Raw genomic sequence first — 57,671 nt, forward strand, 5'->3', positions numbered from 1 at the left:
ATTCCTTGCCATTTACAGTTCCACTACTACATTGCGTCATATTGTCTGGGCAACAGTGATTAGATGGAATCCATGCCAACGGATAACGATGGAGGTCGATATAACCCCCCCTCGGCGCTCCGCAGCCTCCGAAAAATTCTTTTTAATTTCATAAAGATACAGCCTCCCAGCCACAACCAGGCGTATTCGCTTGGCTTCCATATAACACTCAGCCCGACGCTACTATTACGCCATCACCCTGTCCACCCCATCTTTGCTCCCTCCCCTTTTCCCAAGCCCAACAAAAAACCCCGCCCGGCCTGCGCCGCGCGGGGTTTTCTTTATCGCGAACTAACAGCCGTGAGGCAGTACGCCTTACAGCCCCGCCGCCGCGCGCAGGGCTTCGACCTTGTCGGTCTGTTCCCAGCTAAAGGTGGTGAAGGTGTCGTTGCCGACGGTCTTCTGTTGCGGGGTGCGGCCGAAGTGGCCGTAGGCCGCGGTGGCCTGGTACATCGGGTGCAGCAGGTCGAGCATGCGGGTGATGGCGTACGGGCGCAGGTCGAACACTTCGCGCACCAGGTTGACGATGGTGGCTTCCGGCACCTTGTTGGTGCCGAAGGTGTTCAGCGAGATGGAGGTGGGCTGGGCCACGCCGATGGCGTAGGACACCTGGATCTCGCAGCGCTCGGCCAGGCCCGCGGCGACGATGTTCTTGGCCACGTAGCGGCCGGCGTAGGCGGCGCTGCGGTCGACCTTGGACGGGTCCTTGCCGGAGAAGGCGCCGCCGCCGTGGCGGGCCATGCCGCCGTAGGAGTCGACGATGATCTTGCGGCCGGTCAGGCCGCAGTCGCCCACCGGGCCGCCGATGACGAACTTGCCGGTCGGGTTGATGTGGTACTGGGTGTCCTTGTGCAGCAGCTCGGCCGGCAGGGTGTGCTTGACGATCAGTTCCATGACCGCTTCCTTCAGGTCGGCCTGGCTGATCTCCGGGTTGTGCTGGGTGGACAGCACCACGGCGTCGATACCGACCACCTTGCCGTTCTCATAGCGGCAGGTGACCTGGCTCTTGGCGTCCGGGCGCAGCCACGGCAGCAGGCCGGACTTGCGCGCCTCGGCCTGGCGCTCGACCAGACGGTGGCTGAACACGATGGGCGCGGGCATCAGCACGTCGGTGTCGTTGCTGGCATAGCCGAACATCAGGCCCTGGTCGCCGGCACCCTGGTCTTCCGGCTTGGCGCGGTCGACGCCCTGGGCGATGTCCACGGACTGCTTGCCGATGATGTTGATCACGCCGCAGGTAGCGCCGTCGAAGCCGACTTCGGAGCTGGTGTAGCCGATGTCGCAGATCACGTCGCGGACGATCTGCTCCAGGTCGACCCAGGCGCTGGTGGTCACTTCGCCGGCGACGATGGCCACACCGGTCTTCACCAGGGTTTCGCAGGCCACGCGGGCATGCTTGTCCTGGGCGATGATGGCGTCCAGCACGGCATCGGAGATCTGGTCGGCGATCTTGTCCGGGTGCCCTTCGGAGACGGATTCGGAGGTGAAAATCGAGTATTCGCTCATCGGTTCATTCCTGTGAGGGGCTTCGTGCATCCGTCCGGGCGAAATGCCGCAGCTGAATCTGAAAGCCGTTTTTCAAGCCTATGTACACGCTTTCGCCGCAGGCCAGGCCGGCGGCGGTGGCCCAACGGGCCAGGTCTTCCTGTTCGAACCCCAGCCAGACATCCCCGCAGGCGTCGCGGGCCCAGCTCTGGTCGTGGCTGCACAGCTCGGCGATCAGCAGGCTGCCACCGGGCTTCACCAGGCCGGCCAGCGCTCGCAGCGCCTCGGCCGGTGCGGCGAAGTGGTGTAGCACCATGTTCATCACCACGCAGTCGGCCTGTACCAGGGGCGATGCCAAGGCATCGGCCAGGCGCAGCTCCACATTAGCCAAGCCGTCCCGCAGGCAACGCTCGCGGGCCAGCTCGAGCATTTCCGGGCTGTTTTCCAGCGCGGTGACCCGGGCGAAGCGCCGCGCCAGTTCCGGCAGGAAGGCGCCGTCGCCGGGGCCGACTTCGATGGCACTCGCATCGCCGGCAAAACCCAGCGCGTCGATCAGCGCCAGCAGGCTGTCGCGGTACTGGCCGATGCTGGCGATCAGGTCCTGGCGCGCCTGGAAGCTGCCGGCCATGCGCGCGAAGAAGTCGCGGCTGGCCTCGGCGCGCCGGGCATGCACCTGGGCGATGCGCGCCTGTGCGTCCAGAGGCAGTTCGAGGCGGTCCACTTCCTCCAGCAGCGCGCTCTGCAGCGCGCCGCCCAGTTCGCCCGCCGGCGCCAGCGCGCGGCGGTAGAAGATGGCGTTGCCTTCACGACGGGTAGCCACCAGACCAGCCTGCGCCAGCACCTTGAGGTGGTGGCTCATGCCCGACTGACCGACGGCGAAGATCTGCGCCAGCTCCAGCACGCCGAACGAATCGTTGGCCAGCGCGCGCAGGATGTTCAGCCGCAGGGCATCACCACCGGCCTTGCACAGGGCGGCGAGGGTGTCACTGGCAGGCGTCGCGGACGCGCAAAGCGGCAGGTTCATGAGGGCGGCAGTCTAGTCGGTCACATTTTGCCGGGCAATGACCAATATCAAAATTAATTGATATTGCCTCAGGTACGCCTGCTTCCTCGGCGGCGACGGGAGGCACGACTCGAGCGCAGGGGTGGCCTTTACTTGACTTCCAGGCGCCTTGGGAACTCACCACCATGGACACCCTCCCCACGGAACAACTGGCGAGCTGGATCGCGACGGGCGAGGTGCTTGTTGCCGATGGCCGCGGCCCAAAGGTGGTCCGCTGCAGGGATGGGCTGTTACTGAAAATTCTCAGGCCGCGCCGTCACATAGCATTGGCTCGCCTGTTTCCCGCAGCCGGGCGGTTCACTCGCAACGCCGAATGCCTGTTGCGACTCGGTTTTCCGGCACCGCACGTCAGGGAAGCGTTCTGGCTGGATCGCCCACACGGGCTTAGCGGTTGCCGCTATGAACCGCTGGCCGGCCAATCGCTGGAAGAGCTGCTTGCCGAGCATCCCGAGCGCCTGGCCGCACTGATACCGGCGTTAGCCCGCTTCATACTCCAGCTGCATGCGCGGCATATCTATTTCCGCTCGCTGCACCCAGGCAACATTCTGCTGCTGGAGAGTGGGGGATTCGGACTCATCGACCTGCTCGACCTGCACCTCAAGCCGTTGCCGCTATCCGCCTGGCACATCCGCCGCAATTTCCGGCATCTGGAGCAGGCCCTGCAGCGCCGCCAACTGGCGAATTTTCCGCTGGATGCCCTGCGGTCTGAGTACGAACGGCTGCGGCGCCTATGAAGGTTTGGTTATAAGCAAAGCGCAGTTAGCTCTTTCGCGTCATCAGCGGCTTTGCCGTATCCTGCGCGCCTTTGAAAAGCCCCTCGTTGCCGCCGCCAGGCGGACAGCCTTCGACCCGCGGAATCATCATGTCGACCCGACGTCTTTCTTCGCTTGCCTTTGCCGGCATCTGCCTGCTCCTAACCGGGCCCGCCCTGGCCGAACCCACTGCGCAGGCCAGCCGCCTCGTCGCACCTCGCACCGCCCCTGCGCCGCTGCTCGACGTCAACGATCTTCGCGCAGTACTGAGCCGGCCAGAGGTGCGTCTTCTGGACATCCGCGCACCGCAGGATTTCGCCGCAGGCCACATTCCCGGCGCGGTGAACACGCCCTACGGCCAGTACCGCGGCCCGGCCGACAATCCCGGCAAGCTGCCCACCGCCGAGCACCTGACCCAGGTGGTGCAACGCGCCGGCATCCGCGCCAACCAGCATGTGATCGTGATTCACGGCGGCAGCAACCACACCGACTTCGGCGCCGCCGCCCGGGTGTACTGGACGCTCAAGGTCGGCGGCCTGACTCGTCTGTCCGTGGTCGACGGCGGCCTTCGCGCCTGGAAGGAAGCCGGCGGCGAGCTGGCCACCGAGGCGCAGCAGGTCGAGCCCAGTGACTTCACCTACGTCTACGACGAGCGCCAGATCGTCACCCGCGAGCAGTTGGCGCAGACCTTAGGCAACGGTGATACGGCGCGCCTGCTGGATGCCCGTCCCGCTCCGTTCTTCAAGGGTGAGGTGAAGCCGGCCACCGCCGCCCGCTATGGCACCCTGCCGGGCGCCGACTCCTTCGACAACGCGCAATTCTTCGCCGCCGACGGCTTTCGCCTGAAGCCCCGCGCCGAGCTGCTGGCGCTGGTGCAACAGACCGGCGCCGACCAGGGCGACACCGTCTCCTTCTGCAACACCGGCCACTGGGCCGCCACCAACTGGTTCGTCATCTCCGAGATCGCCGGCAACAAGGCGGCGCGCATGTACCCGGCGTCCATGGTGGAGTGGAGCCGCAGCGAGCTGCCGATGGAGAACCAGCCGTCGCGCTTCGGCGCGCTGCTGCAGGACCTGTCCAACGCCCTCAACAAGTAATTGCGGAAGCCCTTTCCCATGCTGTCTCTCTCCCGTTTGTTATTCGTTCTCGGCGGCCTGACCGGCGCGCTGGCCGTTGCCTACGCCGCTGGGGTGCGCCAGGGCCTGCTGGTGCTGCTGGGCATCGGCTTCGGTGCCGTGCTGCAGGGCGCGCGCTTCGGCTTCACCACCGGCTGGCGCGATTTCATCGAGTCGCGCAACCCCCAGGGCCTGTGGGCGCAGATGCTGCTGCTCGGCCTCGCCGCCGCGCTGACCCTGCCGCTGATCGCCGGCAGCGGCGGCGAGCTGGTCGGCGCGGTGTCGCCGCTGACCATCAGCCTGGTCCTCGGCGCCTTCCTGTTCGGGCTGGCCATGCAGATCACCGATGGCTGCGGCTCCGGCACCCTGTACAAGGCCGGCGCCGGTGCGCCGCTGTCCTTCGCGGTGCTGCCGACCTTCATGCTTGGCAGCTTCCTGGGCGCCTCGCACCAGCCCGCGTGGATCGCCCTCGGCGGCCTGCCGGCGGTGGATCTGCTGAAGTTCGGCGTGCCGACCGCGGTGCTGGTCACCGTGGCTGGTTGTGCCGCCGTCGCGCTGATGGCCGGTCTGATGTCCAAGCGCACGGCCGCGCCCGTCTCCGGCACCCTGAACGTGACCTGGTCGGTCGGCGCGGCTTCGGTCAGTACCCCCACGCCGCCCGCGGTCTGGGCGCGCCGCTGGTGGCTGGGCGCCCTGCTGCTCGCCGGCCTGTACGTGCTGCACCTGCTGGTCGCCGGCCAGCCGTGGGGCATCGTCTACGGCATCGGCCTGTGGGGCGCGAAGATCGCCAGCGCCATCGGCTGGAGCCCGGTCGGTGATGCCTTCTGGGGTGTCGATCCGCATGCGCTGCGCCTGGCCGAGCCGCTGCTGGCGGACGTGACCTCGGTGACCAACATCGGCCTGATCTATGGCGCGCTGGCGGCCTCGCGCTGGAACGGCACGCCGAGCATCAGCTCGCCGTCGGCCCGGCGCCTGATCATCGCCTCCATCGCCGGCCTGGTGCTGGGCTACAGCTCGCGCATGGCCTTCGGTTGCAACGTCGGTGCCTACCTGGGCGGCATCGCCTCGGCCAGCCTGCACGGCTGGGTATGGTTCGCCCTGGCCTTCATCGGCTCGATCTACGGCGTGCGCCTGCGCAAGCGCCTGGCCCAGTAAGCGGAGCGACCTGACATGAGCAAGCAAGCCTTTTTGACCTGCACCCTGCTGTTCTGGCTGGTGGCCGTGGGTCTGGTGATCCTCGACACCGTCGCCACCGCCACCGTGCGCGTGGAGCCGCCGCCATTCGCCTTCGGCAGCGGCCAGGCCGCCTCTGGCGGTCACTGCTCGGGGCGCTAGCCCCCGCCGTGGGGTGGATACGTTTTCGTGTCCACCCTTGCGCCTGTGCCGCGCCATCGACGGCCGGAAAAGCGCCGACCGTCCTACGCAAGTGCCCACCCCGACGCAGGATGGACACCGTTTTCCTTGGCCACCACTGCGTCAACACCGGGACCATCGGCGGCCAGAACAGCGCTGACCGCGCCACGCTTCCGGCTCCAGCTGTCTTCTCTCGTTGCTCCGAAGGCTGCGCTGGGCGAAAATGCCCGCCTTTTTCATGCCCCTTCGTTTCAGCCCCCGCAGGAGATTAGCGATGCCCAGCCGTCGTGAGCGAGCCAATGCCATTCGTGCCCTCAGCATGGATGCCGTGCAGAAAGCCAACAGCGGCCACCCGGGTGCCCCGATGGGCATGGCGGACATCGCCGAAGTCCTGTGGCGCGACTACCTCAAGCACAACCCGAGCAACCCGCTGTGGGCCGATCGCGACCGCTTCGTGCTGTCCAACGGCCATGGCTCGATGCTGATCTACTCGCTGCTGCACCTGACCGGCTACGACCTGTCCATCGACGACCTGAAGAACTTCCGCCAGCTGCACAGCAAGACCCCGGGCCACCCGGAGTTCGGCTACACCGCCGGCGTTGAAACCACCACCGGCCCGCTGGGCCAGGGCATCGCCAACGGTGTCGGCTTCGCGCTGGCCGAGAAGGTGCTGGCCGCGCAGTTCAACCGCCCGGGCCACAGCATCGTCGACCACCACACCTACGTGTTCCTCGGCGACGGCTGCATGATGGAAGGCATCAGCCATGAAGTCTGCTCGCTGGCCGGCACCCTGGGGCTGGGCAAGCTGATCGCCTTCTACGACGACAACGGCATTTCCATCGACGGCGAAGTGGAAGGCTGGTTCACCGACGACACTCCGAAGCGTTTCGAAGCCTACGGCTGGCAGGTGATCCGCAACGTCGACGGTCATGACGCCGACGAGATCAAGCAAGCCATCGAGACCGCGCGCAAGAACGCCGAACAGCCGACCCTGATCTGCTGCAAGACCACCATTGGCTTCGGCTCGCCCAACAAGCAGGGCAAGGAAGAGTGCCACGGCGCCCCGCTGGGCAACGACGAAATCGCCCTGACCCGCGCCGCGCTGGGCTGGAATCACGGGCCGTTCGAAATCCCTGCCGACATCTATGCCGAATGGGACGCCAAGGCCACCGGCGCCAGCCGCGAGAACGAGTGGAACCAACGTTTCGCCGCCTACGCCGCCGAGTACCCGGAACTGGCCGCCGAGCTCAAGCGCCGCATGGCCGGCAAGCTGCCCGCCGACTTCGCCGCCAAGGCCTCGGCCTACATCCGCGACGTGGCCGCCAAGGGCGAAACCATCGCCAGCCGCAAGGCCAGCCAGAACGCCCTGAACGCCTACGGCCCGCTGCTGCCGGAACTGCTCGGCGGCTCCGCCGACCTGGCCGGCTCCAACCTGACCCTGTGGAAGGGCTGCCAGTCGCTGACCCACACCGACCTGTCCGGCAACTACGTGCACTACGGCGTGCGCGAGTTCGGCATGGCCGCGATCATGAACGGCGTGGCCCTGCACGGCGGCTTCATCCCCTACGGCGCCACCTTCCTGATGTTCATGGAGTACGCCCGCAACGCGGTGCGCATGTCCGCCCTGATGAAGCAGCGCGTGCTGTACGTGTTCACCCATGACTCCATCGGCCTGGGCGAGGACGGTCCGACCCACCAGCCGGTCGAGCAGCTGACCAGCCTGCGCAGCACCCCGAACCTGGACACCTGGCGCCCGGCCGACGCGGTGGAGTCCGCCGTGGCCTGGAAGTACGCCATCGAGCGCCAGGACGGTCCGAGCGCGCTGATCTTCAGCCGCCAGAACCTGCCGCACCAGCTGCGCGACGCGGAAACCGAGGCGGCCATCGCCCGCGGCGGCTACATCCTCAAAGACTGCGCCGGCGAGCCGGAACTGATCCTGATCGCCACCGGTTCGGAAGTCGGCCTGGCCATGCAGGCGGCCGACAAGCTGACCGTCCAGGGCCGCAAGGTGCGCGTGGTGTCCATGCCCTGCACCAGCGTGTTCGACGCCCAGGACGCCGCCTACAAGCAGCGCGTGCTGCCGGTGGAAGTCGGTGCGCGCATCGCCATCGAGGCCGCCCACGCGGACTTCTGGTACAAGTATGTCGGCCTGGAAGGACGCATCATCGGCATGACCACCTACGGCGAATCGGCTCCGGCCGCCCAGCTGTTCGAGGAATTCGGCTTCACCGTCGACAACATCGTCGCCACCGCCGAAGAGCTGCTGGAAGACTGATGTCGCGCGGGGCGGATGGCCACGGCCATCCACCCCGCGGACGGCTAATCCCATGTAGGGTGGAAGCCCGCGCAGCGGTTTTCCACCATCAGGCCCCGAACACCATGCCCAACCGCCCCTACAACATCGCGCTCAACGGTTACGGCCGTATCGGTCGCTGCGTGCTGCGCGCGCTGCACGAGCGCGGTGCCCAGGCGGGACTGCAGGTGGTGCTGATCAACGATCCGGCCGACTTGGCCAGCATCGAATACCTGACCCGCTTCGATTCCACCCACGGCCGCTTTCCCGGCGAGGTGGGCCTGGATGGCGACGCCCTGCTGATCGATGGCCGGCGCCTGCCCGTGTGGCGCGAGAGCACCCCGGAAGCCATCGACTGGGCGGCCCACGGCATCGACCTGGTGCTGGAATGCTCCGGCGTCTATCACACCCGCACCGACGGCCAGCGTTTCCTCGCCGCCGGCGCGCCGCGCGTGCTGTTCTCCCAGCCGATGAACAGCGAGGCGGATATCGACGCCACCCTGGTCTACGGCATCAACCACCAGGCGCTCCGCGGCGATGAGCGCCTGCTGTCCAACGCCTCCTGCACCACCAACTGCGGGGTGCCGCTGCTCAAGCTGCTGCACGAGGCCATCGGCCTGGAGCAGGTGTCGATCACCACCCTGCACTCGGCGATGAACGACCAGCCGGTGATCGACGCCTACCACCACACCGACCTGCGCCGCACCCGCTCGGCGTTCCAGTCGATGATCCCGGTGTCCACCGGCTTGGCGCGCGGCATCGAGCGCCTGCTGCCGGAACTGGCCGGGCGGGTGCAGGCCAAGGCCATTCGTGTGCCGACGGTGAACGTCTCTTGCCTGGACATCACCCTGCAGACCCGCCGCGACACCAGCGCCGCCGAGGTCAACGGCATTCTGCGCGACGCCGCCACGGCGGGGCCGCTGAAGAACCTGCTGGCCTACACTGAACTGCCGCATGCCAGCTGCGATTTCAACCACGATCCCCACTCGGCCATCGTCGATGGCAGCCAGACCCGTGTGTCCGGCCCGCGCCTGGTCAACCTGCTGGCCTGGTTCGACAACGAGTGGGGCTTCGCCAACCGGATGCTCGACGTGGCGGAACATTACCTGCGCGTCGTTCACAGCCAACAGCCCAGCAAGGACTGATATCCATGACCGTTTTGAAGATGACCGACCTCGATCTCGCCGGGAAGCGCGTGCTGATCCGCGAGGACCTCAACGTCCCCGTGAAGGACGGTGTGGTCACCAGCGACGCTCGCATCGTGGCGTCCCTGCCGACCATCAAGCTGGCCCTGGAAAAAGGCGCGGCCGTGATGGTCTGCTCGCACCTGGGCCGCCCCACCGAGGGCGAGTTCAGCGCCGAGAACAGCCTGGCGCCGGTAGCCGCCTACCTGAGCAAGGCGCTCGGTCGCGAGGTGCCGCTGGTCAAGGACTACCTGGATGGCGTGGATGTGCAGCCCGGCCAGATCATGCTGTTCGAGAACGTGCGCTTCAACAAGGGCGAGAAGAAGAACGCCGATGAGCTGGCGCAGAAGTACGCCGCGCTGTGCGACGTGTTCGTGATGGACGCCTTCGGCACTGCACACCGCGCCGAGGGCTCGACCCACGGCGTGGCCAAGTTCGCCAAGGTCGCCTGCGCCGGCCCGCTGCTGGCCGCCGAGCTGGAGGCTCTGGGCAAGGCGCTGGACAAGCCGGCCCGTCCGATGGTGGCCATCGTCGCCGGTTCCAAGGTGTCCACCAAGCTGGACGTGCTGAACTCGCTGAGCCAGATCTGCGACTCGCTGATCGTCGGCGGCGGCATCGCCAACACCTTCCTGGCCGCGGCCGGCTACAAGGTCGGCAAGTCGCTGTACGAGGCCGACCTGGTCGACACCGCCAAGGCCATCGCTGCCAAGGTCTCCGTACCGCTGCCGGTCGACGTGGTGGTCGCCAAGGAATTTGCGGAAAGCGCCGAAGCCACCGTCAAGGCGGTCGCCGACGTGGCCGACGACGACATGATCCTCGACATCGGCCCGCAGACCGCGCGCCTGTTCGCCGAGATGCTCAAGGCCTCGCAGACCATCCTGTGGAACGGCCCGGTCGGCGTGTTCGAGTTCGACCAGTTCGGCAACGGCACCCAGGTGCTGGCCCAGGCCATCGCCGCCAGCCCGGCGTTCTCCATCGCCGGCGGCGGTGACACCCTGGCGGCCATCGACAAGTACGGCGTGGCCGAGCAGATCGGCTACATCTCCACCGGTGGCGGCGCCTTCCTGGAATTCGTGGAAGGCAAGGTGCTGCCGGCCGTGGAAGTGCTGGAACAGCGCGCGAAATAACGACCGTAGGGTGGACAACGGCGCAGCCTTGTCCACCACGACAGCGACACGGCAGGTGGACAAGCGCTACACGCGTTGTCCACCCTACGCCCCGAATGACCTTTCTCCACTGGAGCTATACCGATGGCCCTTATCAGCATGCGTCAGCTGCTGGACCACGCCGCCGAATTCGGCTACGGCGTGCCGGCATTCAACGTCAACAACCTCGAACAGATGCGCGCCATCATGGAAGCGGCCGACAAGACCGACTCCCCGGTGATCGTCCAGGCCTCGGCCGGCGCCCGCAAGTACGCCGGCGCGCCCTTCCTGCGCCACCTGATCCTCGCCGCGATCGAAGAATTCCCGCACATCCCGGTGTGCATGCACCAGGACCACGGCACCAGCCCGGACGTCTGCCAGCGCTCCATCCAGCTGGGCTTTTCCTCGGTGATGATGGACGGCTCGCTGAAGGAAGACGGCAAGACCCCGGCCGACTACGACTACAACGTGCGCGTCACTAAGCAGACCGTTGCCTTCGCCCACGCCTGCGGCGTGTCCGTGGAAGGCGAGCTGGGCTGCCTGGGCAGCCTGGAAACCGGCTCGGCCGGCGAGGAAGACGGCATCGGCGCCGAGGGCATCCTCGACCACAGCCAGATGCTGACCGATCCGGAAGAAGCCGCCCAGTTCGTCAAGGCCACCCAGGTGGATGCCCTGGCCATCGCCATCGGCACCAGCCACGGCGCCTACAAGTTCACCAAGCCGCCGACCGGCGACATCCTGGCCATCGAGCGCATCAAGGAAATCCACAAGCGCATCCCCAACACCCACCTGGTGATGCACGGATCAAGCAGCGTGCCGCAGGAGTGGCTGAAGGTCATCAACGAGTTCGGCGGCGACATCAAGGAAACCTACGGCGTGCCGGTCGAGGAAATCGTCGAGGGCATCAAGCACGGCGTACGCAAGGTGAACATCGACACCGACCTGCGTCTGGCTTCCACTGGCGCCATGCGCCGCTTCATGGCCCAGAACCCGAGCGAGTTCGACCCGCGCAAGTTCTTCGCCAAGACCATCGACGCCATGCGCGACATCTGCATCGCCCGCTACGAAGCCTTCGGCACCGCCGGCCACGCCTCGAAGATCAAGCCGATCTCCCTGGAAGGCATGTTCCAGCGCTACGCCCGTGGCGAGCTGGATGCCAAGGTGAACTGAGCCTTGCCGCGCTAACGAAACAGCCCCGCCCCGCGGGGCTGTTTCGTTTTGGCAGCCTTGACCGCCGATCCAACACCCGGCGGCCAGAAAAGCGCCGACCGCCCACGGCTCTGCTGCCAGCGCCGCCCCGACAAAAAATACTGTTCCGCGCCCGCCGGCGCCCTTTAAAATCCGCGCCCTCTCCGCCCCGCCGCGGGCCTCTCGCTGTACATCCCACATGAAACCCACCCTGATTGCCGCCGCCGAACTCGACCGCCTGGAAACCTGGGCCAAGTACCACAAGGGCCTGTGCGACAGCTGCCAGGCCGTGTGCTGCACAATGCCAGCCGAGGTGCGCATCGCGGATCTGGTGCGCCTCGGCGTGCTGGACGAGTTCGACGCCGGCGAGCCGCCGCGACAGTTGGCCAAGCGCCTGATGAAGGACGGCGTGATCCAGCACTTCAACCAGAAGCGCGAGCTGTTCACCCTGCAGCAGATGTCCAATGGCGACTGCCTGTACCTGGACCGCAAGACCCGCCGCTGCACGGTGTATGACAAGCGCCCGGACACCTGTCGCAACCATCCGCAGATCGGCCCGCGACCCGGCTACTGCGCCTACCGGCCACGGTAGGCAAAGCGTCCTGCGCCTATACATTCGTCGAGGAATGTTGTTTTCCGCCGCAACCGGGCTAGCGTTTCCGGGGTAAACCACCGTTCCGGTTTCTTTCGGAACGGAACGGCCTTTGTGAAGTCAACTTCACAAACCTCCCCCGCTAGCGAGGCTGCACATGGAACGTTCATCCCCCCGCCACCTGATCGGCCGTTTTCGCCGCAAGCTGGAAAAACTGGGGCCGAGCCAGACGGCTCATCTCATGCTGGTACGCCTGCTCGACCACTTCAGCCTGTTCAAGATCCTGCGTGGCGTGTTGCTGGTGAAGGTGGACCCCGCCTTCCTCGACTGCCCGCCGCACCTGACGCCCGGCTTTCTCGACGAATCCCGTCTCTGGCAACTGGCCCGCGACCCGGAGAATGCCCTGGACGCCAGTTTTCTCAACGAGGCCCTGGCCAAGGGCGACCGCTGCTATGCCATCCTCGACGGTGAGCGCCTGGCGGCCTACGGCTGGTACTCCCGCCAGCCCACGCGCATCGATCCACCGGAGCTGCTGCTCGGCTTCGATGCGGGCCACGTGTACATGTACAAGGGGCTGACCCGCCACGAGTACCGCGGCCAGCGCCTGCACGCCATTGGCATGAACCGAGCGCTGCAGCACTACCTGGAGCAGGGCGCCAAGGGACTGGTTTCCTATGTGGAATCGACCAACGTCGATTCGCTGAAGTCCTGCTTCCGCCTCGGCTATCGGCAGTTCGGCTCCATCTACCTGTGGCGGGTGTTCGGCCATTACCTGCGCCTCTACAGCCCCGCCTGCCGCCGTTACGGCTTCAGCCTCCAGGCGGCCGAACCGCGTAGCGACGGCTGGGGCGCACGCAAGGCCTGAGGGGGCTGCGCAACGTCCTGGCGGGAGACCCTGTGGGGGCGAGTTTATTCGCGAGCAGTTGGCCGCAATCGGCACGAAAAGCTCGCGGACAAGTCCGCTCCCACAGAAGCGGCGGCAGCCCCGCCGCAGCCTGCATCAGCCCAGCTCGTAGCCCAGCACGCGCGGCAGCCACAGGGCGATTTCCGGGAACACCGCCACCAGCAGCAACGCCAGCCCCATGGTGACGACGAACAACAACGCCCAGCCGACGGTCTGTTCCAGGCGGATCTTCGCCGCCTCGGTGGTGACCAGCAGGTTGACCGCCACCGGTGGGGTGAACTGGCCGATGGCGATGTTCATCGCCAGCAGGATGCCGAACCACACCGGGTTCCAGCCGAAATGCTGCATCACCGGGATCAGCACCGGCATCAGGATCATGTAGATCGAGATGGCGTCCAGCAGCATGCCGGCCAGCAGTACGGCGATCATCACCAGCAGCAACAGCACGGTGCCGTTGTCGGACAGCGAGATCAGCCACTCGGCCAGATGGCGGAAGGTGCCGAGCAGCGTGCCGGACCAGGCGAATATGCCGGCCAGGGCGATGATCAGCATGACCACGGCGGAGATCACCGCCGCCTCGCCGATGAGTTCCCACAAGTGCTTCCACTGCAGCTCGCGGGTCACCCACAGGCCGACCACGATGCCATAGGCCACCGCCACCACCGCCGCTTCGGTGGGGGTGAACAGACCACTGCGCAGCCCGCCGAGGATCAGCACCGGGGCGAACAGCGCCGGCAGCGCCTGCCGGAAGGCCGGCCACAGCGGCGGGCGGGGCTCGCCGGTCGGCGGTTCCCAGCCGTTGCGGCGTGCCAGCCACCAGGCGGGCAGCAGCAGCACCAGGCCGGCGAGGATACCGGGGAACAGGCCGGCGGCGAACAGCGCGCGCAGGTCGACGCCCGGCACGATGATCGAGTACAGGATCAGGGCAATTGACGGCGGAATCAGGATCGCCGTCGATGCCGACGCGGCGATCAGCGTCGCCGAGAACGGCTTGGGGTAGCCCGCCTTGGTCATGCTTGGCAGCATCACCATGGCCACCGCCGCGGCATCCGCCGGACCCGAGCCGCTCATGCCGCCCATGATCAGGCAGACCAGCACCGCCACCGCGGCCAGGCCGCCATGCCGCTGACCGATCAGCGCCTGAGCGAACTGCACCAGTCGCAGCGCCACGCCGGATTTCTCGAAGATCAGCCCAGTGAGGATGAACAGCGGAATGGCGATCAGCGGGTATTTGGCGATGCCGTTGTAGGTGTTGGTGCCCAGGGTGGCCAGCATGTCCGGCGACAGCCCGGTGAGAATGCCCACCGCGCCGGCCAGGCCGAGGGCGAAGGCCACCGGCACGCCGAAGGCCAGGAAGGCGATGAAGCTCAGCAGCATCCAGAGATCAGGGCTCATCCTTCAGCCTCCCGCGCAGGCGGTCCAGGGTCATCTGGGTCAGGCGCCAGGCCACGGCCAGCGCCAGCAACGGCAGCCAGACCACGTACCACCAGTTGGGCAGCCCCAGGCCTGGCGATTCGGATTCCCACTGGTATTCCTGCCAGGCGAACACGCCGCCGTACCAGACCACCAGGCCGAGCACGAGCATGCCGCACAGCCACTGGAACAGGATCAACGGCACACGCAGACGTGGGAACTTGCGCTCGATCAGCGCGATGCGGATGTGGCCGTTGCGGCGCATGGCCACGGCGGCGCCGGCGAAGGTCAGCACCACCAGCATGAAGATGGAGATTTCCTCGGTGAAGGCGAACGAGGCGTCGGTGACGTAGCGCACCACCACGTTGGCCAGGCTGATCAGGCTGATCACCGTCAGGGCGAGAGTGGCCAGCCAGCGTTCGGGCCTGGCATCCGGTCGATGACTCATAGCTAGAACCTCAAGGGCCGGCACCTGGGGTGCCGGCACGTACAACCGAAGGCGGGCGCCTTCGCTACTCAGTTACCGGCGACGGCGTCGCGGGCGGCCTTGAGCAGGTCGGCGCCGATGCGCTTCTCCCACTTGGCATACAGGGGCGCGGTGGCTTCGACGAACGCCTGACGCTCGGTGGCGCTCAGCTCGATCACCTGTACGCCGCGCTCACGGATGGCGGCCAGACGCTGAGCTTCCTCGGCACGGGACTTCTCGATCTCCCACTTGCCGGCATCGATGGCGGCTTGCTTGAGCAGTGCCTGGTCCTCGGCGGAGAAGCTCTTCCAGACACTCGGGCTGACCGCAAAGATCAGCGGATCGGCCATGTAGCCCCACAGGGTCAGGTACTTCTGGTCAACCTGGTCGATGCGCGCCACGTCAAACACCGACAGCGGGTTTTCCTGACCGTCCACGGCGCCGGTGGTGAGCGCCGGCTTGGCGTCGGCCCAGCTCATCTGCGTCGGGTTGGCGCCCAGGATGCTGAAGGTGTCCTGGAACAGCGGCGAGCCGACCACACGGATCTTCATGCCCTTGAGGTCCTCCGGGCTGCGGATCGGCTTCTTGGAGTTGGAGAGTTCACGGAAACCGTTCTCGCCCCAGGCCAGCGGCACCACGCCGCGCTTCTCGATGGCCTTGAACACGGTCTCGCCTGCCGCACCCTGGGTGATGGCGTCGGTATCGGCGGTGTCGGCCACCAGGAACGGCAGCGAGAACAGGTTCAGCTCCGGCACCTGGGGCGACCAGTTGATGGTCGAGCCGACAGCCATGTCGATCAGGCCGGAGCGCATGGCGGAAAATTCCTTGGTCTGGTCGCCGGCGACCAGTTGGGCGTTGTCATACACGCGCAGGGTGATGCGGCCTTCGGAGCGTTCCTTGACCAGTTCGGCCCACTTGCTGGCCGCCTGGCCCCAGGGGAAGGCATCGGACAATACGGTTGAAACGGAGTATTCGCGAGCGTGCGCACTAAAGGCGGCGGTCAGCGCGGCGGCAGCGGCCAGCGCCGTAAAACAACGGCTGAGCTTCATGGGAGCGTCCTTGGGATCGTGATCTTTGTTGGAATGCGAACAGCCATTGCCTACAGAGGCATGGCAGATCCGATGACAACCGGATAGGTCGTCTGGGCGCGCCGGGTAGACGCTTGGGAAGGTAACGCACAAGGCGTTGGGGCGTCGCTGGGGCTTTTTGGGCTCGCGACAGGGTCAGCGGATGCGCTTAGGCGGCTAACTATCGCAGAAGCCACCGGCAATTTCTACGCTTCGGGAGAGGGACGCACAGTGCACAAAGCGCTGGGCGAGTCTGCAGATGGCACAAAAAAGAAAACCCCGCATCGCGGGGCTTGCAGATTGAATCCTTACATCCATGTTCGACCCGCCATCCTGGGGGTCCGGAAATTCCTTTTTTGTTCTTGGCGCTTCCTGCGCGCTTTCCGTTGGTGGCAAGACTACGCAGGCGCAGCCGAGGACGACAGCGCCAAATGCCGGCAGACTTTGTAAGCCTTTTCCTACGGCAGCGTCCGTCTTTACCAATGGGCAGCGACGTTACAGGGGCGCAGAATCGAGACACCCCATAACAACAACAGATCCCCACCAAGAGGATCAAAGGGTCGACACATGCGCAACCTCGTTCTGTCCCTGCTGGTAATCGCCACAGGCTTGCCTGCCTACGGCCAGGTGGCGGCCATACAGACCCGCTATCACGGCCAGGATGAGGCCGAGCAGGCCTTCTGGGCCGAGCTCTATGCCAGTGGCGGCGAAACCCTGTTCTGCGGCCAGACGTTCGCCCGCAACGAGGGCCTGGCCATCAGCGCCATCTACGGTGTACGCGAAATCCGCCAGGCCCTGCGCTGCACCACCACCAACCAGTGCGCGGTGCAGACGCCGCGCTACCTGAACATGGTCGGCGACCTGCACAACCTCTACCCGAACGAGGCGCGGCTGGAGGAGCATCGGCGCAATGACCGCTTCGGCGAGGTCACCAGCGATGGACCGCCCGGCGAATGCGGGTTGCGCACAGGCTTCAAGCTGCTCGAACCGCCCGCCTCGGCCAAGGGCAATGTGGCGCGCGCACTCTTCCACATGCATGCCGAGTACGATCTGCCTCTGCCGCTGGCGCTGGATGTGCTGCAGCGCTGGCACCGGGAAGATCCCGCCGACCAGACAGAACGCATCCGCAATGACCGCATCGCCATGCTGCAAGGCACCCGCAATCGGTTCATCGACGACCCCGCACAGGCCGAGCGATTGGCCAAGCCCTGAGTCCCACGGTTACCTACGGGGGCAAACAAAAATGCCCGTATCTCACGATACGGGCATTTTCATTCAGCCTTTGCCGCCAGCTCAGAACTGCTCGGCGTCGAGCAGGTAGAGTGGCTCGCTGCCGGCACGTACCGCCGCGCTCAGCGACTGCACGCGCGGCAGCAGGCGTGCGAAGAAGAAGCGCGCGGTGCCCAGCTTGCTGGCGTAGAAGCTCTCTTCACCTTCCTTGCCCAGCGCGGCCTTGGCCATCAGCGCCCACATGTAGCCGTAGGCGACGTAGCCGAAGGCCTGCAGGTATTCAACCGACGCGGCGCCGATCTCGTTGGGATTGGACTTGGCGCGATCCAGCACCCAGGCGGTCAATTCATCGAGCTGATGGACGGCGACCTTCAGCGGCGCGGTGAACTCGCCCAGCGAGGCATCGGCCCCAGCGATGAATGCCTTGATCTCGTCTGCGAACAGCGCATAGAAGATGCCGCCGTTGCCCACCACCTTGCGGCCCACCAGATCGAGCGACTGGATGCCGTTGGTGCCTTCGTAGATCTGGGTGATGCGGCAGTCGCGCACCAGTTGCTCCTGGCCCCATTCACGGATGAAACCATGGCCACCGAAGATCTGCTGGCCATGCACGGTGGTTTCCAGGCCCATGTCGGTGAGGAACGCCTTGGCCACCGGTGTCAGCAGCGCGACCAGATCCTCGGCACGCTTGCGAGCCGTCGGGTCTTCGCTGTACTTGGCGATGTCCAGCTGCACAGCCACGTAGCTGGAGAAGGCGCGGCCACCTTCGTTCAATGCCTTCATGGTCAGCAGCATGCGGCGCACGTCCGGATGCACAATGATCGGGTCAGCGGCCTTGTCCTGCGCCGCCGGGCCAGTGGCCGCGCGGCTCTGCAGGCGCTCGCGGGCATACTCCACGGCGCTCTGGTAGGAGCGCTCACCCAGCGCCAGGCCCTGGATACCGACGCCCAGGCGCTCGTAGTTCATCATGGTGAACATCGCCGCCAGGCCCTTGTTGACCTCGCCGACCAGCCAGCCGGTGGCGCCATCGAAGTTCATCACGCAGGTGGCCGAGGCCTTGATGCCCATCTTGTGCTCGATGGAGCCGCAGCTGACGCTGTTGCGCGCACCCAGGCTGCCATCGGCGTTGACCATCACCTTGGGCACCAGGAACAGCGAGATGCCCTTGGAGCCGGCCGGCGCATCCGGCAGCTTGGCCAGCACCAGGTGGATGATGTTCTCGGTCAGGTCGTGTTCGCCGCCGGTGATGAAGATCTTGGTGCCGGTGACCTTGTAGCTGCCGTCGGCCTGCGGCTCGGCCTTGGTGCGGATCAGGCCCAGGTCGGTGCCGGCGTGCGGCTCGGTCAGGCACATGGAACCCGCCCATACGCCGGCGTACATGTTCGGCAGGTAGGTCTGCTTCAGCTCTTCGCTGGCGTGGGAATTGAGCGCCAGGCAGGCGCCGGCGGTAAGCATCGGGTACAGGCCGAAGGACAGGTTGGCGGAGTTGACCATTTCCTCGACCTGGGCGCCGATCACCTTCGGCATCCCCATGCCGCCGAACGCCGGATCGCCACCCACGCCGACCCAGCCGCCCTCGGCATAGGTTTTGTAGGCGTCGATGAAGCCGGCGGGCGTCTTCACGGCGCCTTCGTTCCAGGTGCAGCCTTCTTCGTCACCGCTGCGGTTCAGTGGCGCGATGCTGCCCGCGATCACCTTGCCGGCTTCTTCCAGCACGGCGATGGCGGTCTCGCCATCGATCACCTCGGCCAGGCCGGGCAGTTCACTCCACAGGTTGGCAACGTCGAAAACCTCATTGAGGACGAAACGCATGTCACGCAGGGGCGCTTGGTAATCAGCCATGTAAACCTCGATTCAACGATGACCGCAAAGGCCGGGAACGAAGAAAACGCGAGTCTAGCCGAACAACTCTAAAGACATGTAGCGTCAGTTGGTGACCATCAAGTCAACCTCAGTCACTCAAGAGCGCGCCGCCGTCTTGCGACCGCGCGTGGCGCGCGCCGGTTTCTGTTCGTAGGAGACCACACAGTTGCGTCCGGCGCCCTTGGCCTTGTAGAGCGCTTCGTCCGCCGCCTTGATCACCTCCTCCGGCTCGCGGCGCTCCGTATCGCGTTCGGCGACGCCGATGCTGATGGTGACCGAGACGAACGGACTCTTGCTTGCCCTGCCCCGTTGCTGGCGGCCCTTTGCCGGATCCTCCGGGCGGTTCTGCTTGTCGCGCAGCGCCATCTGGTAGTTTTCGATGTTGCGGCGCAGCACCTCAAGGTGTGGCAGGCAGTGCGCCAGGCTCTTGCCCGGAAAGAGCACGGTGAACTCCTCGCCACCGTACCGGTAGGCGGTACCGCCGCCGGTTACCTTGCGCAGCTGGCTGGCCACCATGCGCAGCACATCGTCACCCACGTCATGGCCGTAGGTATCGTTGAATTTCTTGAAGTGATCGACGTCGGTCATGGCGATCACGTAATTGCGGCCCAGCCGACCCAGGCGCTCATTCAGCGCCCGTCGGCCCGGCAGCCCGGTGAGCTCGTCCAGGAAGGCCATCTGGTAGGCCTCGTGGGCCACCGCCACCACCAGCGCCAGCAGCACCATGCTGCTCATGGCGGCCAGTGCGTAAGGTCGCACATAGATCTCCGGCACCATCCAGAACAGGCCTAGCACGCCCACCAGCTGGGCCGCATGCAGCACACGCGGTTGACGCAGGTACTGGATGAGCAGACCGACAAAGGCCAGCGCGAAGAGCGGATAGGCCAACTGCACCATTTTCATCCACTGGGCGTGCAGCGCGGGCCAGTGCACCAGGCTCAGCCACTGCAACAGCGGATCGGGGTAGCGCAGCGCCATGCCGCCGGCCACGCCGAGCAGCGCCAGCAGCACGGCACTGCGTGCGACCAGGTCCTGCAGCAGCTGCGCGCGTTCGGACCACACGCCATACAGGCCATAGAGCAACGGCAACAGCAGGCTGGTCAGGTGGAAGGCCAGCTGGGCCTTGGTGTAGTCGCTGACCGCCCGGTGCTCGCGAAAGTGCTCGACTTCCCCATTCAGCGCCAGATAGGCCAGATAGACCACCACCAGCAGCATGGCCTGGCGCATACGCCCGTAGAACAGGCACAGCGCGCCGCCGAGCACCGCCAGCAACGTGGGCAGGACTTCCAGCAGAACGGTGAGAAAACCCTCCCCCTCCAGCCAGAAGCCCAGCGCCACGCCAGCCAGAATGATCAGCACGGATGGCAGGAAATGACTTGCCCGATAGGCAGAGAAGTTCGGCAAAACGGCCTCGCAAAGACCCAGAAAAATAGCTGCCATTATGATGGCTTTTTTTCACTGGTGGCCAGTCTGTCATTTTTTCCGGCGCCAGAAAAAAGCCGCCGGGCACAGGCCCGGCGGCTTCAGTCACAAGGGTCACGCGCTGAGCGATCAGTAGCCCAGTGCGAAGTCCTCGTCAGCCATCTCCATCAGGTTGTTGGCCCCGGACAGCATGGTGGCCACCAGCGCGCGGGTACGCGGCAGGATGCGCTCGAAGTAGAAGCGCGCGGTCTGCAGCTTCGCCTTGTAGAAGCCTTCCTCGTCGGTGCCGGCGGCCAGCTTCTCGGCGGCCACGCGAGCCATGTCGGCCCAGAAGTAAGCCAGGCAGGCGTAGCCTGAGTACATGACGTAGTCCACCGACGCGGCGCCGACTTCCTCGCGATCCTTCATGGCGGCCATGCCGACCTTCATGGTGATCTCGCCCCACTCCTTGTTGATCTGCGCCAGCGGGCCGACCAGGTGCTTGATGGCGTCGTTGCCTTCGTTGGCCTGGCAGAACTTGTGGACGATCTTGGTGAAGCCCTTCAGCGCTTCGCCCTGGGTCATCAGCACCTTGCGACCCAGCAGGTCGAGGGCCTGGACACCGGTGGTGCCTTCGTACAGGCAGGAGATCCGGCTGTCGCGCACGTTCTGCTCCATGCCGTGCTCGGCGATGAAGCCGTGGCCACCGTAGATCTGCACGCCATGGTTGGCTGCTTCGAAACCGGTTTCGGTCATGAACGCCTTGGCGATCGGGGTCAGGAAGGCCAGCAGGGAGTCGGCGGCCTTGCGCTGCTCCTCGTCCTGGCTGCGCTGCACGATGTCGACCTGCTTGGCGGCGAAGTACAGCATTGCACGGTTGCCTTCGGCGAACGCCTTCATGGTCAGCAGCATGCGGCGCACGTCCGGATGCACGATGATCGGGTCGGCGGCCTTCTCCGGCGCCTTCGGACCGGTCAGCGCGCGCATCTGCAGACGCTCGCGGGCATAGGCGATGCCGCCCTGGAAGCCGATCTCGGCGTGGGCGATACCCTGCAGGGCGGTACCCAGGCGCGCAGTGTTCATGAAGGTGAACATGCAGTTCAGGCCCTTGTTCGGCGGGCCGATCAGGAAGCCGGTGGCGCCGTCGAAGTTCATCACGCAGGTGGCGTTGCCGTGGATGCCCATCTTGTGCTCCAGCGAGCCACAGGACACGGCGTTGCGTTCGCCCACCTCGCCTTCGGCGTTAGGCAGGAACTTCGGCACGATGAACAGCGAGATACCCTTGGTGCCCGCGGGGGCATCGGGCAGGCGGGCCAGCACGATGTGGACGATGTTCTCGGCCATGTCGTGGTCGCCTGCGGAGATGAAGATCTTGGTGCCGGTCACCTTGTAGGTGCCGTCGGCCTGGGGCTCGGCCTTGGTGCGCAGGATGCCCAGGTCGGTGCCGCAATGCGGCTCGGTCAGGCACATGGTGCCGGTCCACTGGCCGGACACCAGCTTTGTCAGGTAGGTGTGCTGCTGCTCGGGGGTGCCATGGGCGCTCAGGGTGTTCATGGCGCCATGGGACAGGCCCGGGTACATGCCCCAGGACCAGTTGGCCTCGCCGATCATTTCGCTGACCGCCATGCCAAGGGATTCCGGCAGACCCTGACCGCCGTGCTCGACGTCATGGGCCAGGCTAGGCCAGCCACCTTCGACGAACTGCTGGTAGGCTTCCTTGAAACCGGTGGGCGTGGTCACGCCTTCGGGCGACCACTTGCAGCCTTCCTGGTCACCGACGCGGTTCAGCGGAGCGATGACCTGCTCACAGAACTTGGCGCCTTCCTCGAGAATGGCGTTGACCATATCCGGGGTCGCATCTTCGCAACCGGGCAGGCTCTGGTAGTGGGCTTCGTAGCCGAGCAGCTCGTCGCGAACGAAACGGATATCACGCAAGGGGGCCTTGTAGTCGGGCATTGCGGTAAACCTCTGCAGTAGGTCTTTGGGGTGGCGAGCTGCGACACAACCACGCACGCTCAAACAGTTGTTTGAAACTTACGTTTAGCTCCCTGGCTTGTCAAGCCTGCTCCCACAAGGACCAATGTTCGCTCAGCGCTCCACCAACCCCTCCAATCGCAGGTGTTGCGCCACCTGCGCGGCGTCGGCAGGCGCCAGGTGCGGCACCCATCCAAGGCACGGCGCATCCAGGCGCGCCCGCAGGTCCTGCAGGTTTTCGGCCTGACGCGGCATGTGCGGGTCGACCTGATTGGCCACCCAGCCTGCCAGATGCAGACCATCCGCCCGAATGGCCTGGGCCGTCAACAGCGCGTGATTGAGGCATCCCAGGCGCATTCCCACTACCAGAATCACCGGCAGCCCCAGCGTCACAGCGAGATCGGACAGGTAGACCTCGCCGGACAGCGGCACGCGCCAGCCACCGGCGCCTTCCACCAGGGTGAAGTCTGCGCCGTGCGCCAGCACCCGCTGCACGGCGGCGGCCAGCTGCGTAACGTCCAGGTCCACGCCCGCCTCGCGCGCGGCCACATGGGGCGCGATGGCCGGCTCGAAGGCGTAGGGATTGATCAGTGCATAGGGCAGCGGCGGATCGCACTCGGCCTGCAGTGTCAGGGCGTCGGCGTTGCGCAGCCCTTCCGCGCTCGCCTGGCAGCCGGAGGCCAGCGGCTTGGCGGCCGCCGTGCTCAGGCCCTGCCGGCGCGCGACGTGCAGCAGGCCAGCAGCAACCGTGGTCTTGCCGATGTCGGTGTCGGTGCCGGTAACGAAGAAGGCGTGGCCCATCAGCACTTCTCCAGCACGGCATGAATCACCTGGTAGGTGGCCGGCAGTCCCTGCGGCTGACGGAAGCGCTCGTAGGCCTCGGCCAATGCGCGCAGACGCGCCCGCCCGGTGAGCCCCGTCGACCGGCCCTGATTGAGGTTCTGCGCGCCGAGCGCCTTGAGTTCGTGGGTCAGCGAGAACAGATCGGCGAAATGCAGCACCAACGGGCGCTGCTCCAGGTGCACCACACGCAGGCCACTGCCGGCGCACAGCACCTGGTAGTCCGCAAAATGTCGGAAGCGATTGACATGCACCCGCTCATCCACCTGCCGCCAGCTCTCGCGCAGTTCGCCCAGCGTGCCTTCGACGAGACTGGAGAAGGCCAGCACCCCACCCGGGCGCAGCACACGCCGCGCCTCACCGAGCACCGCCGACAGGTCCGCGCACCACTGCAGCGCCAGGCTGGAGAAGATCAGCTCGCAGCTGGCGTCACGCAGGGGCAGCGCCTCGGCATCGCCGGCCAGGAAATGCCGCGCGCCCCCCAGCGGCCGGGCGTGGCGCAACATGCCCTCGGCAATGTCCAGCGCCAGTCCGTCGGCCTGCGGATAGCGCGCGGCCAACTGACGGGCGAAGTGCCCGGTGCCGCAACCCAGGTCGAGCCAGCGCTCCGGCGCCAGGCTGGCTGGCAGCAGGTCCAGCAACTGCCGGCCGACCTGGCGCTGCAACCCGGCCACCGCGTCATAGCTGCTGGCCGCGCGGGAGAAGGAGGCCGCGACCAGGCCCTTGTCGGGCAACGTATGCTGCGCGTTCATCGGGAGGCTTCCTTTATAAAGGAGAGGATCGCCGCCGCCGCCTGATCGGCATGGCTGAGCGGCAGAGCATGACTGGCGTCCAGCTGTGCGACGGACGAGTCGGGATACTGCTCGCGCAGCGCCTGCGCCGCCTGCACGGGGACCAGGGCGTCGCGGTCGCCGAACAGATGCAAGCGTGGCCCCCGCCATTCACCCAACGCGGGCCGAAGATCGAGCGAGGCCAGGCAATCCAGTCCGGCCAGCAGGCCGGCCGGCGCCTCGGCGCGAACCGCCAGGCGGCGGACCAGCGCACGGGGCTCGTCGGCATCGCGCACCGCAAGCAGATCGAAGCGTTTGAGCGTAGCGGCCGGCGCAGCAACCAAGCCTTCGCGGAAATCGGCGAACTGTGCCGCCGGCATGGCGGCCGGCCAGTCGTCGCGCTGCACGAAGCAGGCATTGCTGGCCAGGGTGATCAGACCACGACAGGCCTTTGCGCGCCGCGCCGCCAGCGCAGTAGCCAGCATGCCGCCCAGCGACCAGCCACCGAGCCAGCAGTCGCCGGGCAGGCGCGCATCCAGCTCGTCCAGCCAACCCTGCGGATCGTCCAGCACGGGCAGTTCGGCCAGCTCCACGCGCAGCGTTTCGCGGCGCAGCGCGTCGGCCAATGGCCGCAGCACTGCGGCGGGACAGGACCAGCCGGGCAGCAGCACCAGTCGTTCAGTCATCGCCCAGCTCCCGCCAGGCCAGCGCCAGCCCGTCCAGCAGGCGATCCACCTGTGCCTCGTCGTGCGCCGCCGTCAGGGTGATGCGCAGCCGCGCCGTGCCGGCCGGCACCGTCGGCGGACGGATGGCGCCGACCAGCAGCCCCCGCTCCCGCAGCCGCGCCGACAGGCGCATGGCCCGCCCGCTGTCGCCGACCAGCAGCGGCTGGATCGGTGTCGGGCTGTCCATCAGGGTCAATCCCAGTTCCTGCGCGCCACGTCTGAACCGGACGATCAGGTTGCGCAGGTGCTGACGGCGCCAGCCTTCCTCCCGCAGCAGCTGCAGGCTTTTCAGGGTCGCGCAGGCCACGGCCGGGGGCTGGCTGGTGGTGTAGATATAGGGCCGGGCGAACTGGATCAGCGTCTCGATCAGTTCCTCGCTGCCGGCCACGAATGCGCCAGCGGTGCCGAAGGCCTTGCCCAGCGTACCGACCAGCACCGGCACCTCCTCCAGGCCCAGCGCGAAGTGTTCCACGCAACCCCCGCCCCCGGCGCCGAGCACGCCGAAGCCATGGGCATCATCGACCATCAGCCAGGCGCCGCGGGCCCGCGCGGCGGCGCTCAGGCCCGGCAGGTCGGCGAGGTCGCCGTCCATGCTGAACACGCCGTCGCTGACCACCAGGGTGTCGCCCTCGGCCTTGTCCAGGCGCGCGGCCAGGCTGACCGTGTCGTTGTGCAGGTAGCGGGAGAAGCGCGCCCCGCTGAGCAGCCCGGCATCCAGCAGCGAGGCGTGGTTAAGGCGATCCTGCAGCACCGTGTCGCCGCGCCCGATCAGCGCCGTCACCACCGCCAGGTTGGCCATGTAGCCTGTGGAAAACAGCAGCGCGCGCGGCCGGCGGGTGAACGCGGCCAGCGCCTCCTCCAGCTGGTGGTGCGGCGCGCTGTGGCCGATCACCAGGTGCGAAGCGCCGCCACCCACGCCCCAGCGCTCCGCGCCTTCGCGCAGCGCGCGGATCACTTCGGGGTGGCTGGCCAGCCCCAGATAGTCGTTGGAACAGAAGGCCAGCAGGCGCTGACCGTCCACCACCACCTCAGGGCCCTGGGGGCTGTCGAGCAGCGGGCGAAGGCGATACAGATCCTCGGCATGGCGGGAGGCAAGACGCGAAGCGAGATCGAAACTCATGGGCAACCCCGAAAACCGAAGCGTTGGGCCTGTGTATGGTGGTCAACGCCTCGCGTTGGCCACCCTGCACGCCCGGACCACCAATCATCAAACGGCCGCGTTGTAGAACAGCCTGGAATCGCGCTGCTCCACCAGCGCCTGCTCGATGGCTGCCTGGTGCACTTCGTCGGCGTGCTCCTCGCGGGCCTCCGGCTGGATGCCCAGGCGCTGGAACAGCTGCATGTCCTTGTCGGCCTGAGGATTGGCGGTGGTCAGCAGCTTCTCGCCGTAAAAGATCGAGTTGGCGCCGGCCAGGAAGGCCAGGGCCTGCATTTGCTCGTTCATCTGCTCACGACCGGCGGACAGGCGCACGTGGGATTTGGGCATCATGATGCGCGCCACGGCCAGCATGCGGATGAAGTCGAAGGGATCGACGTCCTGCTCTTCGGCCAGCGGCGTGCCCTGGACCTTGACCAGCATGTTGATCGGCACGCTTTCCGGATGCTCCGGCAGATTGGCCAGCTGGATCAGCAGGCCGGCGCGGTCGTCCAGCGACTCGCCCATGCCGAGGATGCCGCCCGAGCAGATCTTCATCCCCGCCTCGCGCACATACGCCAGGGTCTGCAGGCGCTCGGCATAGGTGCGGGTGGTGATGATGTTGCCGTAGAACTCCGGCGAGGTATCCAGGTTGTGGTTGTAGTAGTCCAGGCCGGCGGCGGCCAGCGCCCGGGTCTGCTCCTGATCGAGCCGGCCGAGGGTCATGCAGGTTTCCAGCCCCATGGCCTTCACGCCCTCGACCATCTTCAGCACGTACGGCATGTCCTTGGCCGAAGGGTGCTTCCAGGCGGCACCCATGCAGAAGCGCGTCGAGCCGATGGCCTTGGCCTCGGCCGCCGCCTCCAGCACCTTCTGCACCTCCATCAGCTTTTCCTTGTCCAGACCGGTGTTGTAGTGACCGGACTGCGGGCAGTACTTGCAGTCTTCCGGGCAGGCGCCGGTCTTGATGGAGAGCAGGGTCGAGACCTGCACCCGGTTGGCATCGAAGTGCTGGCGATGCACCTGCTGCGCCTGGAACAGCAGGTCATTGAACGGCTGCGCGAACAGCGCGCGCACTTCGTCGAGGGTCCAGTCGTGACGGACGGTGGCACTCATCGGGGCTTCCCTTTTGTGGTTATGGCGCCTGCTAGAGTTGGCGCGACACGGTGCGGCATACGCTAGGGAAGGCGCCATGAGCTGTCAACCGAACTCAAGGAAACTGGTTTACAACTGGCTGACCAGCAAGCAATCCTGCCTGCTGTGCGACGAGCGCGCCGACGGCCCGCAGGCGCTGTGCATCCCCTGCGAACGCGAGCTGCCGTGGCTGTCGGCGGCCTGCCGGATCTGCGCGCTGCCCCTGAGCGATGCCAACCTGCTGTGTGGCGAATGCCTGAAGCAGGCGCCGAGCTTCAGCCGGGTCGAGACCCCCTGGCGCTACGCGTTCCCCCTCGACAGCCTGATCACCCGCTTCAAGCACCAGGCCCGCTGGCCGCTCGGCCGGCTGTTGGGCGAACTGCTCGCCCGCCACCTCCGCCACGCCTACCTGGAGGGCCTGCCCCGCCCCGAACTCTTGCTGCCCGTACCGTTGGCCCGCAGGCGCCAGCGGCAGCGCGGGTTCAACCAGGCGGCCCTGCTGGCCCGCTGGGTGGCTACCCCCCTGCGCCTGCCGGTGCAGGAGCACTGGCTGCTGCGCCCCCGCGAAACCGATGCCCAGCAGACGCTGGACGCCCGCGCCCGCCGGCGCAACCTGCGCCACGCCTTCGAGCTTGCGTCCAGGGCCGATGTGCGCGGCCGCCACCTGGCGCTGGTGGACGACGTACTGACCACCGGCGCCACCTGCGAGGCACTGGCCCGCTTGCTGGTCACCGCCGGAGCGGCGCGGGTGGATGTCTATTGCCTGGCGCGGACCCCGAAGCCCGACAGCATCGAGAGCAGCGTCCCGACTGCTGCCGGGCCGGCAAATGCGTATACTCCTTCGCCATTCAGACCAACCGCCATTTAGGGACTGTCCATGAAAGCGTTCGGCAAAATCCTGGGCCTGGTACTGCTCGGACTCTTGCTGCTTGTCATCGGCCTGGGGTTCGCGCTCACGCACTTCTTCGACCCCAACGACTACAAGGAAGAGATTCGCCAGCTGGCCCGCGACAAGGCCAATCTTGAGCTGGCCATCAACGGGGAAATCGGCTGGAGCCTGTTCCCCTGGCTCGGCCTGGAACTGCACCAGACCAGCCTGGCCAGCGCCGCCACGCCCGAGCAGCCGTTTGCCGACCTGCGCATGCTCGGCCTGTCGGTGCGCGTGCTGCCGTTGCTGCGCCGCGAAGTGCAGATGAGCGACATCCGCATCGACGGCCTGGCGCTGATCCTGCGCCGCGACGAACAAGGACGCGGCAACTGGGAAAACATCGGCAAGCCCGCCGGCGCACCGGCGACCGAACCCGCCGCCGAGCCCCGCGGCAACGAGGCGGACAGCACCGGCGCCCGTTCCGGCATGCCCATCAAGCTGGACATCGACAGCCTCACCGTCAATGACGCCCGCATCACCTACCAGGATGCCCAGTCCGGCCAGCAGTTCAGCGCCGAGAGCATCCAGCTGGAAACCGGCGCCATCCGCGAAGGCAGCGCCATTCCGGTGAAGCTCACCGCCTTCTTCGGCAGCAACCAGCCGCTGATGCGCGCGCGCAGCGAGATCCTCGGCGAGCTGCGCTTCGACCTGGGCCAGAAGCGCTACCAGTTCGAGAAATTCCGCCTCAGCGGTGAAGCCTCCGGCGAGCCCCTGGCCGGCAAGACCCTGAACTTCAGCGCCCAGGGCGAGCTGCTCGCCGACCTGGATGCGCAGATCGCCGAATGGACCGGACTGAAATTCTCCGCCAACCAGCTGCGCGGCCTGGGCGACATCAAGGTGCGCGAGCTGGACCGCGAACCGCGCATCAGCGGCGGCCTGTCGGTGGCCAGCTTCAACCTGCGCGACTTCCTCGCCGGCCTGGGCCGCGAGCTGCCGACCACGGCCGACGCCAACGCGCTGTCCCGTGTGGAGATGGCCACCCGCCTGAATGGCTCGCCGACCAGCTTCGCGCTGGAAGAGCTCACGCTGAAGGTGGACGACACCATCCTCACCGGCCGAATCGCCGTGGAGGACTTCGCCCGTCAGGCCCTGCGCCTGCAGCTCAAGGGCGACCGCCTGGATATCAGCCGCTACCTGCCGCCCAAGGCCACCGACAGCGCCAGCGCCGCGCGCCAGAGCGAAGTACAGGAAACCGCCCAGGCCGCCTCGGCCGGCGACTCGCCGCTGCCGGCCGCCCCGACCCGGCATGCCTGGAGCGACGCCCCGGTGCTGCCGATGGACGCCCTGCGCCTGCTGGATGTGCAGGCCACGGTCGGCTTCGACGAGCTGCTGTTCGATGACCACCCCTTCACCAACCTGGACCTGAACGCCCAGAGCCGCGAGGGCCTGCTCGCCCTGCAGACCCTGCGCGGCAACGTCTACGACGCGCGCTTCGAGGCCAACGGCAAGGTCGACGTGCGGCAGGCGCTGCCGCAGCTGAGCATCGAAGCGCAGCTCGGCAAGCTGCCGATCGAGAAATTCGTCAAGCTGGAAAAGCAGGAATCCCCGGTGCAGGGCCTGCTCGACCTGACGGCTACGCTGACCACCCGAGGCAACAGCCAGAAGACCTGGGTGGACAACCTGAACGGCAAGGCCAACTTCCTGCTCAGCGACGGCCTGCTGGTCGGCGCCGATCTGGAGCATTACCTGTGCCGCGCGGTGGCCACCCTCAACCGCAAGTCGCTGACCCGCACCTCCACCAAGGACACGCCCTTCGAGGCGCTGCGCGGCAGCCTGCAGATCACCAACGGCGTGGCGCGCAACCCGGACTTCAAGGCCAGCGTTCCCGGCCTGACGGTCAACGGCAACGGCACCCTGGACCTGCGCGTGCTCGGCCTGGACTACCTGATCGGCATCATCATCGAAGGCGACAAGCGCGCCATGCCCGACCCGGCCTGCCAGGTCAACGAGCGCTACGTTGGCCTGGAATGGCCGCTGCGCTGCCGTGGCCCGCTGGAGCTGGGCGCCAAGACCTGCCGCATCGACCAGGACGGCCTGGGCAAGATCACCGCCAAGCTGGCCGGCGAGAAGCTCACCGAGAAGCTCGACGAGAAGCTTGGCGACAAGGTCAGCCCGGAACTCAAGGACGCCCTCAAGGGCCTGTTCAAGCGATGACCGATCCGCAGTTCGGTCCGGCCGTGCTGGCGTGGTATGACCAGCACGGCCGCAAGGACCTGCCCTGGCAACAGGGCATCACCCCGTACCGGGTGTGGGTCTCGGAGATCATGCTGCAGCAGACCCAGGTCGCCACCGTGCTCGGCTACTTCGACCGCTTCATGGCGGCCCTGCCGACCGTGCAGGCCCTGGCGGCCGCGCCCGAGGACGAGGTACTGCACCTGTGGACCGGGCTCGGCTACTACAGCCGCGCGCGCAACCTGCACAAGGCGGCGCAGATCGTCGTGGCGCGGCATGGTGGCGAGTTTCCCCGCGACGTGGAGCAGCTCTGCGAGCTGCCCGGCATCGGCCGCTCCACCGCCGGCGCCATCGCCAGCCTGAGCATGGGCCTGCGTGCACCGATCCTCGACGGCAACGTCAAGCGCGTGTTGGCCCGCTACCTGGCGCAGGACGGCTACCCCGGCGAACCGCAGGTGGCCCGCCAGCTGTGGGCCGCCGCCGAACGCCTGATGCCGCACGAGCGCTGCAACCATTACACCCAGGCGATGATGGACCTGGGCGCCACCCTGTGCACGCGCAGCAAGCCCAGTTGCCTGATCTGCCCGTTGCGCAACGGCTGTCGCGCACACCTGCTGGGCCGCGAAACCGCCTACCCCGAACCCAAGCCACGCAAGGCACTGCCGCAAAAGCGCACGCTGATGCCGCTGCTCACCGACACACAAGGCAACGTGCTGCTCTACCGACGCCCGTCCACCGGGCTGTGGGGCGGTCTGTGGAGCCTGCCGGAAATGGACGCGCTGCCCGACCTGCACGCGCTGGCCGAGCGCCACGGCCTGCAGCTGGGCGAACCCCGCGCGCTGCCGGCCTTCACCCACACCTTCAGCCACTTCCAGCTGAGCATCGAGCCCTGGCTGGTGCCGGCCAGCCCCAGGGTAAGCGTCGTGGCCGAGGGCGACTGGCTCTGGTATAACCTGACCGCCCCGCCGCGCCTGGGCCTGGCCGCCCCGGTGAAGAAGCTGCTCAGGCGCGTCGCTGAAGATTCGATTGGAGAACTGCCATGACCCGTACCGTGCACTGCCGCAAGTACAACGAGGACCTGCCCGGCCTGGATCGCCCGCCGTATCCCGGCGCCAAGGGCGAGGACATCTTCAACAACGTGTCCAGGAAAGCCTGGGAAGAATGGCAGAAGCACCAGACCATGCTGATCAACGAGCGCCGGCTGAACATGATGAACGCCGATGACCGCAAGTTCATCCAGGCCGAGATGGACAAATTCCTCGCCGGCGAGGATTACGCCCAGGCCGAAGGTTACGTGCCGCCGAGCCCGTAAGCCGGCAAGTGCTTAAAAAAACTGATTTTTCCGTCGCGTGCGGTTGACTCGCCGGCGGTAAAACCGGTTTAATGCCGCCCGTTGTTGCCCAGGTAGCTCAGTTGGTAGAGCAGGGGATTGAAAATCCCCGTGTCGGCGGTTCGATTCCGTCCCTGGGCACCACTTACTCAGGTGCCTTTCTCTTCACGCCCTGATTCGCCCAGGTAGCTCAGTTGGTAGAGCAGGGGATTGAAAATCCCCGTGTCGGCGGTTCGATTCCGTCCCTGGGCACCAATATTCCAGACCCCTGATGTCGCAAGACTTCAGGGGTTTGTCGTTTCTGGGCATCGCAACAAGGCACCGGCACGACATCGCACAACGTGGAACGGCTCGACGACATCCCGTAGAATGCCGCGTTTTCGAGCCCCGTTTCCGGGAGCTGCACGATTCTTCATCCGCACGGCTCGCAGGGCCAGGCGAGCTCCGGCGGTTGGCCGTGTTGGCCGCCTCTCGCCCCTGTGCTAGCTTGCAGGCAACGTCCCCCGTCGCCGTCTGCAGCGGAGTCATACAAGAGGACAACGTATGGTTCAGGCCACGCCTGCACTGGAAATCCGCAACCTGCACAAGCGTTACGGCGACCTGGAGGTGCTCAAGGGCATTTCCCTCACCGCCCGTGACGGTGACGTGATCTCCATCCTCGGCTCGTCTGGCTCGGGCAAGTCCACCTTCCTGCGCTGCATCAACCTGCTGGAAAACCCCAACGAAGGGGAAATCCTCGTCGCCGGCGAACAACTCAAGCTCAAGCCCGGCAAGGCTGGCGAACTGGTCGCGGCGGACAGCCGGCAGATCAACCGCTTGCGCAGCCAGGTCGGCTTCGTGTTCCAGAACTTCAACCTCTGGCCACACATGAGCGTGCTGGACAACATCATCGAGGCCCCGCGCCGCGTGCTGGGGCAGAGCAAGGCCGAAGCCATCGACGTGGCCGAGGCCCTGCTGGCCAAGGTCGGCATCGCCGACAAGCGCCACGCCTATCCGAACCAGCTGTCCGGCGGCCAGCAGCAGCGCGCCGCCATCGCCCGCACCCTGGCGATGCAGCCCAAGGTGATCCTCTTCGACGAGCCCACCTCGGCGCTGGACCCGGAGATGGTACAAGAAGTGCTTAACGTGATCCGTGCGCTCGCCGATGAGGGACGCACCATGCTACTGGTGACCCATGAATTGAACTTCGCCCGCCAGGTGTCCAGTGAAGTGGTCTTCCTGCACCAGGGTCTGGTCGAGGAACAGGGGTCGCCCGAGCAGGTGTTTGACAACCCGCAATCGGCGCGCTGTAAACAATTCATGTCCAGCCATCGCTAACACGGAGCAACACCGCATGCAGACCTACAAGAAGTTCCTGCTGGCCGCCGCCGCCACCCTGGCCATCGGCAGCCAGGCCGTCGCGGCAGAGAAGCTCAAGCTCGGCACCGAAGGCGCCTACCCTCCCTTCAACCTGATCGACGCCAGCGGCCAGGTGGTCGGCTTCGACATCGAAATCGGCCAGGCGCTGTGCGCCAAGATGAAGGTCGAATGCGAAGTCGTCACCTCCGACTGGGACGGCATCATCCCGGCGCTGAACGCCCGCAAGTTCGACTTCCTGATCGCCTCCATGTCGATCACCGAAGAGCGCAAGCGCGCCGTCGACTTCACCGAGCCCTACTACACCAACAAGCTGCAGTTCGTGGCGCCCAAGTCGGTGGACTTCAAGACCGACCAGAACAGCCTCAAGGGCAAGGTGATCGGTGCACAGCGCGCCACCATTGCCGGCACCTGGCTGGAGGACAACCTGGCCAAGGTAGTCGACGTGAAGCTCTACGACACCCAGGAGAACGCCTACCTGGACCTGGCCTCCGGCCGCCTGGACGGCATCCTCGCCGACACCTTCGTGCAGTGGGAATGGCTCAAGAGCGACGCCGGCAAGGACTTCGAGTTCAAGGGCGACCCGGTGTTCGACAACGACAAGATCGGCATTGCCGTGCGCAAGGGCGACCCGCTGCGCGAGCGCCTGAACACCGCGCTGAAGGAAATCGTCGCGGACGGTACTTACGAAAAGATCAACGCCAAGTACTTCCCGTTCAGCATCTATTGATCGACCCCCGGCGCGCCTTCGGGCGCGCCGGCCTCACGCTAGCTTTTCCTCATGATCTTCGACCTCCACGGATTCGGCCCCGCGCTGCTGGCCGGCACGCTGATGACCATCCAGCTCGCCCTGGCCTCCCTGGCGCTGGGCCTGGTCCTCGGCCTGCTCGGTGCGCTGGCCAAGACCTCGCCCCTCAAGCCCCTGCAATGGCTGGGCGGCACCTACTCCACCCTGGTGCGCGGCGTGCCCGAGCTGCTCTGGGTGCTGCTGATCTATTTCGGCACGGTGGGCCTGATGCGCAGTCTGGCCGACCTGCTGGGCATGGAAAGCCTGGAGCTTTCCGCCTTCGCCGCCGGCACCATTGCCCTGGGGCTGTGCTTCGGCGCCTACGCCACCGAGGTCTTCCGGGGCGCCATCCTGGCCATTCCCAAGGGTCACCGTGAAGCCGGCCTGGCGCTGGGCCTGTCGGCTCCGCGCATCTTCTGGCGGCTGATCCTGCCGCAGATGTGGCGCATCGCCCTGCCGGGCCTGGGCAACCTGTTCATGATCCTGATGAAGGACACCGCGCTGGTCTCGGTGATCGGTCTGGAAGAGCTGATGCGCCGCTCGCAGATCGCAGTGACCGCCAGCAAGGAGCCGTTCACCTTCTACATGGTGGCGGCGCTGATCTACCTCGGCCTGACCGTCGTCGCGATGATCGGCCTGCATTTCCTTGAGCGGCGCGCCAGCCGCGGCTTCGTGAGGAGCGCGGCATGAACTGGGATGTGATCGTTCAATACCTGCCGCGCCTGCTCGACGGCGCGGTGCTGACCCTGCAGCTGGTAGCCATTTCCGTGCTGCTCGGGCTGATCCTGGCCCTGCCGATGGGCATCGCCCGTGCCTCGCAGAACCTCTACCTGCGCGCCCTGCCCTACGCCTACATCTTCTTCTTCCGCGGCACTCCGCTGCTGGTGCAGCTGTTCCTCGTCTATTACGGCATGGCGCAGTTCGATGTGGTGCGCCAGAGCGCGCTGTGGCCGTACCTGCGTGACCCGTACTGGTGCGCCATCATCACCATGACGCTGCACACCGCCGCCTATATCGCCGAAATCATTCGCGGCGCCATCCAGGCGGTGCCGCCCGGCGAAGTGGAGGCGGCGCGGGCGCTGGGCATGTCGCGCACGCAGACCCTGCTACACGTCACCCTGCCGCGCGCCATCCGCATCGGCCTGCCGGCCTACAGCAATGAAGTAATCCTGATGCTCAAGGCCAGCGCCCTGGCCAGCACCATCACCCTGGTGGAACTCACCGGTGCGGCGCGCACCATCATCGCGCGCACCTACCTGCCGGTGGAGTTCTTCTTCGCCGCCGGGGTGATCTACCTGATCATCGCCTTCGTGCTGGTGCAGGGATTCAAGCTGCTGGAACGCTGGCTGCGCGTGGATGCCTGCCAGGGACGCTGACCCTTTAGCGCGCCCCTCGCCCGAGGGGCGCGCCTTTCCAAATCCATCATGTTCACCGGTCCCGATCTGCTCGCCCGCTTCCAGGCCCTGGACGATTTCCTGATCGCCCACCAGACGCTCTGGCGCCCCAAGCCCTTTACCCACCTGCACCTGCCTTGGGAAGCGGAGCATCCCCGTCTGGCCGCCTGGCTGCGCGCACGCACGCTGGAGCAAGCCGACGCCGACCAGTCCCACCCGGAGCGCCTGCCCGCCCCAGCCCCATTTCCGGAGCTGGCCGCCACCGCCTGGGAACTGGGTCATGTGCATGAATTGCCGGGCCATACGGGCGCGGAGCCGCCCGCGCGGCTGAGCGTCGACGTGCCGGGTCGCAAGTGGCAGCAGATCCGCGCCTTCGCCTCACGCCTGCAGTTCAGCGAGCCGCCGCGCCACTGGCTGGACTGGTGCTCCGGCAAGGGCCATCTCGGCCGCCTGCTGGCCCAGGACGGCGCCCACCTGACCTGCCTGGAATACGATCCCTCGCTGGTGGAAGCCGGCGCCGCGCTCAGCCAACGCCAGCAGCTGCAGGCCCGGCATCTCCAACAGGACGTGCTCGCCGCCGACGCCGCCCAGCAGCTAGCGCCCGAACACAGCCCCGTGGCCCTGCATGCCTGCGGCGACCTGCATGTGCGCCTGCTGCAACTGGCCAGCCAGCGCGGCTGCGCGCACCTGGCCGTGGCGCCCTGCTGCTACAACCGCATCGGCACCGACAAATACCAGCCGCTGTCGGCAGCGGCCCGCGATTCCGAGCTGCGGCTCAGTCGCGACGACCTGGCCCTGCCCCTGTGCGAAACCGCCACCGCCGGCGCCCGGGTACGTCGCCAGCGCGATCAGTCCATGGCGCGCCGACTGGCCTTCGACCTGCTGCAGCGCCAACTGCGCGGCCGCGACGAATACCTGCCCACCCCGTCGCTCCCGAGCCACTGGCTGGACAAGCCCTTCGCCCAGTACTGCCACGACCTCGCCGAGCTCAAGCAACTGCCCAAGCCGGGCAAACAGGACTGGGCCGCACTGGAGAGCGCCGGCTGGCAGCGCCTGGCCGAAGTGCGCAACCTGGAGCTGCTACGCAACCTGTTCCGCCGCCCAATGGAGCTCTGGCTGGTTCTCGACCGGGCCCTGTTTCTGGAGGAACAGGGCTACCAAGTGCGACTGGGCCAGTTCTGCGAACACCGGCTCACGCCCCGCAACCTGCTCCTCCTCGCCGAGCGCAACGATGCCCACAGAATCTGTGGATAACTCTGTGAACGAGTTTGGGGTAAGCCCCGCAAAAGCCCGCCGCGCGGGCCTTTGCCCGCACTGATCCATTTCTGAACAATCCGAAAATAACCAGCAAAAACAATAAGTTGCGAAATCGGCCGAGCGCTTCACAAATTCCATCTCACAGCGTGTTGATTTCATTCGCTTTGTGCATAAGGCCCGCCGGCCGTGACCCCATCGACAGCACAGCGGTTTACTCCCGCGCCCCGGTCGGTATAATGCCGGACGTTTTCGCCGGTATAGCTCAGCTGGTAGAGCAACTGACTTGTAATCAGTAGGTCCCGGGTTCGACTCCTGGTGCCGGCACCATACAAAACAAAGGCTTACGAGTGATCGTAGGCCTTTTTTGTGGGCAAAATTTGATATGGGGTAGGATTGGGGTAGGGATTTGACGCCCGATCCAGCTCCAGTTAGAGAAAATACGGGACTACTTTTCACCGTTTGCCTGACTCTTGCGGCCAGCTCCGGGCGAGGCATTCCCCATGCCGATATCTGGTCGGAGCAGCATGCTCCTCTTTTCGGAGCTTGAAGGCTGCTCACGGTGACCTTGCTCCCTCACCTGATCTACCTTCCTAGGACGGCGATGAGTGGTCTTCTTCATCGCCCCCAAGCCTGCTAATCAAAAAGATGAGGCCGGGTGTACACAGCTATAAGCCACCAGTAGACTCGGCCCATGCCATGGGGCAAGGGAGACGGTCGTGCGAGCAGGTGTTCAGGAGGTAGGGGGCGCTCAAAGAGAGAGGCTCGCCTACATCGATTTTCGGCTGTACTTCCTTGGCGCGGTGTCCAGGTCAGACATCTCGGCACGTTTCGGAGTGGCTGCTGCTGCCGCCACGCGCGATCTGGCTCGCTACCGAGCCTTGGCACCCGACAACATTCTTTTCGACGCACGTACCAAGACCTACCTCATCGGCGCGGGCTTCAAGCCAGTCTTCGAGCATCCCATTGAGCGAGTGCTTTCTGCGCTATCCATGGGATTTGGTGACGGCCTGGGTGGGACTCCTAGAGGGCTCGTGCCCTGCGAGTTCCCAACTTCAATAAGTCGCCCCTCAATCGAGACGCTTGCGGTCGTTTCCCGGGCCATTCGAGCCAAGTCTGCTCTCAGGATTTCCTACGTTTCCTCCGCGAGCGGTCTATCCGAGCGTGTCATTGTGCCCTTCGCGCTAGTGGACAACGGGCTGCGCTGGCACACCCGAGCCTTCGACCGGAAAAGCTCGTCGTTCAGGGACTTTGCCCTGAACCGGATCGTTGCGGCAGGTCTGGCTGAGGGCTCGGCTTTGCCGGCGGAAGAACCTGGGCGCGACATCCAGTGGTCAAGGCTCGTCGACCTAGAGCTTGTTCCCCATCCACATGCCGAGCGCCTCGAGCTTGCTGCTCTCGACTATCCAATGGTTGACGGGAAGTTGCGGATCGTTGCTCGCGCGGCATTGGCGGGCTACGTGCTGAGGCGGTGGAGTGTTGACTGCTCCCCTGATCATTCCCTGCGCGGTCCCGAATACCGCCTGTGGCTGCATGATCCGCTTGCCCTCTACGACGTAGAGAGCGCAGCCATTGCGCCAGGCTACGTCCCGCCGCCGGAGGTCCTAGAGCGTGGATAGTCCATTGAATGCTCTGAATCCCTTGCTCCGTATGGCGACGATTGCCGGCGTCGAGGTTGCGGTCAAGCACCATATCAGTCGAGGCGATGACCTCGATGCGAGAGATGGGAAGGGGGTAACCCCCCTGATGCTGGCTGCTGGACGGAAGAAGGTTGGTATCGTCCGGCTGCTCCTAGCTGCCGGTGCAAATCCGGCGTTATCCGACCCTGAAGGCAGAGATGCACTTGCCTATGCGGAAAAGGTCGGGTGCGAAGAGTGTGCAGTGTTGCTGCGAGAGGCTCTTGCAGCGTTGCGACCTGTTGCGGCTGCGGTCGAACTTGCCAAGGGGCCACCCCTTGTGGCTACGGATACTCCGCTCTGTCTGAGCGAGCCCCTGAGTGTTGCTGGTCTGGACGATGCAGCTCTTGACGACCTAGATGACTGGGAGGCGGAGCCAGAGGTAGTTGCTCCGCAGGGTGATGAAAGAGTTGCCGAAGAGGCTCGTGTTCTACACGAGGCTATTGGGCGGCACCAGGTGATCGACGTCGACGAGGGCTGGGACGACATAGATCTGTTCCTTCCCGACAGAGCCCTTCCGCTGGCCCGTGACGACGGAGAGGCAGCAGGTGTTCGCGGCTTGTTATTCCGTGCTCTGCGTGAGGGTTCGGTACCCGAGTCTGCTCTGATCGATGCGTGCCTGAAGGCGGATGAGTCGCGCAATCAGGAAGCGGAGAGCCTGCTGACCTTCGTTGTCGGTGATCTCGGAGCCGTTATCGATGGCGTGCCGGAAATTGATGGGCCGCCATTTCTTGGCGAGCCTACGGCCGAGGAGGACCTTGCAATCGCCGAAGCCTTCGAGTTTGCCGAGGATCTGGCCTCGGGACGGAACGACCCTCTGCGCATCTATCTAAACCTCAAGGAGTTCAGGGGAGATCTGCTGGAGGCCGAAGAGGAAGTCGCCCTGAGTCGAGAGATGGAGGAGTGCGGTTCCGAGGCACTGGACGCCCTTTCGCGTTGGCCACAAGGGCTTGCGGCTGTTTTCGATGTGGCCGAGAGGGTCGCCAGTGGGGAGGCAGATGTCGAGGCGTTCAGCTCTGGAGCCGAGCCCTCAGAAGAGGGTGAGGCCAGCGTACTGAACACCTCGCTCGACGACGCAGACGAGGTAGAACTCGATCGGGATGCCGCTGCCTTTGTGTCCGCTGTTTCCCAGGCGCGATCGTTGGACAGAGATGAAGTTGTACATATTCGAGCTGCTCTCGCCGCCGCAGGGCTGTCCCGAGGGTTCATGCTCGAGCTGGCAGCAAAGGCGGGTGATGATCCGGCTGGCGTCCTGTTCACTTCGGCTGTTCGCCGTCAGGCCGCCGCTCGAGAGCGGATGATCTGCTCCAACCTGCGTCTTGCCTATTCAGTGGCAAAGAAATACCAGTGGTCCACGGAGTCCCTGGATGATCTTGTGCAGGAGGCCAACATCGGATTGATGAAGGCCGTCGATCGTTTCGACTGGCGCCGGGGGTTCCGCTTCTCCACCTACGCGATGTGGTGGATCCGCCAGCAAATCGCGCGCGCGATAACTGACAAGGCAAGAGTCGTCCGGGTTCCTGTCCACATGCATGACTCTGTCCGAAAAATCCTGCGCGAGTGCGAGGCCTTCGAGGCCAGGGAAGGGCGCCCGGAGTCGGAGCGTGAAATCTCCCTCCGTACGGGTATTCCGCAGGCCAAGGTCGGATACCTTCTGAGCGTTCTCGAGGATATAGCTTCTCTGGACGAGCTGGATTCCGAGGTAGGGCTTCCTCGGGGCGATCTCCTGATGGATGCCGCGTCAGATCCTGCCTCCGTTTCGGAGGCTGAATCCCTGCGGAAGGCCCTGGACGGGATAATCGGGGAGCTCGACGAGCGCTCTGCCAGGGTTATAACCCTTCGCTTTGGGCTCGGAGGGGAGGATGCGATGACCCTAGAGGAGGTTGGGCTGTTTTTCGATGTAACCCGCGAGCGTATTCGCCAGATCGAGTCGAAAGCCATCGGCAAGCTCTCTCGCAGGATGATGAGGGATGCGGAGTCGTTTATGGATAGCGTATCTGCTCAGAAGACCATAGCCACATCATCGCCTGCACCGCAAGCTCTGCCAGCTCCTTCGCCGGAAGGATGACATCAACCGGCTCCAGTTTTTTCACAGGGATCGACATGATGACACATAGAGCGAGGCTCGCACCGCCGCGAGCCGGAGCAATGCTGGAAGCTTTGCGTGGCCTCGGATACTCGACCGCCGCAGCCTTGGCTGATGTGATCGACAACAGTGTGTCCGCCGGGGCCTCCGAGGTCCATGTGCAGTTCGACTGGGATGGAGACTCCAGTCGAATTTCCGTCTTGGACGACGGTCGTGGCATGGATGACGCCGAGCTCGAAACCGCCATGACGCTTGGTGCAAAGAATCCGCTCGACGAAAGGGCTCCGACTGATCTCGGGCGTTTCGGAATGGGGTTGAAGACCGCCTCCTTCTCACAGTGTCGTCGTCTCACGGTTGCATCGAAGAAGATGGATGCCCCCCTTGCCTGCCTGCGATGGGATCTGGATGCCATCGCTGCCTCGCCGGATGACGGCTGGCGCATGTTCGAGGGACCCGCCGATGGCTCTGAGCCCTTTATAGATTCGATCAGAGGTCTCCGATCCGGAACCATTGTCCTCTGGGAGCGCCTGGATCGCATCGTGACACCTGGTTACGACATCGACCATTTCGCCGATCTTGTGGACGACGTGGAGATGCGACTGGCGATGATCTTCCATCGGCTTCTGGAAGGCCCGAATCCAGCCTTTCGGCTTTCCATCAATGGAAAGTCTGTAAGCCCCTGGGATCCTTTCATGATGGGGCATCCCGCGAAGCCGTGGCAGTCGCCTGTCGCCAGGATCCTCACGCTCTCCGGCACGGTCGAGGCCCAGTGTCATGTTCTTCCGCACAAGGATCGACTATCCGCAGATGACTTCCACAAGGCGGGGGGGGCTGAAGGGTGGACATCACAGCAGGGCTTCTATGTCTACCGGAACCGGCGCCTGCTGCTTGCAGGCGGATGGCTGGGCCTTGGCCAAGGGCGAGCGTGGAACCGCGAGGAGTCGCATCGGCTTGCTCGAATCCGGCTCGACATTCCGAATACCTCCGATGCTGATTGGAAGATCGATGTAAAGAAATCGACTGCTCGCCCTCCGGTATCGGTGCGCCCGTGGCTCACGAAGCTTGCCGAGGACACCAGGGAAAGGGCCAGAAGGGTCTTCGCCTTTCGTGGGGCTCCGGCACCCGGCCCCGGTGGTGTCCAGGTCGAACAGGCCTGGCGTGTCGAGAGGCTCAGGGACGGAGTTCGTTACCGCATCGATGAGGGGCATCCAGCCGTGGCCGCTGTGCTTGAGGCGATTGGAGACCGTACTGATCTCGTCAGGGCAATGCTGAGGGTCGTCGAGGAGACGGTTCCGGTTCAGCGGATATGGCTGGATACAGCAGAGAACAAGGATACCCCGAAGACCGGCTTCTCAGGAGAACCGGAGGAGGCCCCGGAAGGTGTTCGCACGGTTCTCCTTACTCTTTATCGCGACATGACCGGACGGCGGGGTATGAGTGCCGAGGCTGCGGTCCGAGCCCTGTCGTGCACTGATCCGTTTCATAACTATCCAGCCCTGGTCGCCTCCCTGCCCGAGGTGGACAGGAGCAAAGAAGGAACCTTGAAGTGACGGAAGAACAGAGCAAGGTGTTTCAACGCATTGTGAGCGTCGCCCAGACCTTTCTGGCGGATGCCATGGAAAAGGGTACGGTGACGCCAGCCCTCATTGCGGAACAGGTCGACTTCGTCGCTGGGGCCATGGTTCAGGGAGTGGAGATCGACAGGAAAGCGGCGGTGGCTGAGTTGATCCGGCGGTTCAGTCTTTGGATCGGAAACGCCTCGACCCTGGCCGACCAAGAAGGACACAAGGACTGGCTTACCGCAGCCCGAAGAAGGGACTGGCGTTACTGGCAGCGTTACCGGGACTTTCTTGAGCGCAAGATGTCGCTGAAGGCTGTGGATGCTCTGGACGAGTCCACCAACCAAATCCTCGAGTTGCTTGAGGACCCTGCGCGCGAAGGGCGCTGGGATCGGCGCGGTCTTGTGGTGGGGCACGTTCAATCGGGAAAGACGGGTAACTACACTGGGTTGATCTGCAAGGCAGCTGATGCTGGCTACAAGATCATCATCGTTCTTGCCGGGCTTCACAACAATCTGCGATCACAGACCCAGATTCGCCTCGAAGAGGGATTTCTGGGGTACGAGACCTCTGTTCGCAATGATGTGGTCCGATTCATCGGCGTAGGTGAAAACGGCAGGGATGCTGAAATCCGTCCGAACTGCGCGACAAATCGTTCCGACAATGGGGATTTCAATACTCGGGTCGCAAGACACTACGCCATCACTCCGGAGCAGAGGCCTTGGCTCTTTGTGGTCAAGAAGAACAAGACGGTCCTCGAGCGGCTCCTGAAGTGGATACGCAATCACGTCGCCGATGCGAAGGATGCTGACGGACGCCCCATCGTCACCAATCTGCCACTATTGCTGATTGACGATGAGACTGACCACGCTTCGGTCGATACCGGAGAGCAGCTCTTCAACTCTGACGGGACGCCCGACGAAGATCATCAGCCCAAGGCAATCAACAGTCGTATTCGAAGAATTCTCCACTCGTTTGCCAAGAAGGCATACGTAGGCTACACGGCTACCCCGTTTGCCAATATCTTCATCCATCGGCGCAATGAGACCAAGGAAGAGGGACCGGACCTCTTCCCGCAATCCTTCATCGTCAATCTTTCTGCACCGTCGAACTATATCGGGCCCGCCCGTGTGTTTGGTCTGCGCTCACCAGAGGGCAGGATAGGTGGTCTCCCTCTCTCGAGGGAGGTGGATGATCACCTCGATGAGGAGGGAAGCGGCGGCTGGATGCCGGCTAAACATCCCAAGGATCATGTACCTCTTCACGATGGGCTGGATGAAGTCCCGCCCTCCCTGCGCAACGCCGTAGGAGCGTTTGTGCTCGCCTGCGCTGTCAGGATTCTGCGTGGGCAGGGGCGACGTCACTCCTCGATGCTCATCCATGTGACGCGCTATACGGCTGTCCAAGAGGAAGTACGGCGTCAGGTCGATGCTCTCGTGAAACGATTCCGGCAGCGCATAGAGCGAGGATTCGAGAGAGATGAGTTGCTGGCAGAGTGGAAGCGTCTCTGGTTGGATGACTTCGTTCCAACCTCAGCGGCTATAGGCCACGCTCTGAAAGATCTGGAAGCAGACTGCGACCTCCCTGACTGGGAGGATGTGGTAGCCGTTTTGCCCGAAGTCTTCGGCGACTTGAGTGTCAGGGCCATCAACGGTACAGCAGGAGATGTTCTCGACTATGCCGAGAGGGAAGAGACTGGCCTGAAGGTCATCGCAGTCGGTGGCGACAAGCTTGCTCGGGGGTTGACCCTTGAAGGCCTCTGCGTCAGCTACTTCGTCAGGACGACGAAGATGTATGACACCCTTATGCAGATGGGGCGGTGGTTCGGCTATCGCCCTGGCTATGTAGACCTCTGCCGACTCTACACGACGCCTGATCTCGTCGAGTGGTTCGGACACATTGCCGATGCTGCCGAAGAGTTGCGCCAAGAGTTCGACACGATGGTGGCTACTCGTGCTACGCCGCGTGAATATGGCATGAAGGTTCAGTCCCATCCGGTTCTGATGGTCACCTCCCCGTTGAAGATGCGTAGTGCGAAGAGTCTCCAGCTCTCGTTCAGTGGTGAGGTACTCGAAACTGTTGCCTTTCATCGCGATCCGGGGATCCTCGGCAAGAATCTCGCGGCAGCAGAGCATCTATTCGAAGCAGCTGGAGTGCCGGCCGAGGCCGGTACTATTACGCGGAAGCGGGGCGAAGGGACGCAGGACTGGAAAGGATTCCTCTGGAAGGATGTCCCGGCTGACCACGTCATAGACTTCTTCGGGGCGTATCTGACCCACCCGGCAGCTCGCAAGGTGAACAGTGCTCTGCTGATGGACTTCATCAAGGCCATGGTCGCCAACGGCGAGCTGACCTCATGGACCGTCGTGCTGATGGGCGGGGGTGAGGGAGGCCCCAACTCTTTCTGTGGTAAGTATTCGATTGACAATATGGTTACACGAAAGCCCAAGGATGGAAGCGGGCACTATTCAATCGGAAGGCTTCTTTCGCCTCGAGACGAGTCGATTGACTTGGGGGAGGATGCCTGGAGGGCCGCGCTGGAACTTACGATTTCGGCATGGACCAAGGATCCTGCGCGGCAGACTGATGAAGCTGGCAAGGAGCAGCCGAAGACTCCCAGCGGGCCGGCAGTGAGGCGTGTGCGAGGCTACGGTGCGGAGGGTATTCCTGCCGCACCCGAGCGGGGGCTCTTGCTCGTTTATCCTCTCGATCCGAAGGCTGCCGGGCTGCCGGAGGATAGCCCGCCAGTTGTGGCCTTTGGGGCTAGTTTCCCAGCCAGTCGATCAATTACAACGGTCAAGTACGAAGTAGACCATCTGCTTTGGGAGAATGAGTATGGCCCGGCAGATTGACGAGTTTGTCGCAGCGTGGGAGGCACTCTCCGGCAGTGACTGTGCGGGAGGGTGGCGCGGTATTCCCGTGACGCCAGTTGGCTCGTGCGAGCTACTTGCTGCGCGCAGATTTCCAGGCAATGAAGAGGCACTGCTGACTTGCTTCCCAAGCGCCCGCCTAGCTCCGTCGGAGCGCCTGCCTGAGGGCAAGGGCTTCGAGGTCGTCAGGGCCGATCCGAACGGGGACGGGAAAACGTGGATTGCGTTGTCTCGCAAGGAGTCCGGCAGCCCCGAGTTGTTTGCAGAAATGGTAGGTGACGTAGCCCGAGCGATGGACGCCGAGGTTCAGAATGGCGAGGCATGCGTCCTCAAGACCATGCTCCGCAGGGTGCGGATGTGGCAACAGTTCATGTCTCGCGGTACACCGCCTCTTGGGCCAGAGGCAGAGTTGGGGCTCGCTGGTGAGCTGACTTTCATGTCATTGCTGCTCCAGGCCGGTGTCTCGACGGAAACTGTTCTGGAGGGATGGCTCGGGCCGGACGATGCTCCGCAGGACTTCGCTCTCGGAGATGGAGCAGTCGAGGTGAAGGCCACACTTTCCACAGCTGGTTTTCCTGTGAAGATCGGTTCTCTCGAGCAGCTTGATGACGCAACAGCCTCGCCACTCTTCTTGGCAGCAGTCCGGTTCTCCCGGGGAGCTGAAGGGTCGACGCTTCCCGAGGTCATCTCCGGCATCGAGCGCCAGCTGGCCGATATCCCCGCTGCGGTCGCCTTCATCAGGGAGAGGCTGCTGACCGCCGGTTACGTGGAGTCGCATGCCTCGGCATACACCCGGACCTTTGAGTTCAAAGAGATCCGTGTATACGGGGTAACCAGAGACTTCCCAAGATTGACTACAGGATCTGTGCCCGACGGGATTTCCCGTGCCATTTACGAAATAGATCTGGACCGCGCGAAGGACTTCCTCACGGACCTTCCCGCTGCTCTTAGTTCTCTTGGAGTATTGCAATGACCCTAGAAGAATTTTTTGCCGAGACAAAGGCCGAGGTCGCGGCCCAGATGAGCGACGGGTCCCCCTTTGCCGAACTCGAATTCTGCGAAGTGGTGATGCAGCATCTGGTCGAGGCTGGGATGACCTTCGAGCCGGTTGTCTGTCATTTCGACAAGAAGGTCGGTAATGCCAATTTGCGCCTCAGTGGCTATGCCATGTCCGAGGATGCCGATCAACTGGACCTGTTCGTCAGTCTATATGAGGGGGTTGAAGCCCTGACTCCGGTATCTGATCAGGACACCAAGACAGCCGCTTCCCAGTGCATCCGCTTTCTCGAGTACTGTGCATCGGGGCGCCTCGCAGACAAGTTCGACCCCTCGAGTGACGAGCACTCTCTCACCCTGACAATTCAGGAAATCTACAACGAGCTGGAGCAAGTTCGCATCTTTGTACTCACGGATGGGGTCGCCAAGTCCAAGAGCTTCAAGAGTCGGGAGGTTGGTGGCAAATCCGTGAAGCTTGAGGTCATGGACATCGAGCGATTGTACAGACACCGCTCAGAGGGCAAGCCGCGCGACGAACTCGTTGTTGACTTCAACGAGGTTTCCGGATCGCCGCTACCATGCGTCTTCGTGCCAGGCGAGACCGGTGACTATGATTACGCCTTGACTGCCATCCCGGGCGAGGCTCTGCGGTTCATCTATGAAAAATTCGGGCCTCGTCTGCTGGAGGCCAACGTCCGCTCCTTCCTGAGCGTGAAGTCCAGGGGCGTCAACGCCGGTATCCAGAGCACCCTCCGGACTGCCCCGGAGAGGTTCATGGCCTACAACAACGGCATCGTGCTCGTGGCCGATGACATGAAGCTCGACCGGACCAGCGATGGTGCTCCGGGAATTGCCTGGCTGCGGGGCATGCAGATCGTGAACGGTGGCCAGACGACAGCGTCCATCTATTTCGCGAAGAAGAAATACGGTGATACGGATCTTTCCAAGGTTCGCGTGCCGGCCAAGATCATCGTGCTGAAGGAGGAGGATCCTGCCAGGGAGGAGGCTCTCGTTTCTGATATCTCGCGCTATGCCAACAGCCAGAATGCGGTACGGCAGTCCGACCTTTCGGCCAACAAACCTTTCCATGTCGATGTCGAGCGTCTTTCGCTCACGGTCTACTGTCCCGATGGAACAGGGCGTTGGTTCTACGAGCGGGCCGCTGGTAGCTACAACACCCTTTTAGCCCGGGAGGGGACGACTCCGGCGAAGCTGCGAGCCTTAAGGGAGTCGGTACCTGTCTCACGGAAGATCACTAAAACGGATCTAGCGAAGTACCTCATGGCTTGGGAGGGCAAGCCCGATGTTGTAAGCCTCGGAACTCAGAAGTGCTTCGACAGGTTCATGACTTCGCTGACAGACTCCGAGGCAGCCGGTTCGCCAGTTGTGCTGGATCCGCCTTTCTTCAAGGCTCTGGTCGCCAAGGCCATTATCTTTAAAGCTGTGCACAAGGCAGCCAGGCCTCTTGTCTCGGCGTTCCTTGCAAACGTTGCCGCATACACGGTTGCAGTAGTCGCAGAGTCCTACAAGGATGCCTTCGACCTTGAAAGGGTCTGGAGCCGACAGGGCGTCTCTCCGCAGTTTCTGGAGCAGGTCAGGATCTGGGCTCGGGAGGTCAATGAGCGACTGCATGAGACAGCGAACGGGAAGATGATCTCGGAGTGGGCAAAGCGCCCGGAGTGCAAGACGGCGATGTTCGCTCGTCCGTTCTCGGCACCTGCGGTTGCCGTGCCTGAGGCTCGTTTGGAGCTGGCTTGACCGAGTTTTACCCCGAGGGCGTTCGTAGGCAGGAGCAGGTTGTTCATTCAGGTGACTGCCCTGCCTTGCGGATCAGGGGCTCGATAGGTCGGGCCAGCTGAGATGTTTTTCATTACAATTGCGTACTGCCTCGAGGATCCAGAGCATTTCTGCATCCGGTCGCCGGATTCCGCACTCCCATAGCTCGAACACCCTCCATCCCTGCTCGAGGAGCAGGGCGCGATTACGGGCATCCCTTGCGACGTTCTGAGCGAATTTCTCCTGCCAGAAGCTTTCACGAGTACGAGGCGTTGTGGCGTAACGGCAGCCCGGATGCCTGTGCCAGAAGCAGCCGTGAACGAAAATGCAGAGCCTGTACCGGGCAAGCACCAGATCCGGCCTCCCCGGCAGCCCCTTATGGTGGAGGCGATACCGGAAGCCGTGCCGATGCAGCAGGCGCCGCACCTTCACTTCCGGAGAGGTGTTGCTACCGCGAATGCCCGCCATCATGCGAGACCTGACTTCCTTACTGACGATGTCCATGAATCAAGACCAGATGACCCTAACCCTTCCTGAGGATACGCCGCCGGAGCTCGCAGGAGTGCTCGAGGAGCCGATCCAAGTGGTGGACCTCTTCGCCGGTCCCGGTGGACTTGGCGAGGGCTTTTCGTCGTCAGGAGGCGGGAAGAGTTTCGAGATCATCGTTTCCGCCGAAATGGACCCCAAGGCATGGGAAACCTTGCGGCTGAGAGCCTTCTATCGGTTGCTCGGGAAGAAGATGCCCGAGCGGCTGTTCGAGTACTACAGCTACTGCAACAACCCGTCAGCGACCGGAGGCTTCACTCCTTCGGCGGTTACCCTGCCGCTCTGGGAGGAGGCCGGCGAGGAAGCCAAGTGCATAACCCTGGGGAGTGATCTGGGCAACGGTATCCTAGACAAGGCACTTGATGAACGGTTGGACGGAAATCGGCCCTGGGTGCTGATCGGTGGGCCGCCCTGTCAGGCCTATTCGATAGTCGGTCGTGCCCGCAATCAGGCAAAGGCCGACTACAAGGCCGAGGACGATCATCGACATTTCCTATACAAGGAATACCTCCGGATCATCCGGGAGCGTCAGCCCACTGTCTTCGTGATGGAGAATGTGAAGGGCATCCTGTCTTCGAAGGTCAATGACCAACGGATCTTCTCCAGCATTCTGAGAGACCTTTCCGATCCGCATCAGGCGCTTCACACGGAAGGGCGTGGCAAGCAGTACCGCATCTACTCGCTAGCAACCGGCGCATCATTCGGCCCGGGCGACGACGTAGAAAAGATCGATCCCAAGACGTTCATCCTCAAGGCCGAGGACTACGGCATTCCCCAGGCGAGACACCGCGTCATCCTGCTGGGCATTGCCACGGACAGCCTTCCTGTCTCTGCGAACCTGGTCACCTTGCGCAAGGCGGCATCAAGGGTTTCTGTCGGCGAGGTCCTGTGGAATTTGCCGAAGCTTCGCAGCACCCTGACGAAGATGGCTGATAGCCGAGATGCTTGGGAGACAGTGATCAGGGAGCATCTCGAGTATCTCCGGAGCGAGATCGATCCCGTGAATGCCTCCATGTGGTCAGAGCTGAACACGCTCTGGAACCGCTTTGATGCCCCCGAGCATTCGGGAGGGCGTCGTGTGGCAAGGGTGGCTGGCAGGAGGGATGGCTCCACGGGTATCGATCCACTGGATGCCTGGTATCTGGATGAGAACCTGGATTACTGGCTGAACCATGACGCCCGGGGGCATATGCCTTCGGACCTTCTCCGCTATCTGTATGCTGCCCTCTATGCACGGGCGCACGATGCCTCACCCAAGGGGCACAAGGAGTTCGCACTGGAAGCGCTTGCTCCCGACCACAAGAACTGGAAGAGCGGAAAGTTCAGTGATCGCTTCCGGGTGCAAATGGAGAAGGCGCCTGCCACGACCATCACCAGCCACATTTCCAAGGATGGGCATTACTTCATTCATTACGACCCCGGTCAGTGCCGCAGTCTGACCGTGCGTGAGGCTGCGCGTCTTCAGACCTTCCCGGACAACTACTTCTTCCAAGGCAACAGGACAGAGCAGTTTCATCAGGTTGGCAATGCCGTGCCGCCACTGCTTGCCTCCAGGATTGCTGAGGTTGTTTTCCGTATCATGCACCAAAAGGTTGATGCACATGACAGGAAGGCCCGCCTGCCTGCTGGGGTAGAGTGAGGAAGGTAGAGCCTCTACGGAGGCTCTGAAATAGCCCACGACTTGTTCGGAGGCTGGAAATCAGACCATTTCATCATCCTGGGTTCGATTTCCCTGCCTCTACTAACGTGTCTTCGAAGCGCTGCACGAACTGAACTAGCCCGATCCCCAAGACTTGGCAGATGTCGCGAAGCTGTACTAGGTCGAGCCGACGCAGGCCGCGCTCGATGTCGCTGGCGAAGGACTGCGGCCTTTCCAGAGCTTTTGCGAACTCTCCCTGCGTAAGCCCTGCTTCCTGACGGGCGAACTCGGCCAATTGGCGGCGGTTCATGCTCTGGTTCATCAACGCCATTGGCTTGTGCAGGAAGCTCTGGTGGTTGGCGACGAAATCCAGCACCACCAGTTTGTCCTTGCCCTCAGCCTTGCGCAGACCGCGCCCGAGTTGTTGCAGAAAGAGGATTTTCGATTCGGTGGGACGCAGCATCATCACCGTATCAATCACCGGCAAGTCGACGCCTTCGTTGAACAGGTCGACGGAGAACAGCACCTGCAACTCCCCAGCGCGTAATTGCTCCAGCGCTTCGCCCCGCGACAAATGCGAGTCCGCGTACACCGCCGCCGCACGGATGCCTTCTTTGCGGAAATGCTCGGCCATGTAATCGGCGTGCCGGGTGGAGACGCAAAACGCCAAGGTGCGCGCTTGCGCATGCAAGCGCCACTGGCTCAGTGCATGCCGGGCGCGGCCGAGGGTGGCCAGTTTGTTGGCCAAAAGCTCGGGATCGAAGCGGCCGTTGCGCCACGGAATGCCTTGGTAATCCACGTCACTGTCGAAGATGCCGTAGTAGTGGAACGGCACCAGCAGCTTCTCGCTCACGCCGCTAAACAGATCGCTTTCGTAGACCAGGTTGTCATCGCACAGCGCAAGAATATTGGCGTTGTCGGTGCGATCTGGCGTCGCGGTCAGGCCAAGCAGGAATGCAGGTACGAAATGCTGCAGCAGGCGATGATAGGTCGGCGCCGAGGCGTGGTGAAATTCGTCGACCACGATGTAATCGAAGTGTTGAGGCCTGAAGCGCTCCAAGTGCTCGAGCTTGCCGAGCGTTTGCACCGACGCGCACAGGACGTCGACCTGACTGTCGCGCTGCTGGCCGCGATAGAAGCCGACCCGCGCCGAGGGCTGAATGCGCGTGAAGGTCGCCGCCGCCTGATTGAGGATTTCCTCGCGGTGGGCAACGAACAGCACGCGACGCGCGCCCATTTGCTTGACGTCGAAGGCGGCCAGCCAGGTTTTACCTAAGCCCGTAGCCAACACCACCAGCCCACGCATATAGCCTTGCTCACGGGTAGCGCGTAGCGCGTGCAGCGCTTCCTGCTGCACCTTGCTAGGCACCGGCGGGGGTTCATGTTCGGTGCTGCCCGGCTCGATCTGCTGCACAGGCTTGATGCGCCGCCGCTCATAGGCGTCGATCCACGCATCGCTCAGCGTGATGCAACGCGGGTGTTCGAACAGTTCATCGAAACGCCGGCAGGCCTCCAGATAGCCATCGTCACCGGGGTAATTGATTCGATAGTTCCACTCCAGTCCCTGCTGCAGCGCCTGCCGGCTGATATTGCTGGAGCCAATAAACGCGCGCCCCCAGTCCAGCCCGCTGAACAGGTAGGCCTTGAGATGAAAACTGCTGCCAGCGCTCTGGTAGATGCGCACCTGCGCGCCCTGCTCGGCCAGCAGCATCAGTAGGCGCAAGGCCTCCGGGTCGGTGACGTCCAGATAATCGCTAGTCAGGATGCGCACCTGCGCGGCAGGCAGCGCCGCCTCGTTGCGCTGCAGCGATTCCAGCAGGTCGGGCAATAACAGACGCAGGCCGGTGGTCTTGATGAAGGCCACCGCCATGTCGACCCGGTGCGCTTGGTGAATGGCGGCGCACAGGTACGGCAGGAAGGGATTGTCGTCGCCGCCGGTCACCAGTTTGCTGGCGGCCTTATGCAGCAGGACGTTCAGCCACTGTTCATCCCGGCCCGGCCGCTGGTCCGGAGTCAGCCAACAGGTCGTGCGACTCAGGCTGGGAAGCGTCCGGGTCCACACGCCAATGCGTGTTTCATCCGCATCGGTGAAGTGGCGGCCATGGTGTTGGCGTTCGCCCTGCCCCCATTTGAAGCTGCAATACAGCAATCCGCCAGGCTTGAGCGCCCGCCACAGGCGCGCAAAGGCCTCTGGCAATTGGCGTTCGGGCACGTGCAGCAAGCTGGCGCAGGCCCAGATGCCGTCATAGCGTTCGATCTCCTCAACCTCATCGAAGCGCTTTACCGGAACGGTGAAGCCCAGCAGTTGGCTGGCACGGCTGGCCAATTGTTCGCTGGCATCGAAGGCGCTGACCTGATAGCCCTGCTTCTGAAACGCCCGGGCATCGCGGCCGGAGCCGCAACCAGCATCGAGAATACGGGCATTAACCGGCAACCCGGCAAGGAAGGGCACGTAAAGGCTGCGCAGGTCGACGTGCAGCGTGTCGTCGACGAATTGCTGGGCGTGGCGGTTGTAATAGGCCTCGGTACTGCTCACCTAAACACTCCGAAAAAGCTGACTGCCAGGCTTCAGCCCGCAGCTTGGATAGGGAGGCAGAGCATTGGAAGGCTGCAGCGGTAGAAACCATCCCTTGGGTGCCACGATCTGCCATGAGATCGCCACCTTATGCGTGTCTTCATGTACGGGTAAAGGGCGACGTGCGGTTGAGCTGCGATCCCCCCACCAGAGGCATCGCCCTATCGCCCATCGTGCATTTCCGCACACCCCCTATGCGCCAACCCACATTGATGTCGGCAATTCTGCACCCTAGGATCAAGTCAAAGGCTCACACCCATCCCATAACAACATCTTCAGGACGGACAGCCCATGCCCCAGCCCAGTGTCATTCCAACCGTCAAACTCCTGATCGGCGGCAAGCTGGTCGAGTCGTCCACCAGCCACTGGCGCGATGTCGTCAATCCGGCCACGCAGGAAGTGCTGGCGCGGGTGCCGTTCGCCACCGAGGCGGAGATGAACGCGGCGGTTGCCAGCGCCAAGGAGGCCTTCAAGACCTGGCGCAAGACGCCGATCGGCGCGCGGGCGCGGATCTTCCTCAAGTACCAGCAGTTGATCCGCGAGCACATGCAGGAGCTGGCGGCGATCCTCACCGCCGAGCAGGGCAAGACCCTGCCGGACGCCGAGGGCGATGTGTTCCGCGGCCTGGAGGTGGTCGAGCATGCCGCCGGCATCGGCAACCTGCAGCTGGGCGAGCTGGCCAACAACGTCGCCGGCGGCGTGGATACCTACACCCTGCAGCAGCCGCTCGGCGTGTGCGCCGGCATCACGCCGTTCAACTTCCCGGCGATGATTCCGCTGTGGATGTTTCCGATGGCCATCGCCACCGGCAACACCTTCGTGCTCAAGCCGTCCGAGCAGGACCCGATGGTCACCATGCGCCTGGCCGAGCTGGCCCTGGAGGCCGGCGTGCCGCCGGGCGTGCTCAACGTCATCCACGGCGGCGCCGATGCGGTGAACCTGATCTGCGATCACCCGGACATCAAGGCTGTCTCGTTCGTCGGCTCGACCAGGGTCGGCACCCACGTCTACAACCGCGCCAGCCAGGCCGGCAAGCGCGTGCAGTGCATGATGGGCGCGAAGAACCACGGCATCGTGCTGCCCGATGCGCACAAGGAGCAGACCCTCAACAACCTGGTCGGCGCCGCCTTTGGCGCGGCCGGCCAGCGCTGCATGGCGCTGTCGGTGGTGATCCTGGTCGGCGAGGCGCAGGACTGGCTGCCGGATCTGGTGGCCAAGGCCAGGACCCTGAAGGTGAATGCCGGTGTCGAGGGCGGCACCGACGTCGGCCCGGTGGTGTCCCGCGCGGCGCTGGAGCGCATCGGCGCGCTGATCGAGCGTGGCATCGGCGAAGGCGCCGAACTGGTGCTGGATGGCCGCCAGCCGCAGGTGGCCGGCTACCCGCAGGGCAATTTCATTGCGCCGACGATCTTCTCCGGGGTCACCGCCACGATGGACATCTACCGCGAGGAAATCTTCGGCCCGGTGCTCTGCGTGATGCAGGCCGCCAGCCTCGATGAGGCCATCGCGCTGGTCAACGCCAACCCCAACGGCAACGGCACGGCGCTGTTCACCCGCTCCGGCGCGGCGGCGCGGCACTTCCAGGAAGAGATCGACGTCGGCCAGGTCGGCATCAACGTGCCGATCCCGGTGCCGGCGCCGATGTTCTCCTTCAGCGGCTCGCGCGCCTCCAAGCTCGGCGACCTCGGGCCCTACGGCAAGCAGGCGGTGCAGTTCTACACGCAGACCAAGACGGTGACCCAGCGCTGGTTCGACGAGAACGAAGTCGGCGGCCCGGTGAACACCACCATCACGCTGAAATGACCGACAGCGGCGCCCCGCTTGTGCGCCGGCGCCGCTGCACTCGCCGCCAACAACAACAAGGAACACGGCCATGCATATCGGTTTTCTCGGACTCGGCAACATGGGCGGGCCGATGGCTCGCAATCTGCTCAAGGCTGGCCACCGGCTCAGCGTCTACGATCTTTCCGCCACCGCGGTCGCCGGGTTGGCGGAAGCCGGCGCGCAGCCGGCCGACTCCCCCGCCGCCGTCGCCCGGGCGGGCGTCGAGGCGATCATCACCATGCTGCCGGCCGCCGCGCAGGTGCGGCAGGTCTACCTGGGCGATGACGGGCTGCTGGCCCATGTACCGGCCGGGGTGCTGCTGATCGATTCGTCCACCATCGACCCGATGAGCGCCCGCGAGGTGGCCGCCGCCGCCGCCCGCAACGGCAATCCGATGGTCGATGCGCCGGTGTCCGGCGGCACCGTCGGCGCCGCGGCCGCCACCCTGACCTTCATGGTCGGCGGCAGCGAGGCGCAGTTCCAGCAGGCCCAGCCGATCCTCTCGGCGATGGGCAGGAACATCGTGCACTGCGGCGCCAGCGGCAACGGCCAGGTGGCCAAGGTCGCCAACAACATGCTGCTGGGCATCTCGATGATCGGCGTCGCCGAGGCCATGTCGCTGGGCGTGGCGCTGGGCATGGACGCCAAGGTGCTGGCCGGGGTGATCAATTCCTCCAGCGGCCGCTGCTGGAGCTCGGAGGTCAACAACCCGTTCCCCGGCGTGCTGGAGAACGGCCCGGCGTCGCGCGGCTACAGCGGCGGCTTCGGCACCGACCTGATGCTCAAGGACCTCGGCCTGGCCAGCGAGGCGGCCAAGCAGGTGCGCCAGCCGGTGATCCTCGGCGCGCTCGCCCAGCAGCTCTACCAGGCCAGCAGCCTGCGCGGCCAGGGGGCGCTGGACTTCTCGGCGATCATCCGCCTGTACCGCCCGGAGGACGCGACATGAGCCAGGACGCTCCGATCCTCGTCGAGCTGCGCAACCGCGTCGGCTATCTGACCCTCAACCGCCCCGCCGGGCTGAACGCGCTGACGCTGCCGATGGTGCGCATCCTGCATCGCCAGCTGCAAGCCTGGGCGGACGATCCGCAGGTGGTCGCCGTGGTGCTGCGCGGCGCGGGGGAGAAGGCCTTCTGCGCCGGCGGCGACATCCGCTCGCTGTACGACAGCTACCGCAATGGCGAACGCCTGCACCGGGATTTCTTCGTCGAGGAGTACGCGCTGGACCAGTACATCCACGCCTACGCCAAGCCGCTGCTGGCGTTGATGCACGGCTTCGTGCTAGGCGGCGGCATGGGGCTGGTGCAGGGCGCGGCGCTGCGGGTGATTGGCGAACGCACGCGCATGGGCATGCCGGAAACAGCCATCGGCTATTTCCCGGATGTGGGCGCCAGCCACTTTCTGTCGCGCCTGCGCGGCAACCTCGGCATCTACCTGGGCGTGACCGGCAACCAGGTCGACTGCGCCGATGCGCTGTATGCCGGACTCGCCGATTACTGCCTGCCCGAGGCGCGCTTCGCCGAACTGGAACGGCACCTGGACGAGCAGGACTGGAGCATGCCGGCCAGCCTGGTGCTGACCGCCCTGCTCGCCGAGCTGGGCAGCCGGGAGCTGCCGGAACCCTCGTTCAGCACTCTGTTGCCGGCCATCGAGCAACACTTCGCCCACGACAGCATCGCCGCCATCCGTGCGTCCCTGGCGAGCGAAAGCCGTGACGCCTACCGTGACTGGGCGGCACACACCCTGCAGGTGATCGACAGCCGTTCGCCGCTGGCCGTCAGCGTCACCCTGGAAATGCTCCGGCGCGGTCGCGCGCTGTCGCTGGCCGAGTGCTTTCGCCTGGAGCTGCAGTTGGGCCGCCAGTGGTTCGACCGGGGCGACATCATCGAAGGCATCCGCGCGCTGATCGTCGACAAGGACAAGAACCCGAACTGGAACCCGCCGACACTGGCCGAGGTGACCCCCAAACGCATTGCCGCTTTCTTTGACGGCGCCTGAACGAGGATCAGCCCATGCATGACATCGAACTGACCGAAGAGCAGCGCATGATCCGCGACCTGGCGCGCGACTTCGCCCGCGCCGAGATCGCGCCGCACGCCCAGGCCTGGGAAAAGGCCGCCTGGATCGACGACGCCACGGTGGCCAAACTGGGCGAGCTGGGCCTGCTCGGCATGATCGTCCCCGAGCGCTGGGGCGGCAGCTATATCGACTACGTCGCCTACGCGCTGGCAGTGGAGGAGATCTCCGCCGGCGACGGCGCCCTGGGCACGCTGATGTCCGTCCACAGCTCGGTGGGCTGCGGCCCCATCCTCAACTACGGCACGCCAGAGCAGCAGGACACCTGGCTGCCGGAGCTGGCCAGCGGTCGCGCCATCGGCTGCTTCGCCCTCACCGAACCGCACGCCGGCTCCGAAGCGCACAACCTGCGCACCCGCGCGGTGCTGGACAACGGCGACTGGGTGCTCAACGGCACCAAGCAGTTCGTCAGCAACGGCAAGCGCGCGAAGATCGCCATCGTGTTTGCCGTCACCGATCCGGAGCTGGGCAAGAAGGGCCTGTCCGCCTTTCTGGTGCCCACCGACACGCCCGGCTTCATCGTCGACCGCACCGAGCACAAGATGGGCATCCGCGCCTCCGACACCTGCGGCGTGACGTTGCGCGACTGCCGGGTGCCGGCCGCCAACCTGCTCGGCCCGCGCGGCAAGGGCCTGGCCATCGCGCTGTCCAACCTGGAGGGCGGGCGCATCGGCATCGCCGCCCAGGCGCTGGGCATCGCTCGGGCCGCCTTCGAAGCGGCGCTGGTCTATGCCCGCGAGCGCATCCAGTTCGACAAGCCGATCATCGAGCACCAGAGCGTCGCCAACCTGCTGGCCGACATGCACACCCGGATCAACGCCGCGCGCTTGCTGATCCTGCACGCCGCGCGGTTGCGCAGCGCCGAGTTGCCGTGCCTGTCGGAAGCCTCGCAGGCCAAGCTGTTCGCCTCGGAAATGGCCGAGTACGTCTGCTCCAAGGCCATGCAGATCCATGGCGGCTACGGCTACCTGGAGGACTATCCGGTGGAACGCTACTACCGCGATGCGCGCATCACGCAAATCTACGAGGGCACCAGCGAGATCCAGCGCCTGCTGATCGCCCGCGAGCTGCGCAACTACGGCGTCTAGGCACGGCCCCGCTGGAGACAGGGAGGAACGACGACTTCGATCTGCACGCGCACGGGCGGCCGGTCCGCTCTGCGTCGGCCCCGGGCATCGGGGCCGCATCCGAGACAACAATAATAAGGACGACGACGATGCTTACTGGAACGATGCAACAGACCCCGCTGATGCTCAGCGCCATCCTCACCCACGCCGCCATGGCCCACGGCGACCGGGAAATCGTCTCGCGGCTGGTCGACGAACCCCTGTGGCGCTATGACTACGCGGGCCTGGCCAGACGCGCCGGCCAGGCCGCCTCGATGCTGCACCGTCTTGGCGTGCGGGCGGGCGACATGGTTTCCTCCCTGGCCTGGAACACCCACCGTCACTTCGAGCTGTTCTTCGCCGTGCCCGGCATCGGCGCCGTGCTGCACACCGCCAATCCGCGGCTGTCCGACGAGCAGATCATCTATACGCTCAACCACGCCGGCAGCGGCGTGCTGCTGTTCGATCGCAACTTCCTGGCCCTGGTCGAACGCCTGCGCCCGAAGCTGGAGCGCATCCACACCTTCATCATGCTGTCCGATGCGCAGCGCGCCGAGCCGGGCGCGGTCGGCGCGCTGAGCTATGAAACGCTG

At 64.7% G+C, this 57,671-nt stretch carries 47 protein-coding genes and 3 tRNA genes (1 of these 50 running past the window's edge); 35 read left to right on the top strand and 15 right to left on the bottom strand.

Translation table 11 applies throughout. From position 1 onward, the window contains the following. Positions 1-354: 354 nt before the first annotated feature. Positions 355-1,545, bottom strand: coding sequence for a methionine adenosyltransferase (gene metK, locus SF06_RS09435; RefSeq protein ID WP_027589996.1), 1,191 nt, complete (start codon positions 1,543-1,545; stop codon positions 355-357). A gap of 4 nt (positions 1,546-1,549) precedes the next feature. Beyond that, positions 1,550-2,548 carry an ArsR/SmtB family transcription factor gene (locus SF06_RS09440; RefSeq protein ID WP_039561030.1) on the bottom strand — a complete coding sequence of 333 codons (999 nt, stop codon included), beginning with the start codon at positions 2,546-2,548 and terminating at the stop codon, positions 1,550-1,552. 164 nt (positions 2,549-2,712) lie between these two features. Here SF06_RS09440 and SF06_RS09445 point away from each other — a divergent pair, with 164 nt between their 5' ends. From SF06_RS09445 to SF06_RS09485, 10 genes are all read left to right on the top strand, one after another. Further along, positions 2,713-3,321 (top strand): lipopolysaccharide kinase InaA family protein, encoded by a 609-nt coding sequence (locus SF06_RS09445; RefSeq protein WP_027589994.1) that lies wholly within the window; start codon positions 2,713-2,715, stop codon positions 3,319-3,321. 128 nt (positions 3,322-3,449) lie between these two features. Beyond that, on the top strand, positions 3,450-4,436 hold the full coding sequence (locus SF06_RS09450; protein ID WP_027589993.1) for a sulfurtransferase: 987 nt from the start codon (positions 3,450-3,452) through the stop codon (positions 4,434-4,436). 18 nt (positions 4,437-4,454) lie between these two features. Then, positions 4,455-5,609: a YeeE/YedE thiosulfate transporter family protein gene (locus SF06_RS09455; RefSeq protein WP_039561031.1), complete on the top strand. Its 1,155-nt coding sequence runs from the start codon at positions 4,455-4,457 to the stop codon at positions 5,607-5,609. A gap of 15 nt (positions 5,610-5,624) precedes the next feature. Further along, positions 5,625-5,789 (top strand): hypothetical protein, encoded by a 165-nt coding sequence (locus SF06_RS18505; protein WP_169745301.1) that lies wholly within the window; start codon positions 5,625-5,627, stop codon positions 5,787-5,789. A 292-nt stretch (positions 5,790-6,081) separates the two neighbouring features. Then, the gene (gene tkt, locus SF06_RS09460) at positions 6,082-8,082 is read left to right on the top strand and encodes a transketolase (RefSeq protein WP_039561033.1); all 2,001 of its coding nucleotides are present in this window, start codon (positions 6,082-6,084) and stop codon (positions 8,080-8,082) included. Between the two features lie 104 nt (positions 8,083-8,186). After that, on the top strand, positions 8,187-9,245 hold the full coding sequence (epd, locus tag SF06_RS09465; protein WP_027591839.1) for an erythrose-4-phosphate dehydrogenase: 1,059 nt from the start codon (positions 8,187-8,189) through the stop codon (positions 9,243-9,245). A gap of 5 nt (positions 9,246-9,250) precedes the next feature. After that, entirely contained in the window at positions 9,251-10,411 is a 1,161-nt protein-coding gene (locus SF06_RS09470) for a phosphoglycerate kinase (protein WP_039561035.1), read from the top strand. Between the two features lie 123 nt (positions 10,412-10,534). Continuing rightward, entirely contained in the window at positions 10,535-11,599 is a 1,065-nt protein-coding gene (gene fba, locus SF06_RS09475) for a class II fructose-bisphosphate aldolase (RefSeq protein ID WP_039561039.1), read from the top strand. A gap of 217 nt (positions 11,600-11,816) precedes the next feature. Next, positions 11,817-12,209 (top strand): YkgJ family cysteine cluster protein, encoded by a 393-nt coding sequence (locus tag SF06_RS09480; protein ID WP_039561040.1) that lies wholly within the window; start codon positions 11,817-11,819, stop codon positions 12,207-12,209. Between the two features lie 157 nt (positions 12,210-12,366). Next, the gene (locus tag SF06_RS09485; protein ID WP_039561043.1) at positions 12,367-13,074 is read left to right on the top strand and encodes a GNAT family N-acetyltransferase; all 708 of its coding nucleotides are present in this window, start codon (positions 12,367-12,369) and stop codon (positions 13,072-13,074) included. Between the two features lie 135 nt (positions 13,075-13,209). Here the strand turns inward: SF06_RS09485 and SF06_RS09490 are convergent, their stop codons facing one another. The 3 genes from SF06_RS09490 to SF06_RS09500 all read right to left on the bottom strand — a co-directional run bounded on the left by SF06_RS09490 (position 13,210) and on the right by SF06_RS09500 (position 16,041). Continuing rightward, positions 13,210-14,508: a TRAP transporter large permease gene (locus SF06_RS09490; protein WP_039561045.1), complete on the bottom strand. Its 1,299-nt coding sequence runs from the start codon at positions 14,506-14,508 to the stop codon at positions 13,210-13,212. Further along, complete coding sequence (locus SF06_RS09495) at positions 14,498-14,974, bottom strand: TRAP transporter small permease (RefSeq protein ID WP_039561046.1); 477 nt, start codon at positions 14,972-14,974, stop codon at positions 14,498-14,500. Before SF06_RS09495 ends, SF06_RS09490 begins: the two co-directional genes overlap by 11 nt. 68 nt (positions 14,975-15,042) lie before the next feature. After that, positions 15,043-16,041: a DctP family TRAP transporter solute-binding subunit gene (locus tag SF06_RS09500; RefSeq protein ID WP_027591023.1), complete on the bottom strand. Its 999-nt coding sequence runs from the start codon at positions 16,039-16,041 to the stop codon at positions 15,043-15,045. Between the two features lie 585 nt (positions 16,042-16,626). On the opposite strand from SF06_RS09500, the gene SF06_RS09505 reads away from it, so the two are divergent. Then, positions 16,627-17,271, top strand: coding sequence for an endonuclease (locus SF06_RS09505; protein WP_039561048.1), 645 nt, complete (start codon positions 16,627-16,629; stop codon positions 17,269-17,271). Between the two features lie 81 nt (positions 17,272-17,352). Here the strand turns inward: SF06_RS09505 and SF06_RS09510 are convergent, their stop codons facing one another. The 8 genes from SF06_RS09510 to bioB form a co-directional block, all read right to left on the bottom strand. After that, positions 17,353-19,131: an acyl-CoA dehydrogenase C-terminal domain-containing protein gene (locus SF06_RS09510; protein WP_039561050.1), complete on the bottom strand. Its 1,779-nt coding sequence runs from the start codon at positions 19,129-19,131 to the stop codon at positions 17,353-17,355. Positions 19,132-19,248: 117 nt separating this feature from the next. After that, positions 19,249-20,556, bottom strand: a complete 1,308-nt coding sequence (locus tag SF06_RS09515; RefSeq protein WP_039561052.1) for a GGDEF domain-containing protein — start codon at positions 20,554-20,556, stop codon at positions 19,249-19,251. Positions 20,557-20,703: 147 nt separating this feature from the next. Then, the gene (locus tag SF06_RS09520; RefSeq protein WP_027591019.1) at positions 20,704-22,509 is read right to left on the bottom strand and encodes a phenylacyl-CoA dehydrogenase; all 1,806 of its coding nucleotides are present in this window, start codon (positions 22,507-22,509) and stop codon (positions 20,704-20,706) included. Positions 22,510-22,641: 132 nt separating this feature from the next. Beyond that, entirely contained in the window at positions 22,642-23,328 is a 687-nt protein-coding gene (bioD, locus tag SF06_RS09525) for a dethiobiotin synthase (protein ID WP_039561053.1), read from the bottom strand. Continuing rightward, the gene (bioC, locus tag SF06_RS09530) at positions 23,328-24,119 is read right to left on the bottom strand and encodes a malonyl-ACP O-methyltransferase BioC (RefSeq protein WP_039561056.1); all 792 of its coding nucleotides are present in this window, start codon (positions 24,117-24,119) and stop codon (positions 23,328-23,330) included. The genes bioD and bioC overlap by 1 nt, the downstream gene beginning before the upstream one ends. After that, entirely contained in the window at positions 24,116-24,823 is a 708-nt protein-coding gene (locus tag SF06_RS09535) for an alpha/beta fold hydrolase (RefSeq protein WP_039561058.1), read from the bottom strand. Before SF06_RS09535 ends, bioC begins: the two co-directional genes overlap by 4 nt. Next, positions 24,816-25,982 carry an 8-amino-7-oxononanoate synthase gene (bioF, locus tag SF06_RS09540; protein ID WP_039561059.1) on the bottom strand — a complete coding sequence of 389 codons (1,167 nt, stop codon included), beginning with the start codon at positions 25,980-25,982 and terminating at the stop codon, positions 24,816-24,818. Before bioF ends, SF06_RS09535 begins: the two co-directional genes overlap by 8 nt. A gap of 87 nt (positions 25,983-26,069) precedes the next feature. Continuing rightward, positions 26,070-27,113 carry a biotin synthase BioB gene (bioB, locus tag SF06_RS09545; protein ID WP_027591771.1) on the bottom strand — a complete coding sequence of 348 codons (1,044 nt, stop codon included), beginning with the start codon at positions 27,111-27,113 and terminating at the stop codon, positions 26,070-26,072. Positions 27,114-27,189: 76 nt separating this feature from the next. Between bioB and SF06_RS09550 the strand changes: the two genes are divergently transcribed. From SF06_RS09550 to SF06_RS09635, 18 genes are all read left to right on the top strand, one after another. Then, entirely contained in the window at positions 27,190-27,999 is an 810-nt protein-coding gene (locus tag SF06_RS09550) for a ComFC family protein (RefSeq protein WP_139326693.1), read from the top strand. 9 nt (positions 28,000-28,008) lie between these two features. Then, entirely contained in the window at positions 28,009-30,213 is a 2,205-nt protein-coding gene (locus SF06_RS09555) for an AsmA family protein (protein WP_027591772.1), read from the top strand. Beyond that, positions 30,210-31,274, top strand: a complete 1,065-nt coding sequence (gene mutY, locus SF06_RS09560; protein ID WP_039561060.1) for an A/G-specific adenine glycosylase — start codon at positions 30,210-30,212, stop codon at positions 31,272-31,274. The genes SF06_RS09555 and mutY overlap by 4 nt, the downstream gene beginning before the upstream one ends. Further along, positions 31,271-31,543, top strand: a complete 273-nt coding sequence (locus SF06_RS09565) for an oxidative damage protection protein (protein WP_027591774.1) — start codon at positions 31,271-31,273, stop codon at positions 31,541-31,543. The genes mutY and SF06_RS09565 overlap by 4 nt, the downstream gene beginning before the upstream one ends. An 86-nt stretch (positions 31,544-31,629) precedes the next feature. Further along, positions 31,630-31,705: transfer RNA gene (locus SF06_RS09570), tRNA-Phe, on the top strand. A gap of 35 nt (positions 31,706-31,740) precedes the next feature. After that, positions 31,741-31,816 (top strand) — tRNA-Phe (locus SF06_RS09575). Positions 31,817-32,104: 288 nt separating this feature from the next. Then, a complete protein-coding gene (locus SF06_RS09580) occupies positions 32,105-32,878 on the top strand; it encodes an ABC transporter ATP-binding protein (protein WP_027591505.1) in 774 nt (257 codons plus the stop codon). Positions 32,879-32,894: 16 nt separating this feature from the next. Next, a complete protein-coding gene (locus tag SF06_RS09585) occupies positions 32,895-33,647 on the top strand; it encodes an ABC transporter substrate-binding protein (RefSeq protein WP_027591506.1) in 753 nt (250 codons plus the stop codon). 51 nt (positions 33,648-33,698) lie between these two features. Then, a complete protein-coding gene (locus SF06_RS09590) occupies positions 33,699-34,394 on the top strand; it encodes an ABC transporter permease (protein ID WP_027591507.1) in 696 nt (231 codons plus the stop codon). After that, on the top strand, positions 34,391-35,080 hold the full coding sequence (locus SF06_RS09595; protein WP_027591508.1) for an ABC transporter permease: 690 nt from the start codon (positions 34,391-34,393) through the stop codon (positions 35,078-35,080). Before SF06_RS09590 ends, SF06_RS09595 begins: the two co-directional genes overlap by 4 nt. A 48-nt stretch (positions 35,081-35,128) precedes the next feature. Further along, entirely contained in the window at positions 35,129-36,352 is a 1,224-nt protein-coding gene (locus SF06_RS09600) for a methyltransferase (protein ID WP_039561061.1), read from the top strand. Positions 36,353-36,606: 254 nt separating this feature from the next. After that, a tRNA-Thr gene (locus SF06_RS09605) sits at positions 36,607-36,682 on the top strand. Positions 36,683-37,071: 389 nt separating this feature from the next. Continuing rightward, positions 37,072-37,971, top strand: a complete 900-nt coding sequence (locus SF06_RS09610; RefSeq protein ID WP_039561063.1) for a BrxR family transcriptional regulator — start codon at positions 37,072-37,074, stop codon at positions 37,969-37,971. 4 nt (positions 37,972-37,975) lie between these two features. Further along, positions 37,976-40,096 carry a sigma-70 family RNA polymerase sigma factor gene (locus SF06_RS17730; RefSeq protein ID WP_139326692.1) on the top strand — a complete coding sequence of 707 codons (2,121 nt, stop codon included), beginning with the start codon at positions 37,976-37,978 and terminating at the stop codon, positions 40,094-40,096. A gap of 80 nt (positions 40,097-40,176) precedes the next feature. Then, positions 40,177-41,664 (top strand): ATP-binding protein, encoded by a 1,488-nt coding sequence (locus tag SF06_RS09620; protein ID WP_039561065.1) that lies wholly within the window; start codon positions 40,177-40,179, stop codon positions 41,662-41,664. After that, positions 41,661-44,525: a Z1 domain-containing protein gene (locus SF06_RS09625; RefSeq protein ID WP_324606698.1), complete on the top strand. Its 2,865-nt coding sequence runs from the start codon at positions 41,661-41,663 to the stop codon at positions 44,523-44,525. The genes SF06_RS09620 and SF06_RS09625 overlap by 4 nt, the downstream gene beginning before the upstream one ends. Then, positions 44,509-45,516 carry a PD-(D/E)XK motif protein gene (locus SF06_RS09630; protein WP_039561066.1) on the top strand — a complete coding sequence of 336 codons (1,008 nt, stop codon included), beginning with the start codon at positions 44,509-44,511 and terminating at the stop codon, positions 45,514-45,516. Before SF06_RS09625 ends, SF06_RS09630 begins: the two co-directional genes overlap by 17 nt. Next, a complete protein-coding gene (locus SF06_RS09635) occupies positions 45,513-47,297 on the top strand; it encodes an AIPR family protein (RefSeq protein WP_039561067.1) in 1,785 nt (594 codons plus the stop codon). Before SF06_RS09630 ends, SF06_RS09635 begins: the two co-directional genes overlap by 4 nt. A gap of 72 nt (positions 47,298-47,369) precedes the next feature. Here SF06_RS09635 and SF06_RS17995 read toward each other — a convergent pair whose 3' ends face one another. Beyond that, positions 47,370-47,819, bottom strand: coding sequence for a very short patch repair endonuclease (locus tag SF06_RS17995; protein ID WP_076380823.1), 450 nt, complete (start codon positions 47,817-47,819; stop codon positions 47,370-47,372). Here SF06_RS17995 and SF06_RS09640 point away from each other — a divergent pair. Next, positions 47,818-49,500 carry a DNA cytosine methyltransferase gene (locus SF06_RS09640; protein ID WP_324606699.1) on the top strand — a complete coding sequence of 561 codons (1,683 nt, stop codon included), beginning with the start codon at positions 47,818-47,820 and terminating at the stop codon, positions 49,498-49,500. The genes SF06_RS17995 and SF06_RS09640 overlap by 2 nt on opposite strands. 73 nt (positions 49,501-49,573) lie before the next feature. On the opposite strand, the gene SF06_RS18730 is transcribed toward SF06_RS09640, so the two are convergent. Beyond that, positions 49,574-52,036 (bottom strand): DEAD/DEAH box helicase family protein, encoded by a 2,463-nt coding sequence (locus SF06_RS18730; protein WP_052199773.1) that lies wholly within the window; start codon positions 52,034-52,036, stop codon positions 49,574-49,576. A gap of 330 nt (positions 52,037-52,366) precedes the next feature. Here SF06_RS18730 and SF06_RS09650 point away from each other — a divergent pair, with 330 nt between their 5' ends. The 5 genes from SF06_RS09650 to SF06_RS09670 all read left to right on the top strand — a co-directional run. Continuing rightward, positions 52,367-53,878 carry a CoA-acylating methylmalonate-semialdehyde dehydrogenase gene (locus SF06_RS09650; RefSeq protein WP_039561068.1) on the top strand — a complete coding sequence of 504 codons (1,512 nt, stop codon included), beginning with the start codon at positions 52,367-52,369 and terminating at the stop codon, positions 53,876-53,878. A gap of 70 nt (positions 53,879-53,948) precedes the next feature. Continuing rightward, positions 53,949-54,845 (top strand): 3-hydroxyisobutyrate dehydrogenase, encoded by an 897-nt coding sequence (mmsB, locus tag SF06_RS09655; RefSeq protein ID WP_039561069.1) that lies wholly within the window; start codon positions 53,949-53,951, stop codon positions 54,843-54,845. Further along, positions 54,842-55,894, top strand: a complete 1,053-nt coding sequence (locus SF06_RS09660; protein ID WP_039561071.1) for an enoyl-CoA hydratase/isomerase family protein — start codon at positions 54,842-54,844, stop codon at positions 55,892-55,894. The genes mmsB and SF06_RS09660 overlap by 4 nt, the downstream gene beginning before the upstream one ends. A 14-nt stretch (positions 55,895-55,908) precedes the next feature. Beyond that, positions 55,909-57,060: an acyl-CoA dehydrogenase family protein gene (locus tag SF06_RS09665; protein WP_039561073.1), complete on the top strand. Its 1,152-nt coding sequence runs from the start codon at positions 55,909-55,911 to the stop codon at positions 57,058-57,060. Positions 57,061-57,188: 128 nt separating this feature from the next. Beyond that, positions 57,189-57,671 carry the start of a long-chain fatty acid--CoA ligase gene (locus tag SF06_RS09670; protein ID WP_437123595.1) on the top strand. 1,170 nt of this gene lie beyond the right edge of the window, so 483 of the gene's 1,653 nt are visible here — the first part of the coding sequence; the start codon lies at positions 57,189-57,191; the stop codon falls past the right edge of the window.

Origin of the sequence: Pseudomonas flexibilis (assembly GCF_000802425.1) — a bacterium.
Taxonomy (GTDB): Bacteria; Pseudomonadota; Gammaproteobacteria; order Pseudomonadales; family Pseudomonadaceae; genus Serpens; species Serpens flexibilis.

Coding starts and splice junctions, on each gene's coding strand:
- metK (WP_027589996.1), bottom strand. CDS start 1,545: ATGAGCGAATACTCGATTTTCACCTCCGAATCCGTCTCCGAAGGGCAC.
- SF06_RS09440 (WP_039561030.1), bottom strand. CDS start 2,548: ATGAACCTGCCGCTTTGCGCGTCCGCGACGCCTGCCAGTGACACCCTC.
- SF06_RS09445 (WP_027589994.1), top strand. CDS start 2,713: ATGGACACCCTCCCCACGGAACAACTGGCGAGCTGGATCGCGACGGGC.
- SF06_RS09450 (WP_027589993.1), top strand. CDS start 3,450: ATGTCGACCCGACGTCTTTCTTCGCTTGCCTTTGCCGGCATCTGCCTG.
- SF06_RS09455 (WP_039561031.1), top strand. CDS start 4,455: ATGCTGTCTCTCTCCCGTTTGTTATTCGTTCTCGGCGGCCTGACCGGC.
- SF06_RS18505 (WP_169745301.1), top strand. CDS start 5,625: ATGAGCAAGCAAGCCTTTTTGACCTGCACCCTGCTGTTCTGGCTGGTG.
- tkt (WP_039561033.1), top strand. CDS start 6,082: ATGCCCAGCCGTCGTGAGCGAGCCAATGCCATTCGTGCCCTCAGCATG.
- epd (WP_027591839.1), top strand. CDS start 8,187: ATGCCCAACCGCCCCTACAACATCGCGCTCAACGGTTACGGCCGTATC.
- SF06_RS09470 (WP_039561035.1), top strand. CDS start 9,251: ATGACCGTTTTGAAGATGACCGACCTCGATCTCGCCGGGAAGCGCGTG.
- fba (WP_039561039.1), top strand. CDS start 10,535: ATGGCCCTTATCAGCATGCGTCAGCTGCTGGACCACGCCGCCGAATTC.
- SF06_RS09480 (WP_039561040.1), top strand. CDS start 11,817: ATGAAACCCACCCTGATTGCCGCCGCCGAACTCGACCGCCTGGAAACC.
- SF06_RS09485 (WP_039561043.1), top strand. CDS start 12,367: ATGGAACGTTCATCCCCCCGCCACCTGATCGGCCGTTTTCGCCGCAAG.
- SF06_RS09490 (WP_039561045.1), bottom strand. CDS start 14,508: ATGAGCCCTGATCTCTGGATGCTGCTGAGCTTCATCGCCTTCCTGGCC.
- SF06_RS09495 (WP_039561046.1), bottom strand. CDS start 14,974: ATGAGTCATCGACCGGATGCCAGGCCCGAACGCTGGCTGGCCACTCTC.
- SF06_RS09500 (WP_027591023.1), bottom strand. CDS start 16,041: ATGAAGCTCAGCCGTTGTTTTACGGCGCTGGCCGCTGCCGCCGCGCTG.
- SF06_RS09505 (WP_039561048.1), top strand. CDS start 16,627: ATGCGCAACCTCGTTCTGTCCCTGCTGGTAATCGCCACAGGCTTGCCT.
- SF06_RS09510 (WP_039561050.1), bottom strand. CDS start 19,131: ATGGCTGATTACCAAGCGCCCCTGCGTGACATGCGTTTCGTCCTCAAT.
- SF06_RS09520 (WP_027591019.1), bottom strand. CDS start 22,509: ATGCCCGACTACAAGGCCCCCTTGCGTGATATCCGTTTCGTTCGCGAC.
- bioD (WP_039561053.1), bottom strand. CDS start 23,328: ATGGGCCACGCCTTCTTCGTTACCGGCACCGACACCGACATCGGCAAG.
- bioC (WP_039561056.1), bottom strand. CDS start 24,119: ATGAACGCGCAGCATACGTTGCCCGACAAGGGCCTGGTCGCGGCCTCC.
- SF06_RS09535 (WP_039561058.1), bottom strand. CDS start 24,823: ATGACTGAACGACTGGTGCTGCTGCCCGGCTGGTCCTGTCCCGCCGCA.
- bioF (WP_039561059.1), bottom strand. CDS start 25,982: ATGAGTTTCGATCTCGCTTCGCGTCTTGCCTCCCGCCATGCCGAGGAT.
- bioB (WP_027591771.1), bottom strand. CDS start 27,113: ATGAGTGCCACCGTCCGTCACGACTGGACCCTCGACGAAGTGCGCGCG.
- SF06_RS09550 (WP_139326693.1), top strand. CDS start 27,190: ATGAGCTGTCAACCGAACTCAAGGAAACTGGTTTACAACTGGCTGACC.
- SF06_RS09555 (WP_027591772.1), top strand. CDS start 28,009: ATGAAAGCGTTCGGCAAAATCCTGGGCCTGGTACTGCTCGGACTCTTG.
- mutY (WP_039561060.1), top strand. CDS start 30,210: ATGACCGATCCGCAGTTCGGTCCGGCCGTGCTGGCGTGGTATGACCAG.
- SF06_RS09565 (WP_027591774.1), top strand. CDS start 31,271: ATGACCCGTACCGTGCACTGCCGCAAGTACAACGAGGACCTGCCCGGC.
- SF06_RS09580 (WP_027591505.1), top strand. CDS start 32,105: ATGGTTCAGGCCACGCCTGCACTGGAAATCCGCAACCTGCACAAGCGT.
- SF06_RS09585 (WP_027591506.1), top strand. CDS start 32,895: ATGCAGACCTACAAGAAGTTCCTGCTGGCCGCCGCCGCCACCCTGGCC.
- SF06_RS09590 (WP_027591507.1), top strand. CDS start 33,699: ATGATCTTCGACCTCCACGGATTCGGCCCCGCGCTGCTGGCCGGCACG.
- SF06_RS09595 (WP_027591508.1), top strand. CDS start 34,391: ATGAACTGGGATGTGATCGTTCAATACCTGCCGCGCCTGCTCGACGGC.
- SF06_RS09600 (WP_039561061.1), top strand. CDS start 35,129: ATGTTCACCGGTCCCGATCTGCTCGCCCGCTTCCAGGCCCTGGACGAT.
- SF06_RS09620 (WP_039561065.1), top strand. CDS start 40,177: ATGCTGGAAGCTTTGCGTGGCCTCGGATACTCGACCGCCGCAGCCTTG.
- SF06_RS09630 (WP_039561066.1), top strand. CDS start 44,509: ATGGCCCGGCAGATTGACGAGTTTGTCGCAGCGTGGGAGGCACTCTCC.
- SF06_RS09635 (WP_039561067.1), top strand. CDS start 45,513: ATGACCCTAGAAGAATTTTTTGCCGAGACAAAGGCCGAGGTCGCGGCC.
- SF06_RS09640 (WP_324606699.1), top strand. CDS start 47,818: ATGAATCAAGACCAGATGACCCTAACCCTTCCTGAGGATACGCCGCCG.
- SF06_RS17995 (WP_076380823.1), bottom strand. CDS start 47,819: ATGGACATCGTCAGTAAGGAAGTCAGGTCTCGCATGATGGCGGGCATT.
- SF06_RS09650 (WP_039561068.1), top strand. CDS start 52,367: ATGCCCCAGCCCAGTGTCATTCCAACCGTCAAACTCCTGATCGGCGGC.
- mmsB (WP_039561069.1), top strand. CDS start 53,949: ATGCATATCGGTTTTCTCGGACTCGGCAACATGGGCGGGCCGATGGCT.
- SF06_RS09660 (WP_039561071.1), top strand. CDS start 54,842: ATGAGCCAGGACGCTCCGATCCTCGTCGAGCTGCGCAACCGCGTCGGC.
- SF06_RS09665 (WP_039561073.1), top strand. CDS start 55,909: ATGCATGACATCGAACTGACCGAAGAGCAGCGCATGATCCGCGACCTG.